Source organism: Stenotrophomonas sp. S49 (genome assembly GCF_016624905.1).
Classification (GTDB): Bacteria; Pseudomonadota; Gammaproteobacteria; order Xanthomonadales; family Xanthomonadaceae; genus Stenotrophomonas.
Genome location: NZ_JACVUD010000019.1, coordinates 1 through 54,877 on the forward strand (window position 1 = coordinate 1; position 54,877 = coordinate 54,877).

Sequence of the window (54,877 nt, forward strand, 5' to 3'; positions counted from 1 at the left end):
CCCCCCCCCCCCCCCCCCCCGCCCGCCCCCCCCCCCCCCCCGGCGGATGGGCTCAGAACCCGTGGGTGATGCTGGGCTGGGTGGCCGACGAGAAATCGGCGTAGGGATCGTGTTCGCCACTGCCGCCTTCGGACAGGCGGAACTTCAGCGCCAGGCCATCGCGCGAATCGGCCGCACGCAGCGCCTCTTCCTGCTCGATCACGCCGCTCTTGGCCAGCCGGAACAGGCACTGGTCGAAGCTTTCCATGCCTTCTTCCAGCGACGATTCCATCGCCGCCTTGATCTCGTGTACCTGGCCGCGGCGCAGCAGGTCGCGGATCATCGGCGTGTTGATCAGCACCTCGGTGGCCGGCAGGCGGCGCCCGGCCTTGTTCTTCACCAGGCGCTGGCTGATCACCGCACGCAGGTTCAGCGCCAGGTTCATCAGCACGTTCTTGTGCGCGCTTTCCGGGAAGAAGTTCAGGATGCGTTCGATGGTCTGGTCGGCGTTGTTGGAATGCAGGGTGGCCAGGCACAGGTGGCCGGTTTCGGCGAAGGCGATCGCCGCCTCCATCGTCTCCGCATCCAGGATTTCGCCGATCAGGATCACGTCCGGCGCTTCACGCATCGCGTTCTTCAGCGCGTTGTGGAAGGCATGGGTGTCCAGCCCGACCTCGCGCTGGTTCACGATCGACATCTTGTGCTTGTGCAGGTATTCGATCGGGTCCTCGATGGTGAGGATGTGCCCGGTGGTGGTGCTGTTGCGGTGGTCGATCATCGACGCCAGCGAGGTGGACTTGCCCGAGCCGGTGGACCCCACCACCAGCACCAGCCCACGCGGGGTCATGATCACATCCTTCAGCACCTGCGGAAGATTGAGCTCCTCGATGCTGGGAATGCGGCTGCGGATGGCACGGATGACCATGCCCACCTCGCCGCGCTGCTTGAACACGTTGACGCGGAAGCGACCGGCGTCGGGCAGGGCGATGGCCATGTTGAGCTCCAGCTCGCGCTCGAACTGCGGCACCTGGCCTTCGTCCATCAGCGAGTAGGCGATCTTCTTCACCATGCCCGGCGGCAGGCCGGTATTTCCCAGCGGGTACAGCTTGCCTTCGATCTTGATGTACACCGGCGCACCGGTGGTCAAGAACATGTCCGAGGCGTTCTTTTCGGTCATCAGCTTCAGGAAGTAGCCGATATCCATCGCGAATTTTCCCCAACGAAACCGCCAGCGACCGTTGCAAGCACGGCGTCGGCTTGACGACAATGGCCACGTACCGACAACCGGGCACGGGCCTCCCCAATGAAACGACTTAGCTTCGCACAAATGCGCCAGGGCCTGTATGTGATGGCGTTGGCATTCGCGGTGTCTGCCCCCGTTGGGGCGCAGGAAGCCGCGCTGGAACTGGCCCAGGCCCAGCAGGCCGTGGAAAAGGCCACCCAGGCCGATGCCGACCAATATGCGCCAGACCTGATCGGCTTGGCCCGACAGGGGCTGGAACAGGCCCAGCGCGCCGCCGGCGACCGCCGCGAGCGCAAGAACGCCCCGGCCCTGGCCCTGCGTGCCGCCGCCGACGCCGACCTGGCCCGCGCCCGCAGCGAGGAGGCCACCGCCACCGCCCAGCTGCAGCTGCGCCGCAACGAGGTGAACCAGCTGCAGCGCCAGCTGTCGACCGGGGAGGACCGCCGATGAAGACGCTTTCCACCCTTGCGCTGGCCACCGCGCTGGCCCTGCCGGGCCTGGCCCTGGCTGCCGACAACCCCATGGTGGGGCAGTTGACCCAGCGCCTGATGGCGATCCAGGCCAACCCGGACACCGCCGAATTGGGCGCCTTCGAGCGCATGCAGGCCCAGCAGGCCATCGCCACCCTGGAAAAGGCCAAGCGCCGTGACCAGGAGCTGGCCACCTACCTGGCCGAGCGCCGTGTGGATATCGCCGAAACCAGCGTGCGCGCCGCCCTGGCCGCCCGCGAGGTGGACCGGCTGGAGCGCACCCGCAGCGACCTGCTGATCGAAGCCAGCCGCCGCGACGCGGCCCGTGCCCGCCAGGAAGCCGAGCAGCTGCGCATGCAGGCGCAGATGCAGGCCGAGGAGTCCGAGCGCCTGCGCCTGGCCGCCGAGGCCGAGACCCTGGCCCGCCAGGACGCCGAAAACGCCCTGACCAGCGTGGCCGGCAAGCAGCAGCAGCGCCTGAGTGCGGCCCAGCAGAACGCGGCCAAGCTGGCCCGTGAAGAGGCCGAACTGGTGTCCGGGCAGAAGCTGCCGGGCTCGAAGTTCGACGGTCGTGGCGAAGTCTTCACCCTGGGCGGTGACGCCTTTGCCGCCGGTGCGGCCGGCCTGTCCGGCGGGGCGAAGAACCAGGCCAAGGCCCTGGCCGAGTACCTGAACATCGGCAAGAAGGGCCGGGTGCGCATCGAGGCCTACGACAGCGCCACCGGCGTGGGCCAGAAGCGTGCCGAAGCCCTGCGTGACGCGCTGGTGGCGGCCGGTGTCGCAGGCAACCGCATCCAGGTGGCCGGCAAGAAGGCCGCGTCCACCAAGGCCCGCTCGGCCGAGATCATCGTGGCCCCGTAATTGCTTGAATTTGTTTGTTTTTCGTTGCTTTGAGTATTCAGCCTGAACCCCGCCACGGCGGGGTTCGGTCTTTTTGTCGCAGGGGCTTGAACCCGGCCTGCAGCAAGCGTAGGGTCAATCGTCCGGGACGCAATGCCGCGGACCGGACGATGGGAGGGCCGGGCCGATGCAAGCAGGGCGCGAACCGCAGCAGACCGACGTGCGCAGGCCAGTGCCGCGGGTCGTGGTGCGCACCCATGTGGCCATCTCCCGGCGCTCCTCCATGAACAACGCCCCGTGCCTTGCGGCCGGGGCGTTCGTGTATCTGTCGAAGGAGGTCCATCATGTTTGAAGATCAGCCCCAGAGCGAGATCGACGCCCGTCGCGCGTGTGATCCGGAGTTCCGGGCACTCCATGACCAGCACCGTAAGTTGAACAAGAAGTGCATGGACGCGGAGTTGGGTGTCCTCCCGATCGATGATGTCACCCTGGGTCGAATGAAGCGCGAGAAGCTGCTGGCCAAGCAACGCCTTCTGCGTATGTACGAAACCCCGCTTCCCACGACGTCCCCCACGCACTGACGCACGCGCTCACGCCCGGAACGGCGTGATCGGGCCATCGAAGGCCCGGCCAGGCACCTGACCTGGCCTCGCGGTATCGCCGGCAACGGCGGCCGCGCCAAGGCACCACAGGCGGTGGTGCCTTGGCCCGCAGGCCCCGGCCTGTGCAAAACCCTGCAGCCTGAGTCCACCGATGCGGGCGGTACCGGTCTCCTCGTCGATCCGGGGCCGTCCGCATCCTCCTTTCCTGGTCCGCCTGACCCTGTTTTGGTAGGGGCCAACCTTGGTTGGCCCGCCTTGGCTGCTACCCGCCGGGCACGGCCCGGCGCTACAGAGACGTCTGCATCGCGGTGCCTGACTTTCGGCGCCATCCGTCGGATAATCCATGGTCCGGCCCTGCGCGGCGCGAAACGAAAGTCCCCGAATGCCCATCCATTCTTCCGTCCTCGAACTCATCGGCAAGACCCCGATCGTCAAGGCCCAGCGCCTGGATACCGGTGTCTGCGAGCTCTACCTGAAGCTCGAAAGCGCCAACCCGGGCGGATCGATCAAGGACCGCATCGGCCTGTCGATGATCGAGGCCGCTGAAAAGCGCGGCGATCTGAAGCCCGGCGCCACCCTGGTGGAAGGCACCGCCGGCAACACCGGCCTGGGCCTGGCCCTGGTCGCGCAGCAGAAGGGCTACAAGCTCATCCTGGTGGTTCCGGACAAGATGAGCCGGGAAAAGATCTTCAACCTGAAGGCCATGGGCGCCGAAGTGCGCCTGACCCGTTCGGACGTGGCCAAGGGTCACCCCGAGTATTACCAGGACCTGGCCCAGACCATCGCCGAGCAGACCCCCGGCGCCTACTTCATCAACCAGTTCGGCAACCCGGACAACCCGGCCGCGCACGAATTCGGCACCGGCCCGGAAATCCTGGAGCAGATGGGCGGCGACCTGGACGCGATCGTGTTCGGCTGCGGCAGCTCGGGCACCATGACCGGCCTGTCGCGTGCCTTCGCCAAGCTGTCGCCGAACACCGAGCTGGTGCTGGCTGATCCGGTGGGTTCCATTCTTGCCGAGTACATCAACGACGGCAACCTGAACGACAAGTCCGGCAGCTGGCTGGTGGAAGGCATCGGCGAGGACTTCCTGCCCTCTATCTCCGATTTCAGCCGTGTCAAGAAGGCTTATGCCATCAGCGATGCCGAAAGCTTCCACACCGCGCGCGAGCTGCTGGGCAAGGAAGGCATCCTGGGCGGGTCGTCCACCGGTACCCTGCTGGCCGCGGCACTGAAGTACTGCAAGGAGCAGACCACGCCGAAGAAGGTGCTGGTGCTGGTCTGCGACACCGGCAACAAGTACCTGTCCAAGATGTACAACGACTACTGGATGCTGGACAACGGCTTCCTGCAGCGCCCGCAGCACGGAGATCTGCGCGACCTGATCCTGCGCCCGTACGGCCAGCGCGACACCGTGGTGATCGGCCCGAACGACCTGCTGACCACCGCCTACCAGCGCATGAAGCTGTACGACGTGTCGCAGCTGCCGGTGATGGACGGCGACCAGCTGGTCGGCATCGTCGATGAAAGCGACGTGCTGCTGCACGTCTATGGCGACGAAGCGCGCTTCCGCGACCCGGTGGCCACGGCCATGGTCAGCAAGCTGGATCGGCTGGACGTGAAGTCGCCCATCGAGGCCCTGCTGCCGGTGTTTGACCGCGGCCAGGTGGCCATCGTCATGGACGGCAACGCCTTCCTGGGCCTGATCACCCGCATCGACCTGCTGAACTTCCTGCGCCGACGCGTGCAGTAAGCGCACGATCGCGCGCATTCGCTGCTGAATCCCGGTTTATCCGCGTCAAAGCCCGTTAAGGGCGCGCTGATAGACTCCCGCTCCTTCGACGGCGCCGAACACCGGCGCCATTCAGGAAACGAAATGTCCAACGCTTCCAAGCCCGATCGCGCGCTGGCCCTGGCCACGCTGGCCATCCACGGCGGCCAGTCGCCCGATCCGAGCACCGGCGCGGTGATGCCGCCCATCTACGCCACCTCGACCTACGCGCAGTCCAGCCCGGGCGAGCACCAGGGCTTCGAGTATTCGCGCACGCACAACCCGACCCGCTTCGCCTACGAGCGTTGCGTGGCCTCGCTGGAAGGCGGCACCCGCGGTTTCGCCTTCGCTTCGGGCATGGCCGCCAGCAGCACCGTGATGGAACTGCTGGACGCCGGCAGCCACGTGGTGGCGATGGATGACATCTACGGCGGCACCTTCCGCCTGTTCGAGCGCGTGCGCCGCCGCACCGCCGGCCTGGATTTCAGCTTCGTCGACCTGACCGATCTGGCCGCCTTCGAAGCGGCGATCACCCCGCAGACGAAGATGGTCTGGATTGAAACCCCGACCAACCCGATGCTGAAGATCGTGGACATCGCCGCGGTGGCTGCCATCGCCAAGCGCCATGGCCTGATCGTGGTGGTGGACAACACCTTCGCCTCGCCGATGCTACAGCGGCCGCTGGAACTGGGCGCCGACCTGGTGCTGCATTCGGCCACCAAGTACCTCAACGGCCATTCGGACATGGTTGGCGGCATGGTGGTGGTCGGTGACGACGCCGAGCTGGCCGAGCAGATGGCGTTCCTGCAGAACTCCATTGGTGGCGTGCAGGGCCCGTTCGACAGCTTCCTGGCCCTGCGCGGCCTGAAGACCCTGCCGCTGCGCATGAAGGCGCATTGCGCCAATGCACTCGCGCTGGCGCAGTGGCTTGAAAAGCACCCGGCGGTGGAAAAAGTGATCTACCCGGGCCTGCCGTCGCACCCGCAGCACGAACTGGCGGGCAAGCAGATGGCCGGCTTCGGCGGCATTGTCTCGATCGTGCTGAAGGGCGGTTTCGAGGCGGCCAAGCGCTTCTGCGAAAAGACCGAGCTGTTCACCCTGGCCGAATCGCTGGGTGGCGTGGAAAGCCTGGTGAACCACCCGGCGGTGATGACCCACGCCTCGATTCCGGTGGCGCGCCGCGAGCAGCTGGGGATCAGCGATGCGCTGGTGCGGCTGAGCGTGGGCGTGGAGGAGCTGGGGGATCTGCAGGTGGATCTGGAAAGGGCGCTGGCGGCGGGGAATCGCTGATCCATGCAGAAGCACGCGAATATCCTGTTCCTGTTCCGCCAGTTGCTGGGCCGTGAGTTGGCGGCGCGCTATCGCACCACCACATTGGGCGTTCTCTGGCTGGTGCTGCAGCCCCTGTTGATGCTGTGCGTGTATACGCTGGTGTTCAGTGGCGTGTTCAAGGCCCGATGGGCTGGGGCCGAGTCGACCGGCGACTTTGCGTTGATGCTGTTCGCGGGTCTTGTCCCGTTCACGCTGTTGTCCGAGGTGCTCATTACCGCTCCCGGCATTATCGCCGGCCAACCCAATTTCGTTAAGAAGGTAGTCTTTCCCCTGCCAGTGCTGTCGATCGTAAAAGTTGCCGCAGCACTGACCACCGCAGGTATTGGTCTGGCGATCCTGTTGATCGCGCAGATTTGGCAGTCTGGCCTTCCTTCGGCCTGGGCCCTCACCGCTCCGTTGATCCTGTTGGAGATGACGCCGATGCTGCTGGCGATCGCGTGGTCGCTGTCGGCGCTGGGTGTCTATCTGCGTGATATCGGCCAGTTCGTCGGCATTCTCAGCAGCGTGCTGCTGTTCCTCAGCCCCATCTTCTTCCCGGCGCATGCGATGCCGGAAGCGGCGAGGGGGCTGGTGTACTTCAACCCGTTGGTCACCCCCATCGAACAGCTGCGTCTGGTGACCGTGCAGAACTCGGCGCCCGATCTGGCGGCTCTGCTGCCCCACTTCCTGCTTTCCGCCGTGGCAGCCATGCTGGCCTATGCACTCTTCCGTCGCCTCTCGCGCGGCTTCTCGGACGTCCTATGAACAACCCGCAGACTGCTGCAATGCAGAGCAACCCCGATGCGGCGATCGAAGTCCTGGGAGTGACCAAGGATTACCCGGTCTACGCCAATCCGCGCGACCGGCTCGTTTCGCTGCTGAAGCCGTCGGGTGACCGCGCCAGCCGCACTTTCCGTGCGCTGGACGGGATCAATCTGGTCGTGCCGAAGGGAGAAACGGTGGGCATCATCGGCCGCAACGGCGCCGGTAAGTCGACCCTGCTGCAGATCCTGTGCGGCACGGTTCGGCCCACATCCGGTTCGGTCAGCATCCGTGGGCGCTTTGCCGCACTGTTGGAGCTGGGCGCAGGTTTCAACCCCGATTTCTCCGGGCGCGACAATGTCTACCTGAGCGCCTCGCTACTGGGCCTGAGCCGCAAGGAAGTCGATGACAAGCTGCAGTCGATCATCGATTTCGCCGACATCGGCGATTTCTTCGACCGACCGGTGAAGACCTATTCCAGCGGCATGTACGTGCGCCTGGCATTTTCGGTTGCGATCCACACCGAGCCGGACGTACTGATCATCGACGAAGCCTTGTCAGTGGGCGACATCCGTTTCCAGATGAAGTGCCTTGCCCGCATCGAACAGATCCGCGCGCGTGGGGCCACCATCCTGTTCGTGTCGCATTCGCTTGAGCAGGTGAAGCGCTTCTGCCAGACCGCCCTGTGGCTGGAAGGCGGCAAGGTAAAGCTGCACGGCGAGGCAAGCTTCGTTGCCGATCGCTTCCGCGATTACGAGCTTGGCAAGGACCAGGCTGCGTCGCAGGAGGCAGAAGTGCGCCAGGCGCCCACGCCGGGCAGCATTCCTGCGCATCTTGAGACAGTTGCGCTGAGCACCGACATGCTGGCGCCATTCGAACCGCTCACCGTGGACATCAGCTACACCGTAGGTGACGAAGTGGTCGACGGCCTGCTGTTGGGGGTGGCGATCAAGGGCATGGACGGACTGCATATCTTTGGCCCCAATACCTATCTGGAACGCGTGACGATCCCCACCTCGCGTGGCTCGCACCGGGTCAGCTACTGCATTCCGTCGATGACGCTGCTTACCGGTAGCTACCGTGTTGATGTCGGCCTGTTCACCGACAAGGGCCTGGTCTGCCTGGACTATCTGTCCGAAGCCAGCGTCTTCACCGTGGCCGCGCCCTACTTCAGTGAGGGCGTGGTCTATATTCCGCATGAGTGGAAGGTCCATGACCCCGACGCTTCTTGATATTCCCTTTGATCATTACCAGCGCTACGGCGCGGCAACGCACTTGCTGCAGGCGCTGGATCTGTCCGCGCCGCGGGTGCTGGAAGTAGGGGCCAATCGTCAGCGTCTGCTGGGGCAGTTCGTTCCCGATGCGTCCTTCCTGTATACCGATCTGCATGCAGAAGGGGATGAAAAGGACTTCGTTGTGGCCGATGCCACCGCGTTGCCGTTCCCGGACCAGGGCTTCGACGCCGTAGTGTCGCTGGATGTGCTGGAACATATTCCCGCCCCGTTGCGCACCAAGGCTGCTGCCGAGATGGCACGCGTGGCCGGCCGCGCGGTCATTGTCGGCTTCCCGCCGGACCGGCCCTGGGTGCGCGATGCCGAAGTGGATGCCAATGGCCGCTGGCGCGAGCTGTTTGGCGAAGACTATGTATGGCTGCAGGAACACAAGGAATTCGGCCTGGTCGATACTGCCGAGATCGTGACGGCATTCGAGAACGCCGGCATGACCGTGCTGCGCTTCGGCCAGGGCAATGCGGAATTGTGGGCCAGCCTGATGGGCGCACACTTCATCAAGGTGAAGTTCCCCGAGCTGGAACCGCTGGTATGCGCTGCAGACCGCCTCTACAACAGCCGTGTCTTCGCAGGCGACCACAGTGACCAGCCCTACCGCGAGTACTGCGTGGCCGTGCGTCTGCACAGCGATGCCGCGCGCCTGCAGGAAAATCCGCCGTTCCGTGCAGGACTGGATGCGGAGGCCACCTCGTTGTTGACGGGCCTTGCTGCGGGCCTGCGGGATCTGGCCGTGCGTACCGCCAATTCCGAGAAGGAATGGGAATCCACCGCACGCCTGCTCGATGCTTACGTGACCGATCTTGACGTGGCCAAGCGCGAGTGGGGCGCCACCGCTGCCTACGCACAGCAATTGCAGCAGGGCAAGGATGCGTCCGATGCTGGATGGATCGCCAGCCGCAATGAATGGGAGCTGCGGGAGCGGGATCTTCAAGCGCGCGTGGCCGCCGAGCAGCAACAACTGCAGAGCGCCCAGGTACACATTGGTGAACTGGTGGAAGCCTCCGAAGCGGCCCGCGCACAGGCGCTGGATGTCGAGAACAAGCTCGAGCAGGCGCTGCAAGCAGGGCGTGAGCTCGAACAGCGATTGCACACTGGTGCGGCGGACTACCAGCGATCGCGCCGCAAGTGGAAGACGGCCATGGTGGGTTTGGCGCTGGGATGCCTCGTCATCGGCGCGCTGTTGGGTTGGGCCGTGTCTTGAAACGATGGAGCCACAGGGAAGTGACCGTACAGGATCAACGAGGTAATGCGTGATGTCCAAGCTAGGTAATCTGATTCGCGGGATGTACTGGAGCGTTCGTCGCGCGCAAGGGCAGGGCGTCTCTGCCAGCACCATCCTTTCTGCCCTGGCCCGCGCTGCACGCAAGGGGCCGCGGCATCTGGTCCGGGCCATTCTTTCGTACGCCAATGGATCGCACACGGCAGCCCCCACCACCCCGCCGGACGTCTATGCCGAGTGGTTGCGTGGACAGGCGCCGGCAGCGGTGCCGGCCGATGCAGGCCTGATCAGCATCGTCATGCCGGTCTGCAACACGCCGGAAGTGTTCCTGCGCGAGGCCGTGGCCAGTGTCGAAGCACAGACCTACCCGAACTGGGAGCTGTGCATCCACGATGACGCGTCCGATCAGCCACATGTGGCACGCGTGCTGGACGAACTGGGACGAAGGCTGCCGAACCTGCGCGTTTCGCGTTCAAGCGAGCGCCAGGGCATCGCCGCCACGACCAACGCCGCCGTAGCGCTGGCCAAGGGGCGCTGGATCACCTTCCTGGACCACGATGACCTGCTGGAGCCGGATGCGCTGGCGGCGGTGGTCGCCTGCCATGTGGCCACCTCGGCAGGGGTCGTGTACACCGACCACGACGTGCTGGGAGAGGACGGTCGTCTCCGCCACCCCTACTTCAAGCCTGACTGGAACCTGGATCTGTTCCTTTCGCAGATGTACCTGGGTCACCTGGTCAGCTTCGATGCTGCGCTGGTGGCGCAGCTGGGAGGGCTGCGCAGCGACTGCGACGGCTCGCAGGACTACGACCTGGTGCTGCGCTGTGCCGCGGCCGGGGCCACCATCGCGCATGTGCCGAAGGTGCTTTATCACTGGCGTGCACACGCCGGTTCAACCGCGGCCAATGCAGGTTCCAAGCCGTACGCGCACCACGCCGGCCGCCGCGCGCTGCAGCAGCACGTGCAGGCCACGCATCCCGGCGCGGAAGTAAGCGATGGCGAGCAGTTGTTCTGCTACGACGTGCGCTATCCGTACGCGGACAAGGGGCCGTTGGCGAGCATCATCATTCCCACGCGCGACGGCCTGGACCTGCTGCGCACCTGCGTGGAATCGCTCTACGCCAAGACGGATTACCGTGCGTTCGAGATCATCGTCGTCGACAACGGCTCGACCCAAGCGGAAACCCTGCAGTGGCTGGAGGCCATGTCCCGCCGCGAAAGCTTCCGGGTGATCCGCGCCGATGTGCCGTTCAACTGGTCGGCCCTGAACAACCTGGCCGCTCGCGAAGCGCGGGGCGAGGTGCTGGTCTTCCTCAACAACGACACCGAGATCATCGACGGGCAGTGGCTGCAGCGGCTGGCCGAGAATGCGCTGCGGCCGGATGTAGGCGTGTGTGGGCCGCTGTTGCTGTACGGCGACCGCACCATCCAGCACGCTGGCGTGGTGATCGGCATGGGCGGCTGGGCCGACCATGTGTTCAAGGGTGAAACCCCCGTGCACAACCAGAATCTGTTCGTTTCGCCGGTACTGCAGCGCCAGGTCCTTGCGGTCACCGGCGCATGCATGGTCGTGGCACGTGACACGTTCGAGTCGCTGGGCGGATTCGACGAGTCGTTCATTGTCTGCGGCAGCGACGTCGAGCTGTGCCTGCGCGCACACGCCCGTGGCCTTGCCACCGTCTACGTGGCGCGTTCGGTCATGATCCATCACGAGTCCAAGACCCGCGACCCGCGTGCGATTCCCGAGAGCGACTTCGTGCGTTCGGCCGAAGCGTATTCGCCGTACCGCGAAGAAGGCGATCCGTTCTTCAGTCCGAACCTGGATTACATGGCCTCGTCCCCCCGTCTGCGCGGGAGTGTGCAATGAGCCGTCTGGGCCATCTGCTGCGGCGCATTGCCGCGCGCCTGGATGCGAGTGCACCGGGCGCGCCCACGCCCAACACGCACGTTGCCGAGATCACCCCGTGTACGCCCCGGCATGATGGCTGGGAAGGCAAGCGGCTGAACCTGGTGCTGCCGTCGATCAATAAGCAGCATTACTTTGGCGGCATCCATACGGCCGTGCTGATCTATCGCGAGCTGTGTCGCTACTTCCCTGCGTCGCGGATCATCCTGGTCGACAGCTCACCGGATGAAGAAGCGCTCTCGCGCTTCTCCGACCATGTGCTGGTGCCTGCGGATCAGACATCCACTGCGATGCGGCAGATCGTACCGTTCAGCGATCGCTACCAGAGGACACTACCGGTTGCCGGCGAGGACATCTGGGTGGCGACAGCCTGGTGGACCGCGTATGCAGCACAGCGCATGTCGCAATGGCAGGGGGAGAACGGTGGCGTTGATCGCCCGATGGTCTATCTCATCCAGGATTTCGAGCCGGGGTTCTATCCGTGGTCCAGCCAGTACGCGCTGGCATTGAGTACTTATCGCTGCGATCGCGATATTGGTGTCTTCAACACGGGCCTGCTTGCCGATTTCTTCGAGCAGCATGGTCTGCGGTATGCGCGGCGTTCGGTGTTCGAACCTGTGCTGCATGACGGGCTTCGGCCTGCCCTGCAGCGCGTCCGCGAGGCCCTCGCTGCGCGCCATCGCCGCATCGTGGTCTACGCGCGGCCAGGTACCCCGCGAAATGCTTTCGAGCTGATCTGCGAAGGACTGCGCCTGTGGGGCTGGAAGGACGCGCGTGCGTCGCAATGGGAAATTGCCGCGCCAGGCGAGTTGCAGTCCGATCTCGACCTTGGACCTTTCAGCCTGAAGGCACTGGGCAAGTTGAACATCGACGCGTATGCCGAGTTGTTGTCCACATCGGCATTGGGCTTGTCGTTGATGGTCTCCCCGCACCCAAGCTATCCACCTCTGGAGATGGCGGCGTTCGGCATGGGCGTGATCACCAACCGCTACGACAACAAGCGCTTGGACCAGACGACAGAGAACATCGTGTCCCTCGAATCGATGACGCCGGAGGCGATTTGTGCGGCATTGACGGCCCAGGTGGACGCATGCGAACGGCGGCAGATGGCACCGGGGGGCATCGCAGGCCCGAATCACCCGCTGTTGCAGGCGGGAAGCTTTGACAAGATTGCGGAAGTTGTAATGGACGCCTTGCGCCTGACGGCGTAAGGCTGCAGATGGAATCCTGATTGTGAAAGATGTCTCAGTGCGGCCGACAACCGGCCTGAACCTGCGTGCCTACCTGCTGCCGGTCGTTGTTCTGATCCTGCTTGCAGTGCCATTTGTGCACAGCGGTGCGCAGGCGCACTTCCTGTTGCTGCTTGCCATCAGTTTCGCGGGCATGGCGTGGCTGGGTGAGATGGTCGCGCGCCTGTTCCGATTGGATGCGGTGGTGCAATCGCCGGCAATCTTCGTGCGGGTATTGCTGGGCCAGACCGGTCTGGTGGTGCTTTGGGTGTTGCTGGCGCCGCTGACCTGGGCCTGGGGACAATGCATTGGCCTGCCGCTGGGCCTTTCGGCGATGTGCCTCGCGCTGGTAGCGGGGACAGTCACCTTTGCCTACCGGAAGCAGGGCTCACTGTTGGCCGGCGATATGAGCCGCCCGACGCGCCCGGCATGGCTGTTGCTCGCGCTCCTGGCCGTGCTGGTGCTGCTCAAGGCTGCCACCCACTATTCGCTGCGTGCCGGTGCCTTGGGTCTGGATACTCATCAGCACATCGCGTTCGCGCTGGATCTCTTCAATGCGGGCTATCCGAAGCTGACCGCGGGCCATACGGACTGGCTGGAGAAGTACCCAAAGCAGTTGCACGTGTTTGCAGCCTTGTGGGCCTGGCCGGGACTGGGGACGCATATTGGTCCGTTCGTGAAGATCCAGCCCGTACTGCAGGCAACACTGGCGGTGTTCGCGTTCGTGGAGCTGGTTCTCCTGTGGATGCGTTCGCGCACGGTGTCTGGCCCGGTGCAGGTGCTGTGGTCAGTTCTGCTCGCCACCATTCTTGGCTACGCCATCCTGCGTGGCACGATGTTCCTGTACCCGGTGGACGATCTCAACAGCACCGGGCGACTGGCGGCGTTCTCAACGCTGCTGTTCCCGCTTCTCTGCGCAATGCTTGCCTGGCTCTCACCGGCACACTCACTCCGGCCGTGGTTGCTGGCCTGTTTGGGCATGCCGCTTGCTGGCGCCATGGCTGCCAAACTCAATCCGTCATTGGCGATTGCCTTTGTCAGCTTCAGTGCGCCAGCGTGGTTGCTGCTGGTGGCGCCGTTGTGGTGGCGTGCGCCGGGGGTGCGAGGCAAGATCACCGTTCCGCTCCTTGGACTGCTTGGCGGCGGTCTGCTCGGCGGGCTGCTGTTGGTCACCGATCCCTACTACCTGCAACTGATGGCAGAAGCGCTCCCGCCGGTGCGCCAGTTCGTGGAGCAGACGTTGGGGCTGCACATGCTGGCTGCACCGACCGAACTCAGTCGCACTTCCGACGCTTTCCTTGACCATATCCTGCAGGTGCTGCGCTGGGAGCTGTGGTACGGACCGCAACCCGGATTCGGCATGCAGTACCTGCCCGAGTCGCAGCAGTTGATGGGGCAGCGATTGTTGCCTGTGACGCGTCTGCTGGTAGCCATCACGTCCGTGCTCGCCGTAGCAATGTTGACGGTCGCCCCAGAAGCCATTCGTCGTCGTCGTGCCTTCGTGCTGCTGCTGGTCACTCAGATTGCATTGATCCTGGCTGTGGCGATTGCGCTTCGCATGTCGAACATCACCACACTTGCCTTGGGCCACGAAACGCTTGAAGCAAGCCTGCTGAGCACGTACACACAGCGGTATATCGGCTTGCTGAGTATGTACGCCGTACTCCTTCATTGGACGCTGCTGCTGGCGATCATGGCGATGACCGCCGACGCGCTGCTGCAGTGGCGGTGTCCGGCGTTCGCCGGCGGACGTGTGGCCAAGGTCTCGGCAAGCGTGTTTTCGTGCGGCATTGCGGTGCTGCTGGTGGCCGCTTTCATCCTCGTGGATATCAAGGGCGTAACACCCGCGGACCAGGGTTGGACCTTCCCGATCACCGAGGCGGACGTGCGTGCGTTCCAGGACGCTGAAAGCCAGCTTCCAGATGACGCGGTCGTGTTGGCGCCGGCCTATGCGATCGTCCTGAACGGGCGTGAGGACTGGGTACTTCCTTCCATGTATGTGACCCCATACCTGCCATTCGCCCAGCGCGACTACCTTTTCAACGTCAGGCTGGGCTCGGGATACGGCTACTTCGCCAAGGATCTGCGTTCGATGTTCTGTCGCGCGCAGGCCGAGCAGACCCGGAAGCTGCTCCGCCAGGCCGGTGTGACCCACCTGTTGGCGCACCGCTGGCCTGGCCAGAGCGACGCGCGGGTGCTGGATGGCCAGTACTGCCTGACTGGATATCGACAACTCGGTGCGCGCGGGGAGCCTGTTGCCGTCGGCCCGGATGGATTGGTGTTCTACCGGTTGGAGCCCTGAGAAGGTGATGGAAAATATTCAATTGGAGACGGCAATGGTCGGACAGATGGACAGCACACTCTCACCGCAGTCGAGGGCGATCGCCGTCGTGGTTCCCAGCTACAAGGTGACGCGGCATATCCTCGAAGTAATCGCCGCGATCGGGCCGGAGGTCACTGCCATCTACTGTGTGGACGATGCATGTCCAGAGCAGTCTGGGCGTTTCATCGAAACGCACAATACCGACCCGCGCGTCCGGGTGCTCTACAACCCGGTGAACCAAGGGGTGGGCGGGGCTACCATGACCGGCTATCGCCAGGCCGTTGCCGACGGCATGGCCATCATCGTCAAGATCGATGGGGATGGTCAGATGGACCCGGCACTGCTGCCCTTGTTCGTGGCGCCGATCCTCAACGGTGAGGCGGACTACACCAAGGGAAACCGCTTCTGGGATCTTTCGCACATCAGTTGCATGCCGCTGCTTCGACGCGTGGGCAACCTCGGGCTGTCCTTCCTGGCGAAGGCGTCCAGTGGCTACTGGAGTCTGTTCGATCCGACCAATGGGTATACCGCCATCCATGCCAGCGTCGCCGACCGTTTGCCGATGGATGCGATCAGCACGCGTTACTTCTTTGAAACCGATCTGCTGTTCCGCCTCAACGCGATGCAGGCCGTCGTACAGGACGTTCCGATGGATGCGCGCTACGGCGACGAAGTGAGCAACCTGAAGATCAGCCAGGTGCTGGGGGAGTTTGCACTCAAGCACGCACGCAACTTCTGCAAGCGTATTGCCTATCGCTACTACCTGCGTGATCTGACCATCGCCTCGTTGGAGTTGATCGCGGCCTTGGTGCTGCTTGCAGGTGGCGTGCTGTACGGTGGCTGGAACTGGATCATTGCGGCAGGTGAGGGTGTTTCCGCTCCGGTGGGTACGGTGGTGCTGCCCTCGATCGCCATCGTCAGTGGCCTGCAGTTCCTGTTGGCGTTCCTCAGCTATGACATTGCCAATCAGCCCCGCACACCGTTGCATCGCGCGTTGGTGCGTCTGCACCGCTGAGGAAAGCGCCCCGCCCGGCGTGCGACCAGGCGGGGCAGATTGCATCACGGTGCGTAATTGAAGCTCCCGGTGCAGATGCCAGGTACCACGACTGCCATCGGACCGGGCTGCAGGCTCTCGCTGCGCACGTATAGTTTGAACGGCGATCCTACTTTGTCCGAGCCCTCTTGGCGCTCAGGCACGGCAAGGATTCCGCGACCGATGATCGTGCCATCCGCGCCCAGTAGATACAGTGCACCCAGGCCGTCACCCAGGTACGTGTCGACCAGACCGCCCTGCAGGCGCGACCAGCCATTCGAATCGGGCAGCGCCTTGGTGACCGGCGGAACGACGCCGCAGCCCTTTTCGGGCGCCCTGCCATAGTTCCTGCCGACACTCTCACGTGCATCCTGCAACCATGTGCTGGCAAAGATCGACAGGTCCTGGGTGGATGCATCGCGGGCGATCTCCAGCGCTCGCGGACTGTCCGGGTAGGTCCAGAGAATCTGCTCATCGTCGCGGGCGCCCATTTCCAGTGCCATGGCCGCCGTGGTTTTCTCGAAGTCCGCAAGCGGATTGTGTTTGACTGCGTTCCACTGCAGCGGCAGGAAAACCAATGGGATGACCAGCAGGATCATGGTCCACTGGCCACTGGCCCAGGAAAAGCGCCTGCAGAGCCGGGCAACGCCCAGGATCATCACGCAGGCCATCACCAGCAGTGCGGGTGTGGTGTAACGACTGGCTACCGCGCTCTCAAGGCCGAACACGATACGGCTCCCGGCAACCGCGAACGCGGACGCGCCGAGATAGCCCACGAACAAGGACAGTGCCAACTCCAGATCTACGCTGCCGCGCTTGCGCAACAGAGCGGTGCCGGCCAGATAGATGGCCAGCATCGTGATGATGCCGCCGCATCCGACAGCGACATACAGATTGGGTTTTCCTTCGCCAGTCAGGTGGGCGAACGGGCTCCCCAGGTAAGCGAAGAGGAACCAGACGACGCCGCGCGGGGAATCGCGCAGCGTGTTCGACAGCGAACCGTGGCTGCCGGGAGAGACGTAGCCATGGAAGTAGAGCGCCGACACTACAATGGCGACCACGGCAACCACTGAAATGCGCTTGACGCCTTGTCGACCCAAGACACAGGCGACGAGCAGGAGCCATGTCGCCAGAACGCCGTTGGCCATGCTGCCCGCCGCCAGCACCGCAAGCAGCACGGCCAAACCGAACCACGCACTGCGCCACGCCGAGGCTTCGCTGGACCGCCACAGGGACAGCAGGCTGGCAAGAGGTAGCAGCTGGGCCAGGAAGAACTGGCTCTGGAAGCCCCAGGTCAGATTGTTCTCCTGGGTCCACAGCAGCGCCAGACTCAGGATCACCGCGGCCACGATGTTCATGGCTGGCGTCCGCGGGGCGATCCGCAGCGCGCACCAGGCCAGCAGGCCAAAGGTGATGAGTGCCAAGCTGTAGTTCGCCACGAGCAGAAAAATAGCGTGCCCCCCGAAGTACTTCAGGTCGATGAAGAACAGCAGCCGCGCAAGAATGATGCGGTGCTCGTTGTGCTGCGCCCACCAGGCGGACAGGTCGGTCTGCTGGCGCAGATAGAAGCCCAGCGTACCGTCCCACATGTCCCAGAACGGTACGGGGCTGTAACCATGCTTGCCAGCGAGGATCGCCAGAACCGCGTAAAGCGTCGCCAATGCCAGCCCGAACAGCACGGCCGGCTGTCTCAGCAGCGAATGCACACCCACGGATCGTGTCGACGTGGCGGAAGGGAGGGTGGGCATGCCTAGGATTTCCTGAAAGTGAAGTGCTTGTGCCCGAAGTAGCTCACGACCGCGGGCGCGATGACGCCCAGTGCATGCGCGAGCGTTTCGGGGTGGAAGGTCAGGCCCATCCATGGGAATACGAAATGACTGAACAGCAGGCTGACGAGCAGGGTCTGCAGGAGTGCCAGCGCGTTCACCGCCACGAACCACATCACCTGGGAGGCCAAGGGCTTGTCTGCGTCCTTGAACACATAGGTGCGGTTGAGCAGGAATGCGGTCGCCATGCCGACCAGATACGCCAGGATGATCGCAGGCACGTAGGGCATGACCTGACTCAGGGCAATGCGCGAGCCGAAGTTCGCGACCGCCGCAAGGCCACTGGCCGCAATGAAAAGGATGAATCGACGCTCGATCATGACGGCTGTTGGCAAGGGTGGAAAACGATCATCAGGGTACTTCTTGGTGATGGGCGGACGAGGCCGAGGCGGGAGGCAAGTCCTGAGGTGCGAGACGATTGTCGAACAGGCTTTGGGTGACGAGTTTCCGGCATTGCTCTGCCGTGAGTGGGGCATGCCACAGGTTCTCCATGCGCCCGGTCCAATGCACTGCTGGGCCGGCAAGCGACTGCTCGGCGGTGCATCGCCGTACTTCGTCCCGCCAGTCCAGTGTGGCATGGGTACGGAATCCGAACTGCACTGTCTGGTACAGGGGGGCCAGCAGCAGCAGGACGAGCACGGCCCGCGCTGGACCCCTGGCACCTGCGATCAGGTGGATGAGTATCCAGGCAAGGAAGATGTATGGATAGAAGAAGTATCGGGGCCCACCATTGAACGGATCGAGCGGATCGACAGGGACCCGCGCAGCGGCGGCGGCTACGGACAGCAGGAAGCAGCCAATAAGAGCTGGAAGTACCCAGTCTCGTCCATGCCGTTGGCTCCAGGCCGCAGCAACGACAACGATTGACAGCGCTAGGCCAAGACCCGCGATCAGTGCGGGCTGGGTCAGGTCGGGGTGCCAGAACAGGAAGTGACCCACGAACCGTTCGAGCAGCGCCGAGATGCCTGGCAGGGAGCGGTGCTCCTGTGAGGCGACTGGGTTCAGCAGAACGAGCAGTGCCTGCAGGCTACCCAGCGTGCCGGCGACGACCAGCATGTACCACTCATTGCGCTGGCGAAGCAGAAGGGCGCGCATGCCATACAGGGGAACCATCATCACGATGAGCGGCGAGGACAGCGCGCCGAGCAGCAGCATCGGAAGACGCCAGCGGAGCCCGGGCGACCGTCGCTCGTCCCAGAACAGCGGAATCAGCACCAGAAAACCTGCCCACCACAGCGCGTAGGCCGACGTAGAGAAGACCTCTGCATCGGTTGGAACGGCGAGCGCAGCGAGCGCGCATGCCCACGGTGCGCGCAGGCGGGTGGGTGCCAGTGCAAGGATGACCATCACCGCCATGGTCATCAGGGCCGCCAGCACCAGACTGATTTCCGGCAACCAACGGAACGACAGCGTGACCGAAACCGCATTGATCAGCTTGTTGGGGATGAGGATGTAGCCGGCGACAGGGTGCAGCAGCGTGCTCCATCCGTGCTGCAGGAAATCCGGAAGCAGATCCTTCCCGTCTTCCACCCAGACGTAGGGATTGCTCCACTGGGATGGACGCCGAAGTACGAGTGCCAGCAAGGTGGCCGCTGCGACCAGCGCGCCCACGCCGATCTTCTGCCGCCTCGTGGGTGCAGTGATGGGTTGGGAGGCCTGCGTTGCGCCACCCAGCCATGGGTAGAGCGCGGCTACCAGCAGCAGTGCAATGCTGACGGGCAGCCATCCACCGTAGCCGGATACGATTCCGACCCCGATCCATCCAAACCCCTCCTCGGTCTGGTCACGCACGATCAGCCGACTCTGCTCATTCTGCAGCGAGGGAGGCACGTCAATGACCCAGCGAACCCAGCGGTCCCCTGCCTGCGGTAGGGTTACAGGTACCTCATTACCATTTGATCCTGCCAGGACGGCACTGATGCCCAGAGTTTCACCGTAGCCGGCCACTTCAACTGCAATCGACGTCGTTCCGGCGGGAATCGGCTCGACGACCAGCTCGGCCGTGTCCGCGTTCTGCAGGTTGCAGAACGAAATGGCGCGTGGGCTCGACGACGTTGCCTGCTTCAGGAATGGCGACAGGGCCTGCGAGCATCCCCCCGTGATCTGGCCCTGATACTCGCTGCTGGAAAGGCCCAGCACCGCCACAATCACTGCGCCAACCAGCAGGAGCACGCGCAGCATGGGGCTGCTGGACGGTTGCAGACGCCTGAGCAAACTGGTCATTGGCATGATTGGTGGCGGTTGGAGGGCTGGAAGGTTTGCGGATCAGCGGCTGGCTACGTCTGCCAGCGTTGCACCAACGGCAATGCTTTCGTTGATCGAGCGATCCTCAGGGTAGTAGTACGCCGTATCGGCCATGAAGAAGCCCTGCAGCGGCGTCTTCATCGGCGGCAGCATGTCCTGGAAGCCCGGCGGGCAGATGGTCTGCGCGTACTCGTAACGGTGGCAATGGGTGGCCTTGATCCACTCCGGCTTGAACGCCGGGTTGATCATGGGCAGATAGCTGATCACTTCGTCGATCAACTGCTCATTGCTCCACTGCCACTTCGGATGGGTCTTGGGCATGTAGTAGGGCGCGTAGACAATGTGCTCGCCAGGGCCCTTGCCCGGGTTGAGGTTGCTGTACTCGATCAGGCCCGGAATGGTGATGCGGTCATCGCTGATGTTCATCCAGAAGTTCTCACTGACCGGCTGTGACAGCTTCAGGATCACGCAGGCCACGGGAATGTTCTTGATGGCACCGACCTGGTCGGAAAATGCCTGCGGCAGTCCAGGCACCAGCTTGGGCACATACTGGATCGGCGCGGTGGATACCACGGCGTCATAGGGTTGATGTCCCGCCGGCGTACGGATGCCGGTCACCTTGCCGTCGCTGGACGTCACTTCGTCAATCGGTTGCGAGAGCAGGATGCGTCCGCCCCGGCGCTGCACTTCTGCGGCCATCTTCTGCAGCAGTACCGCCGAGCCGCCTTCCAGGTAGCCCATGCTTTCGTTGAACAGGTTGCGGCGCGACAGCGCCACGCGCTTGATACGGGTGCCGATCCAGGATGCCGACAGATCGTTCTGATACTCGAAGAACTTCAGTGCGAACGCCTTTTCCCACATCACCTTGTAGGCCTTCGGGCCGATCCAGCGGGTGATCCAGTCGCGTGCGTTCTCCTTGTCCAGTGCAGTCCAATCCTGGATGCCCTTCGTATGCATCACATGCAGGGCATAACGCACCTTGTCGATCAGACCCATATGCGGGAAGCCAAGCAGGGCGAACGGCGTGCCCCACTTGTACAGCTTGCCCTGGTAGTAATAGCCCATCTTGGTATCGGTCCAATGCAGGCGATCAGACAGCTGCATCTCGTCCAGCAGCTTGAACAGCGGATAGTCGGTCTTGCAGATGAAATGGTAGTAGCGCTCGATACGCAGACCGTCGAAATCGAAGTCGGCCGACATGCCGCCGATGCGGTCATCGCGTTCGTACACATCAACCTGATGACCTTTCTTCAGCAGCTCAAGGGCTGCCATCAGGCCCATCGGGCCACTGCCGATGATGGCGAAAGTGCTCATTCGAATAGGGTTCCGTCTGTTCTGGTGGTTCAGCGCTGCAGCACGATGTGGCTGTAGCGCGGGTCGGTGTAGCTTTCGCGGATCGCTTCCTCGAACGGCGTCTGCTTCACGCCGAATACGGTTTCGGTGTCGACGCCCTTGAAGTCGTCGCCGGCGCTGAGCGCCTTCAACTGGTCCGCGGTGAAGGGGGGCTTGCTGCTGAACAGGCTGTAGACCTTCAGCAGGAACGCGAAGAAGCCGATCGGGATATGCACGATCAGCGTGTGCAGCTTCTTCACCCGCTTGATGGTGCGGATGATGTCCACGTAGTCCACGCGGGTATCGCCCACGATGTCGAACACCTCGCCATTGGGCTCGGTCTCGATGCACTTGGCGATGCAGCGGCAGAAGTCGCGTTCGTACAGCGGCTGGCGCATGAACCTGCCGTCACCCGGAATCGGGAACACCGGGGTGCGCGCCATGAAGCGCGACAGCCAGCCCAGGTGCTTGGGGTCGAACCAGCCGAACATCAGGGTAGGGCGCAACACGCAGTGGCGCTGGCCGCTGGCCACGACCATTTCTTCCTGCTCGCGCTTGGTGTTGGTGTAGTCATCCCTGGCCACCGAGTTCACCACCGAAGAGCTGATGTGCACCATGTACGGCACGGCGGCATCCTGGGTGGCCTTCAGCACATGGCCAGTGGCGATGAGGTTGTTGCGTACGAACAGATCGGTGGTCTTGCCGGTGATCTGCGCGTGCAGTTGCACGACCAGGCGCGCACCTGCAAACCGTTCGGCCCAGTCGCCGGGTTCGGCCAGATCAGCCAGCACCGTCTCCACCTCCGGGTGCAGCTGGCGAAGGATCTTCAGGTTGTGCGCATGCTTGTCGATCGCCACCAGCCGGGTGTAGCCCTGCTGTTTCATTTCCACGATGAGGTTCTGCCCCACCAGGCCGGCTGCGCCGGTAATGACGATCTTGTCGTTCTTGTTTGCCATGGACCAGCTCGACTGCTAATGGAATAGGGTCAGCGCGGCTTGTAAGCCACGACCAGCGCTTGTTTGCCCAGGATGTGCCACGCCAGCGGAATCTTCAGATACAGCGACACCAGCCATGGCGCCTGCGGCAGGCGGCTCTTGGTGGTGTAGGGCAGGAACTTGGGAATGACCACGCGGGGCTCGAGTCCGGCCATCAGGACGCCTTCGACCAGGCTGCGGTCGCTCAAGGCGGTGTGGTGGTCGAAGTAGTCCCAGTACTCGTCATACAGGAACCGGATGTTCGGCTGCAGGATGATGGCGCGGCCTCCCGGCTTCAGCATGCGCGCGCTCTCGCGCAGCGTCTGCAGCACCAGATCCTTGCTGGGCAGGTGTTCGAGGAAATTGCTCATGAACACCGCATCGACGCTGGCATCGGGTATCGAGGCCACCGCCGTGCAGGACTCATTGATGATGCGCACGCCGTCGGCCGCGAAGCGCCGCACATCGGGGTTCAGGTCGACCGCGATCTTGCCGGCTGCCGGAATGTTGTTGATGAACTCGCAGTAGCCTGCGCCGATATCGACGACCGTGTCGCCGGCATCGACGAACCTGCTGAAGTACTCGCCACACAGCACCTGCCAGATCCGGTTCTTGTTGGCGAGTTCTTCCTTGGGAAACCGGTACTGGTAGAGCACATCGAGATCGCGATCAATATCCGGCATACGAGTCGTCCTGGTTCGTGGTGCGGGGTCAGAGGGAAATGCGACGGAACACGGCTTCGGGAATGTTCTTGATGATCATCATGATCGCCCACCAGAAACCCGGCAGGTAGGCCACGGCCTTGCGCTTGCCGATGGCCTTGAGGATGCCGGCCGCCACCTTGTCCGGGGTAGCCCACAGGGCGCCTTTCTTGAACGCGGCGGTCATCGGCGTGTCGACGAAGCCGGGCTTAATCACCAGCACGTTGATGCCGGCCGGGCGCAGGCGCTGGCCCAGGCCGCTCAGGTAGGCGGTAACGGCGGCCTTGGCGCTGCCGTACAGGTAGTTGCTGGCGCGGCCACGGTCACCGGCCACCGAAGAAATGACCGCCAGGTTGGCACCGGACTTCAGGCGCTGCGCAAGCGCGGCGGACAGGGCGATGGTGGAGGTGCCATTGGTTGCGAATTCCTGCAGGGACAGGTCGACGGAGGCATCGCAGGCGGCCTGGTCGGGCAGGGTGCCATGGGCGATCAGGACGGTGTCCACACCGCCCAGCGCGCCCCAGGCGTTGTCCAGCAGGGCGCCATGGGCGGCCACATCGTTCACGTCCAGCACGCCGCTGTGCACGTGCGGCGCACCGCGGACGCGCAGGTCGGCGGCAATGGCGTCGAGCCTGGCGGCACTGCGGCCGACCAGATAGAGCGCGGCACCGCGTGCGGCGTACAGGCGGGCTACCGATTCGGCGATGGCCGAGGTTGCGCCGATGATCAGGATCTTCTGCATGCTTACTCCATCACCCGGCGCCAGAAGCCGGATGAGAATCGGGGGTCGATGAAGCGGGAGAATGCTTCCCAGGCCGGGTAGGCCTGGCGGAACAGGGGGCCGGACATGCGTGCGTCCTTGGCCGCATACACCGCACCACCGGCGTCGCTGACGATGCGGTCCAGGCGGTCGAGCATCTTCAACAGGTCGGCGCCGTCGTTGGGGAAATCCAGCGCCAGGGTGGTACCCGGCCGCGGGAAGGAGAGCATGCCCGGTGAGGGCCGGTCACCGAACTCCTTCAGCACCGCCAGGAACGAACCGCGCCCGCTGCGGGCGATTTCGCCCAGCAGCGCGGCAGTGGCATCGCGTGCAGTGACTGGCGGTAGTACGCACTGGTGCTGCAGGAAGCCTCGTGGGCCATACATGCGGTTCCAGTGGTTGATGCCGTCCAGCGGATAGAAGTAGCTCTGGTAGTGCGAGACGTGGCGTGCGCGGCGCGCCGGCTGGCGCCAGTAATACAGCGTATTGAACGGGCGCAGGGTAAGGCTGTTGACCAGCGACACCGGAGGCACCAGCGGCATGCTGCGCTTGGGCGCCGAACTGGGCGTGGCCGCCTGCGCGTCGCCCGGTGCATGGTCGCCGCGCAGGAAGTGCCCGCGGCCCAGCGCGCTGCCCTTGGCCAGGCAGTCGATCCAGGCAACGGTGTACTCGAAGTCATTGGCCGAATCGCGCGACAGCGCGAAGAACTCGTCCAGGTTGTCGAAGCGGATCGATTCGGTTTCGATCCACGGGCCGGGCACGCGCCGCAGCTGCAGTTCAGCCCAGGTGATGAAGCCGGTCAGGCCCAGACCGCCCACGGTGGCGGCGAACAGGCCAATGTCGTCGGCCGGGCTGAGCTGCTGGCGAAGCCCATCGCTGCGCAGCAATTCCAGGCAACGCACGTGGTGGCCGAAGGTGCCGGCACGATGATGGTTCTTACCATGCACATCGTTGCCGATCGCACCGCCCACCGTGGCATAGCGCGTACCCGGGGTGACCGGCAGGAACCAGCCACGCGGCAACGCGATATCCAGGATGTCGGCCAGGGTGACCCCGGCCTCGCAGCGCACGATGCCGGTGGACGGATCGAAGTCGATGAAGCGGTCCAGGGCGCGGCTGGTCAGCAGCGTGGCGCCCGGGTTCAGGCAACTGTCGCCGTAGCTGCGGCCATTGCCGTGGGGCAGCACCGTGCCGCCTTCCGGCGGCAGCGGCAGCAGCGCCGCACGGTCGAGCACCGGAACGATCCGCTGTTCGACCCGCGGGTAGCGACCCCATGACTGGCCGAGCGCTGCACTCATATGGCGATCAGCACGATCAGTACGCACAGCGCGATGACGATCTGGCTGCCGCGGTCCATGGCCGCGAACACGATCGGGTCATCATGCATGTCGCCGCGGTGGGAGACGATCCACATGCGGCTGATCCAGTACAGCAGGATCGGGCACAGCAGCCACAGCAGCTTGGGGTTCCTGTACAGCTCCATGCTCTCGGGGCTGTTGATGTAGAGCGCGAACACCAGCACGCCGATATAGCCGGCGGCGGCACCCAGCGACTGCACCAGCGGCAGGTCGGCCACCGAGTAGCCGCGGCCGATGGCCATTTCCTTGCCGTTGGCCAGCGCCGAAGCCAGTTCGGTGTAGCGCTTGAGCATGGCCAGGCTGAGGAACACGAACATCGAGAACGCCAGCAGCCAGAACGACAGTTCCGAATTGATCGCCACCGTGCCGCCGATGATGCGCACCGTATACAAGGCCGCCAGCAACACCACGTCGATCATGACGATGCGCTTGAGCTTCAGCGAATAGCCCAGGGTCATCACGTAGTAGCACAGCAGCACGCCGGCGAAGGCCGGGCTGCACCACAGTGCCAATGCGAAGCCGGCCAGGGTGATCAGCGGTGCCACCAGCAGGCCGTGCAGCAATGGCAGCGTGCCGGCGGCGAAGGGCCGCTTGCGCTTGCGCGGGTGCATGCGGTCCGGGGTGAGGTCCAGCAGATCGTTCAGCAGGTAGACGCCGGAAGCACACAGGCCGAAGGCCAGGAAGGCCACCGCTGCGTCGGCAATGGCAACTGGATCCAGGAAGCGGTGGGCGGTCAGCAAGGGCACCAGCACCAGCAGGTTCTTCAGCCACTGGTACACGCGCAGGGCCTTGATCCAGGTCAGCAGGCCGCCGTTGTGGGCGGGCAGGTGGGCCAGGAATTCGGTCTGGCGGGCGGCATCGCGGGCCAGGCTGCTGCCGTTGTTCACCACGATGGCGCCACCGGCGCGCGCCCAGACCTTCAGGTCGACGCGGCCGTTGCCCATGTAGTCGAAGCCACGTTCACCGAAACGCTCGGCCAGCGCGGCGCCCTTGTTGTTGCCCGACAGGTTGGTGTGGCCATCGCTGGCCATCACTTCTTCGAACAGCCCCAGATGGTCGGCAATCGGCTGCACCAGCAGTCGGTCAGACGCCGTGCACAGCACGCGCGGCCGTTGCGTGGTGGTGCGCAGGATCTCCAGCACCCGCTCGTCGTAGGGCAGCGTTTCGGCGGGTAGCTGCACGCGCGAGGCCAGCTGGCGCTTCACATGAGCCTTGCCACGCAGCAGCCAGAACGGCACCAGGAAGATGTACAGGGGGTTGTGGGCCAGCAGGGCCAGCAGCGATTCGTACAGGATGTCCGAGCGCAGCAGGGTGCCATCCAGGTCGACGCACAGGGCACGGTGTTCAATAGGCAAAATTCTGCGCTCCGGTGTGCAGTAGGTGCATGGCGGGTCAAGAGGGGCGGGAGGATGAAAGTTGCGAGCGGGTCGACTGCAGTTCGAGGTTGGTCATGGCCAGCATGCCCACGACCACGGCCAGCCACAGGCTGGTCAATCGAATGCCGACGGCGACCGCCAGCGCAGCCTCCAGCGACGCGCCCGTGCGGGTCAGCATCAGGACGATGGCGGCCTCGGTTGTGCCAACGCCGCCGGGGATGAATGACACCGCGCCCGCCAGCATGGCGATGGGATAGATTCCCAAGGCTTGGTGCCAATCCAGATCGAGGCCAACGGCAGCGCAGAGCATGGCGAATGCCACGGCCGTCACGAGCCAGGCGAGCGTTCCCCATGCCAGGCCTGGCAGTGCAGCATTTGGCTTCCACAACGGACCAGCGGTGATCAGGCCTTCGACCAGGAAGGTGAGAAGGCGTTTGAGTGGTGCGCCGGGGATCACTCGGGTCAGCCCCATAAGACGTGTCTGCAGCCAGCGGCTGCAGCTGGTAACAATTACCAGCATCAACAGGGCCAGAACAACCGCAAGCACCGCGCCCAGTGCCGGCACCAGCGTGGCCGCGCTCAGGCCCAGCACTGTGAGAATCAACAGGTCCTGGCTTCGCTCATGGATGAAGGTGCCAAGCACTGCCCGCGGCGGTACGCCCATATCCGCGAAGTAGCGGATGCGTAGCAGTTCGCCAGCTTTTCCAGGGGAGGCGGTGAACGCAAAACCTGCCAGGTAGGCGCGTAGTCCCCGCCATCGAGCGACAGAGTGCCCCTGCCGCCGCAGCGCGCCGTGCCATCGTTGGTAGCGCAGTGCAAAGCTGACCAGCACTAGGGCTGCACAGGCCAGCAACGGTCCACCCAGAGCGGTCAGCCGTTCCAGTGCTTGTGTATCCCGGTCCACATACCCCAGTACGGCCAAATATCCCGCAGTCACCAGGGACAGCAGGAATACGCCACGCCATCGGGGCGGTCTGGGCGGCGAAAAGCCGTCGTGGGGCGGGAGCAGGCGCAAGTTGGGGGGCTCCGCGCAGGTCGGTTAGGGGGCGAGTCAGCATTCTAACGACATTGTTTGACGCTTTTGACGTCTTCACGCCGTAATCAGCACGGCGTCTCGGTGTCTTAGCGCTTGCCGTGATAACCTACCCCGCAGCCGGCGGTCTAAGTTGCCAAGTGATAGCGTGGCGCTTGCCGGGCAGGGGGGGGGGGACGGGGTCTGCGCGCTTGGCGGCAACTCCGGAATCCCGAGCGGGCTTCCCGGTAGGGAAGCTGTGTCACTCAAGGAAAAAGTAATGGGTCTGTTGGATTTCATCTGGGGTTCGCGCGATAAGGATAAAAAGCCCCTGCCGCACACAGCAGTCTCAGCGGCTGCCAATCTGCATGAGCAGGGGTTCGTGCACCTGCCTGGTGTGTTGACGGCCGAGGAGTGCGACCGAATCTGCGACGCATTCAATGATTACGTCGACCAGCACCGCGAGGAGGCTGACAGGTTTGTCATGCAGACCGGCAGGCATTCGCGCTTGACCAACATGCATCTTGTCAGCGAGGCGGCCCAGCTTGCGATCAGCAAGCCCCTGGTGATGGACACGCTGGACGTGTTCTTCTCGGATCGCGCATTCGTGGCGACGTCGCTCTTCTTCGAGCAGTCCAGCGAGCAGGCGATCCATCGCGATACCCCGTTCTTCCATACCCGTCCGAACAAAATGTTCGCGGGAATCTGGTTCGCGCTTGAAGACGTGCATGCCGATGCCGGTCCGCTGCAGTATTTCCCGGGCGGCCACAAGATCGAGATCGAGCCGATCCAGGCGGCTGGCACCGCGCCGTCAGAGCTTGGCGATGCGTTCAATCGCTACATCGGACGGGTCGCAGAAGAAGTGAACCGTCGTGCTATTCCGCCGCACATCGCCCTGATCAAGAAGGGTGACTGCTTCATCTGGCACCCGGAACTGCCGCATGGCGGAACGCCCATCCGTTCGCCGGGCATGACCCGCAAGAGCATGGTGTTCCACTGTGCGCCGGAGCAGGAAACCATGTACGGCATCGAGGAGTTCTTTGGCGCGGTACCCTTCGCGCCCAAGGAAATCCGCAAGGTGCCGATGATGGCAGGGCGCTCCATGCTGCAGCTGGAACGGCCGATGTTCGCACCGAACAACTGATTGCTGGATCCGGAGCGCCGCACGGTGCTCCGGAATGCCGGTCATCGGGTATCGATGATCAGGTCCATCGATTTGTAGCGCTCGATGGTGTCCCGCGACTGTTCGTAATGCCCCTTCTGTTCTGCGGGAACGTAGTACTCCGAATAGGAGGCCTGGGCATCGGTCAGGATGTATTCGATCCCGATGTTGGAGACGCGGTCCAGTGCGCACTGTTCGAACAGCGTGCAGCCCAGGAACAGGTTGTGCGCGTCCTGCACGTTCAGCAGGCTCAGCAACGAGGGGGCCAGGTCAAGTGAATTCTTGCCGCCTGCATCGATGGTGCGATGCTCCACGCCCTTCCAGTAGATAAGGAATGGGATCGTGTCCACGAAGTAGCCTTGCACCCGGCTGTCTGCGGCGACTGCGTTCGGCCCCGGGAAGGTGGAGTGATCCGCGGTGATCACCAGCATGGTGTTCTCGTGGAGCCGGCTGGCCATGAAGCGCTCAATGAAGTGGCCAATGTCCCGGTCGTATGTATGGAAGCGATTGAGGACGATGTTGTCGCCCTTGCCGTACTTGCTTTCCCCATCCAGGAATGCATGGGTCTGGAAATTGTACGCGGCCGCGAAGAACGGCTTGTCGGCCGGTTGCGCCTCCAGCTCCGATAGCATGCTGTCAAACAGCTGGGTGTCGGACAGGTACTTCGGTCGTGCCTGCTGTGCCCCTTTGCGGATGTGGGTTTCATACAGATAGTCGCGACCCAGGACGCGGTCAAAGCCCAGGGTCCCGATCATCTTGTTGATGTACTCCTGCTGCGACAGGAAGAACATGCTGTTGTAGCCCTGTGCGCGAAGTACATCCGCGATGCTGGCACGGGAAACTGCGGTAACGTCCGCCGAGACGTCGCGCTGACCGATGCCGGTGCCTTCCTCGTTGTAGCCATCGACCTCCTGGTGGCCTGAGGTCAGCTGCCCGCGCAGACCGCGGAATGTGGCGGCCGTATGGTTGTAGTAGTTGGTGACAACCAGCGAACCGCCGGCCAGGCGGTCCAGGTTTGGGGTGACGCCCGCATGCGCGCTGTCATATGTATCCATCCAGCGCGCCGACATGCCTTCGGTAAAGATGACAATGACATTCGGTTTCGCTGGAAGGCTGGCCGTCATCTCGGCCGGGAATCCCTGCTGGTAGATCTTTTTCCTCGAAAATTCGGCTCGTGCGTCCAGCAGTTCCGTGGCAGTGAGCTGTGCACGGCCATTCATGCCAAGGAAGGTGGCATAGGAGCGCAGGAACGACGTCACCGGGGCCTCGCCTCGCGCTACGACAATCCCTCGCGCCAGGGGTTGGTCATGAACGAGACCGGCATAGGCGGTCGTTGCCATTGCCAGGAACACCACGGAGGTACGTAGGCTGAAGCGTGGTTCGTCGGCGCGATGGGCTGTCGCGAAGGCGATGAAGGCAAGCAGATAGGCGCCCAGCATCGCGTAAACACCGTTGAACGCGATCAGGCCCACCACTTCCTGGTTGGTGAAGGCAATGGGTGGCATCAGTCCGCCGGACAGCCAGACCGAATAGAGCTGGGCGACGTAGACGAAGCCTGCCACCGCAGGAAGCACCAGAGCCAAGATCCGTAACCAGCGGTTGCGGACGCCGAGTGCAAGGTGGGTAACCAGATCGATCAGTGCCAGTTCCAGCAGGAAACTGGTGGCCAGATACAGAAGATCGGCATGGGTGTAGTAGCGGTACATCCGCAGCAGCAGTACGCCGGTCAACAATCCAGCAACGCAGGTGCCCCATGCCGGGAGTCGCCGCGACATGTTCAAGATACTTGTACTCATCAGCCTGATGGAAGAATCTCCAAGGAATTCTTCCTGCGTGCCTCTAGGGAATGGAATGGCGCGCGGGGCCGGATTGGAATGATCGGCGCTCCTTGCGGGGCCGGATCATAAGCGTTCTTCACCTTGCTGTCACATCAATGACTGCGCGACGAAACATGCTGAAAAGCGGTGTTTTGATACGTGCTGAAACATTCCGCAGTGGCAGTGCTGGAAAATTGGCCGAAACAGGCGAAGTGCTCGTTGAAATGCGACTGGCTCTCATCCGTGCATAAAAAAAACCGACATCGCTGGATGTCGGTTCATGGTTCCGAAACGTACTGTTCTTCAGTTGGCGCGCATGCGGGCTGTTGTCACTTGCGACAGGCTGCGCTCCCCCGCATGTGGCAGCGTTACGCAGTGCGCTTGCTGAAAACCAATCGCGAGAAGATCAGATAATTCCAGCCAGCGATCATGCCCATGACGAGAAACTTGGCGACGAGCGGATGCATTGCGGCAGGTCCCACCATCAGCAACATCGCCAGATTGCCGGCGGCTAGATTGATGCCGGCAATTACTGCGTACTTGACCAGCTCCTGCCCGGCACTCCCCTCGCTGCGGAACACCCAGTGACGATTCAGCAGAAAGCTGACCACAAAGCCACACGCGAAGCTGAGCGATTGGCTGGCCAGCAGCCAGTCCGGGCCTAGCGTGGTCTGCAGGATGAAGAACGCGGCATATTCGACGGCAGCGGCAGAGCCACCGGAAATCAGGAAGCGTAGAAATCGATGTGACATGGGGTATCCGGTCGGTGTGCCAGGGCATCGCGCAGCGACGCCCTGGCTGCCAACAGACGTCAAAGCGCCTTTTCCAGCTCCGGCAGGATCGCAAACAGATCCCCGACCAGGCCGATGTCGGCAATCTCAAAGATCGGGGAGTCCGGATCCTTGTTGATCGCCACGATCGTGCCGGCATCCTTGATGCCGGTCAGGTGCTGGATGGCACCGCTGATGCCCACGGCCACGTACAGTTCCGGCGCGATGATCTTGCCGGTCTGGCCCACCTGCAGATCGCTGGGCACGTAGCCGGCGTCAACCGCGGCACGCGAGGCGCCGACGGCGGCGCCGAGCTTGTCGGCCAGCTGGAAGATGACCTTGAAGTTCTCTTCCGAACCGACGCCGCGGCCACCGGAGACCACGCGCTTGGCGGCCTGCAGGTCCGGGCGGTCGCTGGCACCGGCGGCCAGGCCGACGAAGCGGGTGTGGGTCGGCAGGGCCGCATCCACGCTGGCTGCTTCAACGGTGGCATTGCCGCCCTGGGCCGCTTCCGGCCAGGAGGCGGCGCGCACGGTGGCGACCACGATCTGGTCGGCCGGGGCTTCCACGGTGATGATGGCGTTGCCGGCGTAGATCGGGCGCTTGAAGGTGTGGCTGCCTTCCACGCTCATCAGGTCGGACACCTGGTTGACGCCCAGCAGGGCGGCCACGCAGGGCATCAGGTCCTTGCCGAAGGTGGTGGACGGGCCGAACACGTGGCTGTAGCCCTTGGCCAGCTGCGCGATCTGCGGGGCCAGCACCTGGGCAATGGCCTGCGCATTGGCGGCGTTGGCCACGGTCAGGACCTTGGCCACGCCGGCGATCTTCGCGGCTTCAGCAGCAACGGCGGCCGGGTCGGCGGCCAGCACCAGCACGTCGATGCTGGCACCGCTGATGGCGGCGGCGGCGCTGACGGTCTTGGCGGTGGCGGCGTTGAGCTTGCCGTCGTGGTGCTCGGCGATGACGAGAATCTTGCTCATTACAGCAGCCCCTTCTGCTTGAGTGCGGCAACCAGTTCGGCCGCGTCCTTGACCATCACACCCTTGCTGCGCTTGGACGGCGCGGCGTACTGGGTGGTCTTGAAGGTGTCGGCGGCTTCAACGCCCAGATCGGCCAGCTGCAGGGTATCCAGCGGCTTGGCCTTGGCCTTCATGATGTCCGGCAGCTTGATGAAGCGCGGCTCGTTCAGGCGCAGATCGGTGGTGACCACCGCCGGCAGGTCCACTTCCAGCGTTTCCAGGCCGGCGTCGACTTCGCGGGTGACCGTGGCCTTGCCGTCGGCAATGTCCAGCTTGCTGGCGAAGGTCGCCTGCGGGCGGCCCCACAGCGTGGCCAGCATCTGCCCGGTCTGGTTGGCATCGTCGTCGATGGCCTGCTTGCCCAGGATCACCAGGTCCGGCTGTTCCTTCTCGATCAGCTTGAGCAGGGTGCGCGAGGCGGTCAGCGGCTGGATGGCCTGGTCGGTCACCACGTGGATGGCGCGGTTGGCGCCCATGGCCAGGCCGTTGCGCAGGTGCGCCTGGGCGTCGGCCGGGGCGATGGTGGCGACCACCACTTCCGTCGCGATGCCCTTGTCGCGCAGGCGCAGCGCTTCTTCCAGTGCGATTTCATCGAAGGGGTTGGGGGACAGCTTGACGCCGTCGGTGACCACGCCGGAACCGTCCGGCTTGACCTGAATGCGGACGTTGTAGTCCACCACGCGCTTGTACGCGACGAGGATTTTCATCTGGTACTCGATCCTTGTAGTGCCGGCCGTTGGCCGGCTCACAGTAACGGGAAACGTCCGGTCCTCGCACAGCAACCGGTTCGGGGGTGGGATCTGGATTCTAACTGGCCTTGCGTGACCATGCGAATGCGTATGGTTTTGTTGCGCTGCGTCAAAAAACCCTGAATCTGCCTGCGCCGTTCACCTCGTGCAGGCAGTCGTGAAGAACGCCGCCCTGTATGCTGTGGCGCTGCGTCGGAGCACCTGCGGGTGCTCCCAGGATGAATTCACTAACAGGAGAACAGGTAGTGCCCACTTGGCTTGTCACCGGCGGCGCCGGCTTCATTGGCGGTAACTTCGTTCTCGAAGCCGTTGCCCGCGGCATCAAGGTCGTGAACCTGGATGCGCTTACCTATGCCGGCAACCTGAAGACCCTGTCCAGCCTGGACGGCAACCCGAACCACGTGTTCGTGCAGGGCGACATCGGCGACCGCGCCCTGGTGGCGCGCCTGCTGGCCGAACACCAGCCCGATGCCGTGCTGAATTTCGCTGCCGAAAGCCATGTGGACCGTTCCATCGACGGCCCGGGCGCCTTCATCCAGACCAACGTGGTGGGTACCTTGGGCCTGCTGGAAGCGGTGCGTGACCACTGGAAGGGCCTGCCGGCCGAGCAGGGCGCGGCCTTCCGCTTCCTGCACGTGTCCACCGACGAGGTGTACGGCACCCTGGGCGAGACCGGCAAGTTCAGCGAAACCACCCCGTATGCGCCCAATTCGCCGTACTCGGCGTCCAAGGCAGCGTCGGACCATCTGGTGCGCGCGTTCCACCACACCTACGGGCTGCCGGTGCTGACCACCAACTGCTCGAACAACTACGGCCCGTACCATTTCCCGGAAAAGCTCATTCCGCTGGTGATCGCCAAGGCGCTGGCCGGCGAGCCGCTGCCGGTGTACGGCGACGGCAAGCAGGTGCGCGACTGGCTGTTCGTGACCGACCACTGCGAAGCGATCCGTACCGTGCTGGCCAAGGGCCAGGTGGGCGAGACCTACAACGTGGGCGGCAATTCGGAAAAGCAGAACATTGAAGTGGTGCATGCGATCTGCGCGCTGCTCGATGCACGCCGCCCGCGCGACGATGGCCAGCCGCGCAGCAGCCAGATCACCTACGTGACCGACCGCCCCGGCCATGACCGCCGCTACGCGATCGATGCGTCCAAGCTGAAGAACGATCTGGGCTGGGAGCCGGCGTACACCTTCGAACAGGGCATCGCCTTCACCGTTGACTGGTACCTGGACAACCAGGAATGGGTGAACGGCGTGCTGGATGGCAGTTACCGCCTGCAGCGCATCGGCACTTCGGCCTGAACCCGGGAGACGACATGACCCAACGCAAAGGCATCATTCTGGCCGGCGGTTCCGGCACGCGGCTGTATCCGATCACCAAGGGCGTCAGCAAGCAGCTGCTGCCGGTGTACGACAAGCCGATGATCTACTACCCGCTGAGTGTGCTCATGCTGGCGGGCATCCGTGAAGTGCTGATCATCAACACCCCGCACGAACAGGCCCTGTTCCAGCAGCTCCTGGGCGATGGTTCGCAGTGGGGCATGGATATCCAGTACGCCGTGCAGCCCAGCCCCGATGGCTTGGCCCAGGCCTACCTGATCGGCAAGGACTTCGTGGGCGGCAAACCGAGCTGCCTGGTGCTGGGCGACAACATCTTCCACGGCCACGGCCTGCGCGAAGTGCTGCGCAACGCCGACCAGCGTGACCAGGGCGCCACCGTGTTCGGTTACTGGGTGAATGACCCGGAACGCTACGGCGTGGCCGAATTCGACAAGAACGGCAAGGTCATCGACCTGGTGGAAAAGCCGGAGAACCCGCGTTCCAACTACGCGGTGACCGGTCTGTACTTCTACGACGGCAACGCCAGCGACTACGCCGCCGAGCTGAAGCCTTCGCCGCGGGGCGAGCTGGAGATCACCGATCTGAACCAGCGCTACCTGCGCGAGGGCCACCTGCACCTGGAAGCGCTGGGCCGCGGTTATGCCTGGCTCGATACCGGCACCCACCAGTCGCTGCTGGAAGCGTCCAACTTCATCGAGACCATCCAGACCCGCCAGGGCCTGCAGGTCTGCTGCCCGGAGGAAATCGCCTTCGGCAAGGGCTGGATCAGCGCCGAGCAGCTGGAAGCACTGGCTGCACCGCTAATCAAGAATGGCTACGGCCAGTACCTGCACAAGCTCGCATTGCGTGGAGTCGTTCCGTGAAAGTGATTGAAACCAAGTTGCCCGGCTGCGTGGTGATCGAACCGGCCGTGTTCGGCGATGCCCGCGGCTATTTCTTCGAAACCTGGAATGCCGAGCGCTTCGCTGCACTGGGCCTGCCGGACCGCTTCGTGCAGAGCAACGTGTCCACCTCGGCCAAGGGCGTGCTGCGCGGCCTGCATTACCAGTGGCCGCGCCCGCAGGGCAAGCTGGTCAGCGTGCTGGAAGGCGAGGTTTATGACGTGGCCGTCGATATCCGTCGCGGCTCGCCGACCTTCGGCCAGTGGGAAGCGGTGGTGCTGAGCGCGGAGAACAAGAAGCAGTTCTGGATTCCGGAAGGCTTCGCGCATGGGTTTGCGGTGCTGTCCGAACGTGCGGTCTTCAGCTACCTGTGCACCGAGGTCTACCTGAAGGACTTCGATGCCGGCGTGCGCTGGAACGATGCCGATATCGCCGTGGACTGGCCGATCAGTGCGCCGACGCTGTCGGCCAAGGATGAGGCCGCGCCCTTCCTGAAGGACATCGCCGAGGACCGCCTGCCGGTCTACATCGCATGACCGTGCTGGTGTTTGGCGGCAACGGGCAGGTCGGACAGGAACTGCTGCGCGCACTGGCCCCGCTGGGGCCGGGGGTGGCGACCACGCGCAGTGGCCAGTTGCCCGATGGCCGTGCCTGTGAAGTGGCCGACTTCGGCCAGCCTGACAGTCTGCCGGCGCTGCTGGACCGCCTGCAGCCGTCGGTGGTGGTGAATGCCGCTGCCTACACGGCGGTGGATCGTGCCGAACAGGACGCGGAGGCCGCCTTCGCGGCCAACGCGCAGGCGCCGGGCGTGATCGCGCGCTGGTGCGCGGCCCACGGCGTGCCGTTCGTGCATTACTCCACTGACTACGTGTTCGATGGCCAGGGCAGCGCGCCGTATCGGGAAGACGAGCCGACCGCACCGCTGGGCGTGTACGGCACCAGCAAGCGCGACGGCGAGGATGCCGTGCGTGCCGCAGGTGGGCGCCATCTGATCTTCCGCACTGCGTGGGTGTATGCCTCGCATGGCGCGAACTTCCTGCGCACCATGCTGCGCGTGGGCGCCGAGCGTGACCAGCTGCGGGTGGTGGCCGACCAGATCGGCACGCCGACCCCGGCCGCGCTGATTGCCGATGTGACCGCGCAGGCGCTGCAGCATCCGGACCAGCTGTCGGGCACCTGGCACCTGACTGCCAGTGGCCAGACCAGCTGGCATGGCTTTGCCGAGGCGATCTTCGCGCAGGCACTGGCGAGTGGCGTGCTGGCGAAAGTGCCGGCGGTGGAAGCCATTGCCAGTTCCGAGTACCCGACCCCGGCCAAGCGTCCGGCCTGGTCGGTGCTGGACAACCGCAAGCTGCAGCAGGACTTCGGCATCGAACTGCCGGCATGGCAGGACGGCTTGAAGCGGGTGATGGCGGAGATTGCCACCTCGTAGAGTCGAGCTTGCTCGACTATGCGGCGCCGCTCCGCTCGTGGATCCACGCATGGCGTGGATCTACTGGTCAGAGAAGGGGTCAGAGCCCGTTGCGCAGCAACGGGATCCGACCCCGGCGGTCCAACTCAGCTGCGCCCGTAGGTGTCCTCGAAGCGCACGATATCGTCTTCGCCCAGGTAGCTGCCCGACTGCACTTCGATCAGTTCCAGCGGCAGCTTGCCCGGATTGCGCAGGCGGTGGGTCACGCCCAGCGGAATGTAGGTGCTCTGGTTCTCGCTGAGCAGGATCACTTCATCGCCACGGGTCACTTCGGCGGTGCCGCTGACCACGATCCAGTGCTCGGCACGGTGGTGGTGCATCTGCAGGCTGAGCGTGCCACCGGGCTTGACGGTGATGCGCTTGACCTGGAACCGCTCGCCGTTGTCGATGGAATCGTAGGCGCCCCACGGGCGGTAGACCTTGCGGTGCCAGGTGGCTTCGCTGCGGCCATCGGCCTTCAGCTGCGCCACCACGGTCTTGACCTCCTGCATGCGGTCGGCCTTGCCGACCAGCACCGCGTCGTCGGTCTCGACCACGATCACATCATCCAGGCCGACCATGGCCACCAGGCGCTGGCCGTAGGCGTAGGTGTTGCGGCAGTCGATGGCGATCACATCGCCCTGGTGGGCGTTGCCGTCACCATCCTGCTGCGACACATCGCGCAGCGCCGTCCAGGAACCGACATCGTTCCAGCCGGCATCCAGCGGCACGACCACGGCATCGGCAGTCTTTTCCATTACCGCGTAGTCGATCGAATCCGACGGCACGGCGGCGAAGGCATCCTTGTCCAGGCGGGTGAAGTCGGCATCGCGGCGCGCCTGCTGCCAGGCGCTGCGGCTGCCGGCCAGCATCTGCGGCTGGAAGCGCTCCAGTTCCTGCAGATAGCGCGAGGCCTTGAACAGGAACATGCCGCTGTTCCAGTAGTACTGGCCGCTGGCCACGTAGCCGCTGGCGGTTTCCAGGTCGGGCTTCTCGACGAAGCGCTCGACCGCACGCACGCCCTGGCCGTCGGCGGCCTTGATGTAGCCGTAGCCGGTTTCCGGGCCGGTCGGCACGATGCCGAAGGTAACCAGCTTGCCAGCCTCGGCCGCACCAGCGGCGGCCTGCACGGCGCTGCGGAACGCGGCTTCGTTGGTGATCACGTGGTCCGACGGCAGCACCAGCAGCAGCGCATCGGCGCCGTCACGGGTGGCCTCCAGAGCGGCCACGGCAATGGCCGGGGCGGTGTTGCGGCCCATCGGTTCCAGGATGATCGCGGCCGGTTCGGCACCGACCTGCTGCAGCTGTTCGGCCGCCACGAAGCGATGTTCCTCGTTGGCGATCACCAGCGGGCCGCGGCTGGCGATCGGCGCCACGCGCTGCCAGGTGGCCTGCAGCATGGTGCTGTCGCCGGCCAGGGGCAGGAACTGCTTCGGGTAGGCTTCGCGCGACAACGGCCACAGGCGCGTGCCGGAACCACCGGACAGGATGACGGGTTGGACGATGCTCATTGGCAGGATTCCGCTCAGGCCTTCAGCAAGGCTGCAATTTCGTCGGTGCGCGCCTGCATCAGCGCTGCGTCGCCACGGGCTTCCACGTTCAGGCGCAGCAGCGGCTCGGTATTGGAGCTGCGCAGGTTGAAGCGCCACTGGCCGAAATCGGCGCTGATGCCATCGGTGTGGTCCAGCGCCGGTGCCTGGTCCGCGAAGTGCGCCATCACCCGGGCCACGGCGGCCTTGGCATCGGCCACCTTGAAGTTGATTTCGCCGCTGCACGGGTAGGCCGCCATGCGGTCTTCCACCCAGTCGGCCAGCGAACGCCCACTTTCAGAGACCAGCTGCGCGATCAGCAGCCACGGAATCATGCCCGAGTCGGCATAGGCGAATTCGCGGAAATAATGGTGCGCGCTCATCTCGCCGCCATACACGGCATCTTCGGCGCGCATCTTTTCCTTGATGAAGGCATGGCCACTCTTGCACAGCACCGGCACGCCGCCGGCCTGTTCCACCATGTCGGTGGTGTTCCAGACCAGGCGTGGGTCGTGCACGATCTTGCCGCCCGGGTTGCGCGCCAGGATCGCCTTGGCCAGCAGGCCGACCAGGTAGTAGCCCTCGATGAAGCGGCCGCTGTGGTCGAAGAAGAAGCAGCGGTCGAAGTCACCGTCCCAGGCAATGCCGAAATCGGCGCCGTGTTCGCGCACCGCCTCGGCCGTTGCCGCGCGGTTTTCCGGCAGCAGCGGGTTGGGAATACCGTTGGGGAAATTGCCATCGGGCTCATGGCAGATGCGGATGAACTCGAACGGCAGGTGCGGTGCCAGCAGGTCGACGATGGCGCCGGCGCCACCGTTGCCGGCGTTGACCACCAGCTTCAGCGGCTTCAGCTTGCCGGCATCCACGTAGCTCAGCAGGTGCTGGATGTAGGCGCGCTTGTCGTGCTGCGCGGTCTGCGCGGCACTCGGCGGCTGCTCGCTGCCGGTATCGGCGGCCACGGCATCGGAAATGGCGAACAGGCCGGTGTCGGAACTGATCGGCCGCGCGTTTTCCTTCACCAGCTTCATCCCGTTGTAGTCCATCGGGTTGTGGCTGGCGGTCACCATCACGCCGCCGGCCGCACCCAGGTGGTCGGTCTGGAAATAGACTTCCTCGGTGCCGCACAGGCCGATGTCGATCACTTCGCGGCCCACGCCGCGCAGGCCCGCGGCCAGCGCATCCTGCAGGGCCGGGCTGGTCAGGCGCACGTCGTGGCCCAGCACGACCGGACCGGGGCCGAGCTGCGCGGCCAGGGCCACGCCGATACGGCGGGCCAGGTCTTCGTTCAGTTCTTCCGGCACGCGGCCGCGGATGTCATAGGCCTTGAAGGCGGGCAGGGGCATCGAGCGAGTCCTTGGTGATATCAGCTGGCTAGTGTAATCCCAGCCCTGTGTGGGAATCGTTTCCATTGCCCCAATGACAGCTGACCGGCGCATGGCTCAGGTGGTGCTGGCCTTCCGCCGCCGCCGCGCCTTCGGTGTCACCCCCGGCAACGGCGCCAGCAGCGCCTCCAGATCCTCGTCGTTGAAGCGCGGTGCGGCCGAGTCGGCGCCTTCCAGCAGGGTGTCGGCCAGTGCGGCCTTGCGCTGCTGCAGCTCGGCGATGCGTTCTTCGATGCTGCCGGCGGCAATCAGCCGGTACACGAACACCGGTTGCTGCTGGCCGATGCGGTGCGCACGGTCGGTGGCCTGGTTTTCCGCTGCGGGATTCCACCAGGGGTCGAAATGGATGACCGTGTCGGCCGCGGTCAGGTTCAGGCCCACGCCGCCGGCCTTCAGGCTGATCAGGAAGATCGGCACCTCGCCCTGCATGAAACGCTGCACCGGGGTGGCCCGGTCCTGGGTGTCGCCGGTCAGCTGCACATAGCCCAGGCCCAGCTCGTCCAGGGCCTGGCCGATCAGCGCCAACATGCTGGTGAATTGCGAGAACAGCAGGATGCGGCGGCCTTCTTCCACCATCTCCGGCAGCATGTCGCGCAGCAGTTCCAGTTTCGCCGATGGCGCCTGCCGGGCCGGCGCTTCACCGGGCAGCAGGCGCGGGTCGCAGCAGACCTGGCGCAGTTTCAGCAGCGCATCGAGCACCACGATGTGGCTGCGGCCCAGCCCCTGGCTGACTACCGCTTCGCGCACCTTGGCTTCCATTGATGCGCGCACGGTTTCGTACAGATCGCGCTGCGCGCCTTCCAGCGCCACGCTGCGGGTGATCAGCGTCTTGGCCGGCAGTTCGGTGGCCACCTGGTCCTTGCGCCGGCGCAGCATGAACGGGCGCAGACGCTGCGCCAGCAGGTGCGCGCGCTGCTGATCGGTGCCGCGCTCGATCGGGTGTCGCCAGTGCTGGTTGAACAGCTTTTCGCTGCCCAGCAGGCCGGGCAGCAGGAAATCGAACTGGGTCCACAGTTCGCCCAGATGGTTTTCCAGCGGCGTGCCGGTCAGGCACAGCCGGTGCCGTGCATGCAGCGTGCGCAGGGTGACCGCGGCGCGCGACTTCGGGTTCTTCACCTGCTGCGCCTCGTCCAGGATCAGCAGGTGGTAATCGTGGGCCTGCAGCGCGACTTCATCGCGCCACAGCAGCGGGTAGGTGGTCAGCACCAGATCGTGTTCGCCGATGCGCGCGAAGTCATCGGTGCGGTCATTGCCGTGCAGGACCAGCACGCGCAGGTCGGGGGTGAAGCGCGCGGCTTCGCTCTGCCAGTTGTGCAGCAGCGAGGTGGGCACCACCACCAGGGCCGGTTGCTGCAGGCGCCCGGCCTCTTTTTCCAGCAGGATGTGCGCCAGCGTCTGCAGGGTCTTGCCCAGGCCCATGTCGTCGGCCAGCACGCCGCCCAGGTCCTGCTGGCGCAGGTACTGCAGCCAGGCCAGGCCGTCGCGCTGGTACGGGCGCAGGGTGGCGGTCAGGCCGGCGGGCGGTTCCACATCGCCCAGCGCGGGCGCCTGCATCAGCCGCTGCACCAGCGCCCGGGTGTCCTTGCGGCTCTTGAACTGCAGGCGGGCATCGTCCTGCAATGCACGCAGGCGGCCACGGTCGCGCGCGGACAGGCGCAGGGCGCCGCCGCGCTGGGTGAACAGGTCGGCCAGCAGGGCGATGACCGGTTTCAACCGGCCGGCGCGCAGTGCGATGCGCGTGTTGTCGCCGGCCGACAGCAGGATGTTCTCGTCGTCGCCAATGCTGTCGATCTGCCCACGCAGCCAGCGCGGATCGGTCTGCAGCACCTGCTGCAGCAGCGGCGCCAGCGCCACGCTGCGGTCGTCGACCTGGATGTCCAGCGCCAGCGTGAACCAGCCTTCGTCCTTCGGGTCGGCCTGGATGTCCAGCTGGATATCGTCCACCCGGGTGATGCGGTGGCGGAAATCGTCGGCCGGCTCGATCTTCCAGCCCAGTGCCTCCAGGCGCGGCACTTCGTCCAGCAGGAAATGGGTCCAGTCGTGGGTGCGCAGGTCGAACTGCGGGCCGGCGCCATCCAGCACTGCGCGCGGGTTCTGATCGCGGTACAGCTGCGCGCTGCGCAGTTCGGTTTCGCGCCGGGCTTCTTCGGCCAGGTCGCGCGGCAGCAGGGCCAGGCGGCCCTCGGCATCGTGCGCGAACAGGGTGGGGTCATCCAGGAAGCGCACGTGTTCGTCGTACTCGAACGCCACGGTGGCCACGTCGGCCCACTGCGACGGCGCGCGGTAGCCCAGCCAGGCCGGCCGGAATTCGACGGTATGCAGGCGCAGCACCGGGGTCATGGCCTGCACCTGCAGCGTGGCGAGCGCGGCGTCGCCGCCGGGCCGCGGCAGCGCCGGGTCGATCTGCATCAGCAGCTGGGCCACGATGGGTTCTTCATTGGGCAGCAGCGGCGGCAGCTCCAGGAATTCGTCGGCGTCGGCCACGGCCACGTCCAGCAGCAGCGGTCCGACCTCGCCCGTGGCCGGATCCAGGTAGCAGGCCGATTGCCCCAGCACCATGCCCTGCGCACCGCCTTCCACCTCCAGCCACGGCGTGGGCAGGGTCGTGCCCTGCTGCGGCAGGGCGCGCCAGCCCAGGGTGCCACGGCGTGGTGCACCGCTGCGTGCGGGCACGCGCTGGCCCGGGCCGTCGCCATGGATCCAGCCATGGCCACTGGCCACGATCAGCTGCAGGGTCGCGTTGAAATCGAACTGGCGGCCCTTCATGCGGCCCTGGCGCAACGCCCACAGCTGCGCCAGCACGGCCACGTCGTCCTGGCTGAGGTAGCCGGGCGGTTCCAGCAGCAGGTCGGGGGTGACGTCCAGCAGCTTTTCGAAGGTGAGCGGTCCGCCGGCGGCCTGGTGGGTGCGGTGCGGCAGGATTGCCGGCCGGTTCTGGATGGTGGCCAAGTCGAACGCGATGCCACGCGGCTGTACGCGCGCCGGCGTGCTGCGCGCGGCCTGCCAGCGCGACAGTTCGTCCAGCAGTTCGGCACGCGGCGGCATGGCCAGGTCCTGCGCGCTCAGGGGTGTCGGGTCCTGCGCCAGCTCGGGTTCCAGCAGCTGGATGACCAGCACCGTGGCCACGTGCTTGCAGTTCTGCCCCACCGGGCAGGTGCAGTGGCTGTGCAGGCGGCTGCGCGCGGTGCGCGTGCTGGCGGCCAGGTCGATTTCCACGTGGTAGGGCTGGCGCGCGCTGCCTTGGACTTCGGCAGTCAGCAGATCGCCCTGCAGCTGCAGGTCGCGCACGCTGGACAGGTAGTGCGCGGTCTTCTGCAGCGTGCGTTCGTCGATCCAGCGCAGAAGGTCTTCGTCGGTGTAGGTCAGGGCCATCGCTACCTGCGGGGGCGGCGGCGTGGTGCGAGCCACGCTGCGTGGAGGGTGCGGCATTCTACCCAAAGCCCCTGCAACGCCCCGATAATGCTGCGGCGCATCCAGGGCCCGGGCGGGCCTGCGGCTAGAATGCCCTCATTCTTACCGTGCAGGGCAGTACAGCAATGCAGCAATCGACTTCCAGCAGCAAGCGCAGCAAGCGCTTCGCCTCGGCGGCACAGGCGCTGCAGGGCGTGGTCGCCGATGGCCAGATCCTGGCCGTGGGTGGCTTCGGCCTGTGTGGCATTCCCGAAGCGCTGATCGCGGCGCTGCGCGACAGTGGCGCCAAGGGCCTGACGGTCATTTCCAACAATGCGGGCGTGGACGGCTTCGGCCTGGGCCAGCTGCTGGAAACGCGGCAGATCAAGAAGATGATCTCGTCCTACGTGGGCGAGAACAAGGAATTCGAACGCCAGTTCCTGGCCGGCGAGCTGGAACTGGAGTTCAATCCACAGGGCACCCTGGCCGAGCGCCTGCGCGCCGGCGGTGCGGGCATCCCGGCGTTCTTCACCGCCACCGGCTACGGCACCGTGGTGGCCGAGGGCAAGGAAACCCGTGAATTCGACGGCAAGCACTACGTGATGGAAACCGCGCTGCGTGCCGACGTGGCCCTGGTGAAGGCGTGGAAGGCCGACGAGGCCGGCAACCTGGTGTTCCGCAAGACCGCGCGCAACTTCAACCCGGCCTGCGCGATGGCCGGCAAGGTGTGCATCGTGGAAGTGGAAGAGGTGGTGCCGGTGGGCGCGATCGATCCGGACCAGGTGCACCTGCCGGGCATCTACGTGCACCGCATCGTGCACAACCCGCATCCCGAAAAACGCATTGAACAGCGCACGATCCGCGCGGAGGGCAACTGAGATGGCGTGGACCCGTGACGAGATGGCGGCCCGCGCCGCCCGGGAATTGACCGATGGCGCCTACGTGAACCTGGGTATCGGCCTGCCGACCTTGGTGGCCAACCATATTCCCGAAGGCGTGGACGTGTGGCTGCAGTCGGAAAACGGCCTGCTCGGCATCGGCCCGTTCCCGACCGACAGTGAAGTGGACGCCGACCTGATCAACGCCGGCAAGCAGACCGTGACCGCGCGCGCCGGTGCCAGCTACTTCGGCAGCCACGACAGCTTCGCGATGATCCGCGGTGGCCACGTGAACCTGGCCATCCTGGGCGCCATGCAGGTGACCGACAAGGGTGACCTGGCCAACTGGATGGTGCCGGGCAAGATGGTCAAGGGCATGGGCGGTGCGATGGACCTGGTGGCCGGTGTGCAGCGCGTGGTGGTGCTGATGGAACACACCGCCAAGAACGGCGAGCACAAGATCCTGGCCGAATGCTCGCTGCCGCTGACCGGCGTGGGCGTGGTCGATCGCATCATCACCGACCTGGCCGTGTTCGACGTGACCGACAACGGTCTGGTGCTGGTGGAGGCCGCGCCGGGCGTGGGCGATGACGAACTGAAGGAAAAGACCGGCGTCGCGTTCGCACGCGCCTGATTGAAAGCACGGGGGCCGATGGCCCCCGCTGCTCAACTGCGGCGGGCGTAGGCGTAGTCGGTGCTGCTGGCTTCCGGCTCGCCCAGGCAGGCTGCTGCGGTGGCTGCGCGCAGACCGGTGTGTTCGCAGCAGGCGCCCAGCACGCGCTCGATGGCGTGGGCCAGGGTGCCATCGATCTGGCCCTGCTCAGGATCGAAGTCGCTGCGGTACAGATGCGCGTCCAGCAGCGGGCGCAACGCCTGCAGCCGCCACCAACCCATGCTGCCGGCGCCGAACACGCTGGCAGCGGGGTCCAGCGACAGGCCCAGGCGCGTGCGCAGCCGCTGCACCGTGGGGCCATTGCCGCCCATGAAATCGGCAACGGCCAGCAGATGACCTTCGGCAACCACCATGCCCAGGCTCGGGTCTGCCTGGAACGCTGCCAGGATGCGTGCGGCGCGGCCACCCTGCACCAGCCGCTGCAGCAGTTCCTGGCGCCATTGGTCACCATCGGCGCGATGGGTGGAGCGCTTGGTGTGCAGCTTCAGCACCACCTCGTGCCCATCCTGCAGCAGGCCTTCGGCAACCTGCAGGAACGGCAGGATGTCGCGGCCGTGGTTTTCCACGGCAACGATGTCACCCTGCAGTCCGTGCTGTACCAGCGCAACGCGAACCGCGTCGACCTGCGTTGCCGGTGTGGTTACCACCAGTCGCCAGTGCAGTGCCGTTTCCTTCACTGCCGACAGCACTTCCAGCAGGGTTTCCAAATACCACGCGTGCAGGTGCAGCGCCGGCTGTGGTTGCCTCGGCACTGCCGGCGACAACGCCTCACGGGTGGCCTGCAGCCAGGCATGGCCCAGCCGTGCGTCCGGTTCCAGCACGGCGCCCTCGGCCCACTCGTTCCAGGCATTGATGAACACCATGCGCTGGTTCTGCGGGGCCTGCGCCAGACGCTCATGCACGGTGCTGCGCAGCCAGTCGCGGTAGCCGCGCGGCGACGCATGCAGATACACGCGCCCGCGCCCGGAACGCCGGGCTTCGTTGTCCCAGCCTGGGTTGACCCCGGGATAGAGCGGGTAATCGGGCAGGGGGCGGGCGGCGATCTCGCTGGCCAGCTCGCGCCAGTCGCGCACATCGCCATTGAAGTCGGGGTTGAGCAGCCACTGCTGCGCCGACAGCGAGCGCGGGTTGCTCATGTTGGGCGGGAACTCGACCGCCGCATCGAAGCCGATCTGGCGCGGGTCCGGGCGTTCGAAGCCCTGCACATAGGCCAAGTGGATCTCGCCCACGGCGTTGTCGCGGCACCAGCGGCGCCAGCGCTCGGCGGTGGCGCGCGCATCGGGCAGCAGGTTCGGGCGGTAGACCAGCAGCATCGGCCGGCCATCGACCTTCAATGCACGGCGGTCGCGCAGGTACGGCGCCACGTGGGCGATGAATGCCAGGTCATCATCGGCGCTGTGCTGCTGGCCGATCAGGATGTCGTCGTCGCGGCCGTCCCAGCGCCGTGCCCAGTTTTCATTGGCCCAGCACAGGCAGAACGGCAGCGTGATGCTGTCATCGTCGAGCCACTGCCGCAGCGGATCTTCCATCAGCGTGCGGCCGCTGAACCAGTAGTAATAGAAGCAGAACGCGCCGATGCCGTGCTCGGCGGCAAGCTGCGCCTGGTCGCGCATCACCTGCGGATTGCGCAGGTCATAGAACCCCAGGTCGGCCGGCAGTCGCGGCTGGATGTGGCCTTCGAACTGCGGCAGCGCGCGGGTCACGTTGCGCCATTCGGTGAAGCCCTTGCCCCACCACGCGTCGTTCTCGGCAAAGGTGTGGAACTGCGGCAGGTAGAACGCGACCAGCGTGGCGGGCATCGGCTCCGGCAACGCGGCCGCCTGCTGCGGGCGGTGACCGATTGCGGGCTCGTCAGCGCGCCAGCGCAGCTGCGCGCTGGCCCGTGGGCCACCGGTGTCCTGCTGCCCCTTCGGCGGCGGGGGCACCCAGTCGCCATGTCGGGCCAGCAGACGGGTGCGCAGGCGGTCGCGCTGCGCCTGCGACATCGGCAACGCACGGAACACCGCGCGCAGCAGCGGGAACAGGGCCTGGCGCAGGCGGCTGCCGCTCATGGCTGGGCGCCCCGGTAGTGGGCGTGGACGGCAGGCGGCGGCAGCGTGGCAACGGTCATGCCGCCATTTTCGGTGCTGGCGGCCACGACGGCAAACCCGGCCGTGCTAGCGTGTGGCGATGCTGTTTCCCCAAGACCTGCCCGACGCGGATGTGCGCCACCTGCCGGGGTGGCTGTCCCCCGCTGCGGCCGATGCCCTGCTGCCGTCCCTGCAGGCGCAACTGCCGTGGGAGGTCCACCGCATCCGCATGTTCGGCAACTGGGTGGATTCGCCGCGCTTGAGCTGCTGGATCGGTGATCCGCAGGCGCGATACCGCTATTCCGGCGCACTGTTCGAACCGCGGCCGTGGACGCCGCTGCTGCAGGCGTTGCGTGAACGGCTGCTGGCCGAAGGCATCGGCCGCTTCAACAGCGTGCTGGTGAACCGCTACCGCAGCGGTGGGGATTACATGGGCTGGCATAGCGACGACGAGCCAGAGCTGGGGACTGAACCGCTGATCGCCTCGTTGAGCCTGGGCGCGGCACGCCGCTTCCTGTTGCGCCGCCGCGATGAACCGGCGCGCAAGGCCGAATTCCTGCTGGGCCATGGCGATCTGTTGCTGATGGGCGGCAGCACCCAGCGCTTTTACCAGCACGCGCTGCCGAAGATGGCGCGGGTGCAGGGCGAGCGCATCAACCTGACATTCCGGTGGATCACCCCGCGCGGGTGACGGTGGGGTCAGAGCCCTTCCCTGTGGGAAGGGATCCGACCCCTACAACCTCAGCGCGGCAACGCCTGGCGGTCGCGCTGCCCGCTCACCAGCGTCCAGCCCACTACGTCCTGCGCGATCTGCTGCAGGCCGCGTTCGAACGCGGCGGCCACGGCCGGCACATCGGTGCTGCCCACCGGCTGTTGCTGGCGGAAGGTGCGGTCGGCCACCACGCGCTGGTCGGCCACGTGGATGAGTTTGGCGTTCAGTTCAATCACCACCGTCGGCGTGGCTTGGCCCTGGTAGTCGGACTCGAAGCGGCGTACGTCGGTGGTCAATTTGTAGTCGGCGCGGATGCCGGCGGCCACGCGGGCCACACCGGGCAGGCGGGCGGAATCTTCGAAGCCGCGCAGCAGGGTGTCTTCGATCATATCGGTAGCCGGCTGTGCCCAGCTGGCGCCGCGGTAGATCTCCAGTTCCGACGGCGTGGGCCGCACGTTGATGCGCGGGCTGTCGACCATGCGTGCGGCACTGGGCTTGGCCAGCACCAGCTGCCAGTCACCCTGCGGCCAGGCCGGGTCCACCTTCACCTGCACGGCAGGCGAATACAGGGTGACCGGGTTCTTGTCGCCGCTGCCGAGGATCGAGCAGCCACCCAGCAGGGCAACCGCCGAGGCGGCCAGCAGCAGGCGCGGAAGGGTCATCGGGCTCATTTGGGTTCGAACTCCTTCGGTGCATCGCGGCCCAGCAGGTAGCGCGCGGGGTTGTTTTCCAGGCGGTCGCTGACCCGGCGCAGGTCGCGGATCAGGCCGCGCAGTTCGGTCAGCGTCGGGCCCAGCTGGCCCAAGCCATCGTTGGCGAAGCTGTTGATGGCCGCGCGGTTCTCGCCCAGGATCGAATCGGCATTGCCGGCGGCCGAATCCAGCTTGCCCAGGGTGGCATCGAGCTTGTCGATGATGCCCGGCAGCTGCTGCACCAGGTTCTTGTCCAGGCGTTCGATGGTGCCGTTGGTGGTCTTCAGCGTGGTATCCAGGCTGCGGGCCGCGTCGCGCGCACTCAACAGCAGCGCCTGGGTGCCCTGGTCACGGTCGGCCAGGCCGCCACTGATTGTTTCCAGATTGGCCAGGGTGGCGTTGATCGAGGCGACGTTGCGGTCGCTCAGGATCTGGTCCATGCGTTCGACGATGCGGTTGGCCACATCGGTGATGTTCTGCAGCGCCGACGGCGTGGTCGGAATGATCGGCGCCGGGTCCTTGTTCACCGTGGTCAGGGTGGGGGCCTGCGGGGTGCCGCCACTGAGCTGGATGATCGACGGGCCGGTCAGGCTGGTGATGGCCAGCTTGGCGCGGGTATCGGTCTTGACCGGCGTGTTGGAATTCAAGCGGATGCGCGCGACCACCTGGCGCGGGTCGTCGGGCACCAGGTTCAGTTCGGTGATCGACCCCACCGCGATGCCGTTGTACTGCACCGGGCTGCCCACCGACAGGCCGGTGACCGCTTCGCGGAACACCACGCGGTATTCCTGCCAGGTACGGTCGGAGGAGTACTTGGCCGCCCACAGGCCGAAGGCCAGCAGGGCCAGGCCGGTGATCAGGGTGAACGCGCCGATCAGCACGTAGTTGGCTTTGGTTTCCATGGCTCAGGCACTCTCGATCTGTTCGCCACGCGCGGCGCGCGCGCGGGGTCCGTGGAAGTATTCCTGGATCCACGGATGATCCAGTTTCTCGATGTCCGGCAGCGGCGCGTTGGCCACCACCTTGTGGTCGGCGATCACCGCCACCCGGTCGCAGATGGCGTACAGCGTGTCCAGGTCATGGGTGATCAGGAACACGGTCAGACCCAGCGCTTCCTGCAGGGTCTTGATCAGGCGGTCGAACGCGGCCGCGCCGATCGGGTCCAGGCCGGCGGTGGGCTCGTCCAGGAACAGCAGCGGCGGGTCCAGCGCCAGCGCACGGGCCAGGCCGGCGCGCTTGCGCATGCCGCCGGACAACTGCGACGGCAGTTTGTTGATGGCATCGGCGGGCAGGCCGGCCAGCTTCACCTTCAGCAGGGCCAGTTCGTAATGCCAGCGTTCGGGCAGTTCGCGGTGGTGTTCCTTCAGCGGCACCTGCACGTTCTCGCCCACGCTGAGCGAAGAGAACAGGGCGCCATCCTGGAACAGCACGCCGGTGTTGCGCTCGATGTGCAGGCGGCTTTCGGCATCGTCGGCGCGTGCATCGCGGCCCAGTACCTCGATCTGCCCGGCGTCGGGCACGCGCAGGCCCAGGATCGACCGCATCAGCACCGATTTACCGGTGCCCGACCCGCCAACCACGCCCAGGATCTCGCCGCGGCGCACGTCCAGGTCCAGCCCTTCGTGCACGGTCTGGCTGCCGAAGCGGTTGGTCAGCCCGCGCACGCGGATGGCCAGGTCGTGGCCTTGGTCATCCTGCATCTGGGTGTCATCGGGGTGTGGGTGTGTGCTCATCTCACCAGTCCATATGCATGAACCACAACGCCGCGAAGGCGTCGATGATGATCACCAGCGAGATGGTCTGCACCACGCTGGAGGTGGTGCGTTCGCCCACCGACTGCGCCGTGCCTTCCACCTTCAGCCCTTCCAGGCAGCCGATCAGGCCGATCACCAGGGCGAATACCGGCGCCTTGGACAGCCCCACCAGCATGTGCCGCACTTCCATGGTTTCGTGCATGCGCGCGATGTACATCTGCGGCGGAATATCCAGGTCGAACGCACCCACGGTGATGCCGCCGGCCAGACCGGCCGCCATCGCGATGAAGGTCAGCAGTGGCAGGGTGACCAGTAGCGCCAGCAGGCGCGGCAGCACCAGCAGATCGACCGGGTCCAGGCCCAGGGTGCGCATCGCATCGATCTCTTCGCGCGCCTTCATCGCGCCGATCTGCGCGGTGAACGCACTGGCGGTGCGGCCGGCCAGCACGATGGCGGTCAGCAGCACGGCGAATTCGCGCAGGAAGGCGATGTTCACCAGTTCCACTACGTAGATCTCCGCGCCGAAGTCGCGCAGGATGGTCGAGCCGAGGAAGGCGATCACCGCACCCACCAGGTAGGACAGCAACGCTACCAGCGGCACCGCATCCAGGCCCACCTGTTCCATCTGGTGCACGGTGGCGGTCAGGCGGAAGCGGCGCGGTTCCTTGAACAGGCGCGCGGCCTTGACCAGGTTCTCGCCCAGGAAGCTGCACAGCGCCTTGATGTTGTGGCCGGTGGTGTGGACGCTGACACCCAAGCGCTCCAGCGCGGCCAGCACGCCGAAGTCGCGCTTGGGCTTGGGCCGGTCGTCGGCCACTTCTTCGATGGTGCACACCAGTGCCTGGTGGTCGGGGCGGAAGTGCAGGGCCTGTTCGCCCAGGTCGGCACGATGGGCCACACGCAGCACCTGCAGCACGCCGGCCGAATCCAGCTGCTCGATGGCGGTGGCGTCGATGCCGGTCAGTTTTTCGGGAACGTCGCGCAGCACCTCGGCCGCCGCCAGTGCGGTCTTCAAGGTCCAGTGGCCGGACAGATGGATCAGCCCGGGATCGTGGGCATCCTGTTCCAGCCGGGGGCTGTGGTTCGGGGTCATGGGGGCCATTCGGGTCGCAGCATAACCGTTCTGAATTGCACGTCGCGTCGAACCGGGATGAATTTCTCCTGCCGGGCCCGCTGTAGGTAATACTACGGCGCATGTCCGCCGATGCTCACGCCATCCCCACGCCCCAGGCCACCTATGCGCAGCGCGTGGCCTTTGTTTCCGAGATCGCCGGTCGCCTGCACAGCTATGGCACCACGGCCCAGCGCCTGGAGGCCGCCGTGGTGGCGTTGGCGCGGCAACTGGACCTGGATTGTGAGCCGTGGTCGAACCCCACCGGCATCATCCTCAGCTTCAGCGACCCCGCGCGCGCCATCGGTTCCAGCGACATCACCCGGGTGATCCGCCTGGCGCCGGGCGAGAACGACCTGCACAAACTGAGCGTGGCCGACCGCATTGCCGAGGAAGTGGCCAACGGGCGCATGAGCCTTGCCCAGGGCCATACCGCGTTGCGCCAGCTGGACAAGGACCCGGGCCGCCGCGGCAAGCTGCGCACCATCCTCTCCTTCAGCCTGGGCGCGGCCGGCGTGGCCGGCATGTGGAAGCTGCCGTGGCTGGACATCGCTACGGCTGGCGTAATCGGCCTGATGATCGGCCTGCTGGGCATGCTGACCGATCGCCGCCCGGCCACCCGCGAAGCCGGCGAGGCGCTGGCCGCGCTGCTGGCCGGCATGGTCGCCACCCTGGTGGCGGCGTTCGTGGGCGCGCTGAATCTCAACACCGTCATCATTGCCTCGCTGGTGGTGTTGCTGCCGGGCATGTCGTTGACCAATGCAGTGAACGAACTGGCCAGCCAGCATTGGGTTTCGGGCACGGCGCGTTTTGCCGGTGCGCTCACCACCATCATGAAACTGAGCGTGGGCGCGATGATCGCGGTCACCCTGGCCGATGTGCTGGGCCTGGACCCGGTGATCCGTGCCTCGCGTCCGCAGGGGCCGTGGGTGGAATGGGGCTCGCTGCTGACCGCGGCGTTTGCATTCGCCATGTTGTTCAAGGCCAACCGGCGCGATTACCCATGGGTGATTGCCGCCTCGGTGGCCGGCTATGCCATTTCCAAATTCGGCGGCCACGCCTGGGGCGCACCGGCGGGTATTTTCCTGTCGGCGATGCTGCTGACCGCCGGCGGCAATCTGTTTGGCCGACTGGTGGGTCGCCCGGGCGCGATCATCCGCCTGCCAGGCATCATCATGATGGTGCCCGGCAGCACCAGCCTGCGCGGTGTGCTGACCCTGGTGCAGCAGCAGGACGTGGGCGCCGGCCAGAGCGTGTTCCTGACCGTGCTGAACGTGGTGATGGCGCTGGTGGCCGGCCTGCTGTTCGGCAACCTGCTGATGCCGGCGCGCAAAACCCTGTGATCGGTAGCGCCGGGCCGTGCCCGGCGGATCGGAACACCACCGCTGCGCTCGCCGGGCATGGCCCGGCGCTACCCACAAAAAAACGCCGGCTTTCGCCGGCGTTTTCTCATTCCCGTGCAGGACTCAGGCCTTCTTGATCAGGAAATCTTCCGGCTTCTTGTTGCCCTTGGCGGTCAGCTCGGCCATCCAGCGCGGCTGCTTGCCGCGGCCGGTCCAGGTTTCCTTCGGGTTGGCCGGGTTGCGGTACTTCGGTGCCACCTTGCCCAGCTTGCGGCCGGCGGTCTTGGCCGGAGCCTTGGCAGCCTTGCGTGCACGCGGTGCCGGGGCAGCGGCGCCACCGAACAGTTCGTCGATGGTGTAACCCTCGGTCTTGGCCAGCTTGGTCAGCTGGGCGCGCACCTTGGTGATCGGGCGGCGCTTGGCGACGATGGTTTGCTGCTTCTTGGCGGTACGGATCAGGGCGCCCAGCTCACGTGCCGACAGGCCGCTCAGGTCGATGCTCATGCAAATACTCCGGGAAATACGGTGATGGACAGGGACGAGCCGGTCCATGGCGGTCGCTGGACAGGGTAATGTCGATTTACTGCCAGCACAAACATTTATTGGTTACTGATATTACGAATTGCGACTGCCGACATATTCAGACGCTATGCCACCGGTGGACGCAAAAAAAAAAGACCGGGGCGGACCCCGGTCTTTCCATCAACCCTGCAGTCGCTGCAGCAGGGTGTCCTTGTCCAGGCTCTCGGCCTCGCTGGCCTTGCGCGAGCGGTATTCATAAGTACCGGCGGCCAGGCCGCGCTCGCTCACCACCACGCGGTGCGGAACACCGATCAGCTCCATGTCGGCGAACATGGCGCCCGGGCGCAGGCCGCGGTCGTCCAGCGCTGCATCCAGGCCGGCGTCGCGCAGTTCCTGCAGCAGTGCAGCGGCGGCCTCGGCCACGCCCGCATCGCCCTTCGGGTTGATCACGCAGACCACCACCTGCCAGGGCGCCATCGCCTCGGGCCAGATGATGCCGGCGTCGTCGTGGTTCTGTTCGATGGCGGCGGCCACCACGCGCGAGATGCCGATGCCGTAGCAGCCCATGGTCATCACGGCGGCCTTGCCGTTCTCGTCCAGCACGGTGGCCTGCAGCGCTTCGGCGTACTTGCGGCCGAGCTGGAACACGTGGCCGACCTCGATGCCGCGGGCGATCTTCAGCTCGCCGCCGTCGCGGGCGCGGTCACCGGCACGCACGTTGCGGATATCCACCACTTCCGGTTCCGGCAGGTCGCGGCCCCAGTTCACCCCGGCCAGGTGGAAACCGGCCTCGTTGGCACCGACCACGAAGTCGGCCATGGCCGCCACTTCGCGGTCGGCCAGCACGCGGATCGCCTTGGCCGGGCCGACCGGGCCCAGGAAGCCGGGCACGCTGCCCAGGTGCTCGGCGATTTCCGCTTCGCTGGCAAAACGCTGGTCTTCTAGGCCAGCCACCTTGGCCAGCTTGATCTCATTTACTTCGTGGTCGCCGCGCACCAGGGCCAGCACGAAGCCGGCCTCGGTCATCAGCGCCACCGACTTCACCGTGCGCTGCAGGTCGATACCGAGCAGGGCGGCCACGTCTTCGCAGGTCTTCTGGGTGGGCGTGTCCACCTTGCGCAGGGTTTCAGCGGCGGCCGCGCGCGGCGCCGGATCGGCGGCCACGGCCGCTTCCATGTTGGCGGCATAATCCGAGCCGGTGGAAAACACCAGCGCGTCTTCACCGGAATCGGCGATCACATGGAATTCCTGCGATGCGTCGCCACCGATGGCGCCGGAGTCGGCCTGCACCATGCGGAAATCCAGGCCCAGGCGGGTGAAGATGCGGCTGTAGGCCGTCTTCATGTTTTCGTATTCGCGCACCAGGTCTTCATCGTGCAGGTGGAACGAATACGCATCCTTCATCAGGAATTCGCGCGCACGCATCACGCCGAAACGCGGGCGGATCTCGTCGCGGAACTTGGTCTGGATCTGGTAGAAATTCACCGGCAGCTGCTTGTAGCTGGACAGCTCGCTGCGGGCGAAATCGCACGCCGCTTCTTCGGCGGTGGGGCTGTAGCAGAAGGTCTGTTCCTTGCGGTCCTTGATCTTCAGCAGCTGCGGGCCGAACTTTTCCCAGCGCCCGGTCTGTTCCCACAGTTCCTTGGGCTGGATGGTGGGAATCTGGAATTCCACGGCGCCGGCGCGGTCCATTTCCTCACGCACGATGCGCTCCACCTTGCGCAGCACGCGCAGGCCCAGCGGCGACCAGGTGTACAGGCCCGAGGCGAGCTTGCGGATCATGCCGGCGCGCAGCATCAGCCGGTGGCTGGTCAGCTCGGCGTCGCTGGGGGTTTCCTTGGTGGTGTGCAGGTGGAACTGGGAGAGGCGCATCGTCGGCTTCGGGATAACGGCAGAGACGCCTATTCTGCCAGCCCGGCCGGGGGGTGGGGTACTGGCAGGGCTTGCAGCCCTGCAGCCGCTTGGAGCGACGGCAACGGCAACGTCAACGTCAAAAGCGGGCTATCCGTGGGTTGGCGGGGTGGGTCCGGTTGCGGGGGACGCCGCAAGTACGTCCCTGTAGGCTTGGCCGCGG

46 protein-coding genes and 1 pseudogene are annotated in these 54,877 nt (G+C 65.2%); 22 read left to right on the forward strand and 25 right to left on the reverse strand.

Features of this window, described 5'->3' with window-relative positions; all coding sequences use genetic code 11:
• Positions 1 to 52 precede the first annotated feature (52 nt).
• A complete protein-coding gene (locus IAE58_RS06320; protein WP_108748415.1) occupies positions 53 to 1,183 on the reverse strand; it encodes a PilT/PilU family type 4a pilus ATPase in 1,131 nt (376 codons plus the stop codon).
• A 123-nt stretch (positions 1,184 to 1,306) separates the two neighbouring features.
• On the opposite strand from IAE58_RS06320, the gene IAE58_RS06325 reads away from it, so the two are divergent.
• The 13 genes and pseudogenes from IAE58_RS06325 to IAE58_RS06380 all read left to right on the forward strand — a co-directional run bounded on the left by IAE58_RS06325 (position 1,307) and on the right by IAE58_RS06380 (position 15,959).
• Positions 1,307 to 1,672, forward strand: coding sequence for a DUF4398 domain-containing protein (locus IAE58_RS06325; protein WP_108748416.1), 366 nt, complete (start codon positions 1,307 to 1,309; stop codon positions 1,670 to 1,672).
• A complete protein-coding gene (locus tag IAE58_RS06330) occupies positions 1,669 to 2,553 on the forward strand; it encodes a hypothetical protein (RefSeq protein ID WP_199933081.1) in 885 nt (294 codons plus the stop codon). Before IAE58_RS06325 ends, IAE58_RS06330 begins: the two co-directional genes overlap by 4 nt.
• 323 nt (positions 2,554 to 2,876) lie before the next feature.
• Positions 2,877 to 3,113 (forward strand): YdcH family protein, encoded by a 237-nt coding sequence (locus IAE58_RS06335; protein ID WP_108748418.1) that lies wholly within the window; start codon positions 2,877 to 2,879, stop codon positions 3,111 to 3,113.
• Between the two features lie 403 nt (positions 3,114 to 3,516).
• Positions 3,517 to 4,887 carry a pyridoxal-phosphate dependent enzyme gene (locus tag IAE58_RS06340; protein ID WP_199933082.1) on the forward strand — a complete coding sequence of 457 codons (1,371 nt, stop codon included), beginning with the start codon at positions 3,517 to 3,519 and terminating at the stop codon, positions 4,885 to 4,887.
• Between the two features lie 123 nt (positions 4,888 to 5,010).
• Positions 5,011 to 6,195, forward strand: coding sequence for a cystathionine gamma-synthase (locus IAE58_RS06345; protein WP_199933083.1), 1,185 nt, complete (start codon positions 5,011 to 5,013; stop codon positions 6,193 to 6,195).
• Between the two features lie 3 nt (positions 6,196 to 6,198).
• On the forward strand, positions 6,199 to 6,981 hold the full coding sequence (locus IAE58_RS06350) for an ABC transporter permease (protein ID WP_199933084.1): 783 nt from the start codon (positions 6,199 to 6,201) through the stop codon (positions 6,979 to 6,981).
• 20 nt (positions 6,982 to 7,001) lie between these two features.
• Positions 7,002 to 8,210, forward strand: coding sequence for an ABC transporter ATP-binding protein (locus tag IAE58_RS06355; RefSeq protein WP_233614792.1), 1,209 nt, complete (start codon positions 7,002 to 7,004; stop codon positions 8,208 to 8,210).
• Positions 8,191 to 8,457: pseudogene (locus tag IAE58_RS19980) on the forward strand (methyltransferase domain-containing protein); the annotation flags it as partial. The gene IAE58_RS06355 and the pseudogene IAE58_RS19980, both read left to right, overlap by 20 nt.
• Positions 8,458 to 8,505: 48 nt before the next feature.
• Positions 8,506 to 9,468, forward strand: coding sequence for a wsae (locus IAE58_RS06360; RefSeq protein WP_233614793.1), 963 nt, complete (start codon positions 8,506 to 8,508; stop codon positions 9,466 to 9,468).
• A gap of 316 nt (positions 9,469 to 9,784) precedes the next feature.
• Positions 9,785 to 11,353: a glycosyltransferase family 2 protein gene (locus tag IAE58_RS06365; protein ID WP_325166840.1), complete on the forward strand. Its 1,569-nt coding sequence runs from the start codon at positions 9,785 to 9,787 to the stop codon at positions 11,351 to 11,353.
• A gap of 140 nt (positions 11,354 to 11,493) precedes the next feature.
• The gene (locus IAE58_RS06370; protein WP_325166841.1) at positions 11,494 to 12,603 is read left to right on the forward strand and encodes a hypothetical protein; all 1,110 of its coding nucleotides are present in this window, start codon (positions 11,494 to 11,496) and stop codon (positions 12,601 to 12,603) included.
• A 22-nt stretch (positions 12,604 to 12,625) separates the two neighbouring features.
• Positions 12,626 to 14,923, forward strand: coding sequence for a hypothetical protein (locus IAE58_RS06375; RefSeq protein ID WP_199933086.1), 2,298 nt, complete (start codon positions 12,626 to 12,628; stop codon positions 14,921 to 14,923).
• A 7-nt stretch (positions 14,924 to 14,930) separates the two neighbouring features.
• Positions 14,931 to 15,959 (forward strand): glycosyltransferase, encoded by a 1,029-nt coding sequence (locus IAE58_RS06380; protein ID WP_233614779.1) that lies wholly within the window; start codon positions 14,931 to 14,933, stop codon positions 15,957 to 15,959.
• A 44-nt stretch (positions 15,960 to 16,003) separates the two neighbouring features.
• Here the strand turns inward: IAE58_RS06380 and IAE58_RS06385 are convergent, their stop codons facing one another.
• The 10 genes from IAE58_RS06385 to IAE58_RS06430 all read right to left on the reverse strand — a co-directional run bounded on the left by IAE58_RS06385 (position 16,004) and on the right by IAE58_RS06430 (position 27,563).
• Positions 16,004 to 17,725 (reverse strand): hypothetical protein, encoded by a 1,722-nt coding sequence (locus tag IAE58_RS06385; protein ID WP_199933087.1) that lies wholly within the window; start codon positions 17,723 to 17,725, stop codon positions 16,004 to 16,006.
• A gap of 2 nt (positions 17,726 to 17,727) precedes the next feature.
• Positions 17,728 to 18,123: a GtrA family protein gene (locus IAE58_RS06390; protein ID WP_199933088.1), complete on the reverse strand. Its 396-nt coding sequence runs from the start codon at positions 18,121 to 18,123 to the stop codon at positions 17,728 to 17,730.
• Between the two features lie 31 nt (positions 18,124 to 18,154).
• Complete coding sequence (locus tag IAE58_RS06395; RefSeq protein WP_199933089.1) at positions 18,155 to 19,984, reverse strand: hypothetical protein; 1,830 nt, start codon at positions 19,982 to 19,984, stop codon at positions 18,155 to 18,157.
• Positions 19,985 to 20,068: 84 nt separating this feature from the next.
• Positions 20,069 to 21,361: an NAD(P)/FAD-dependent oxidoreductase gene (locus IAE58_RS06400; protein WP_199933090.1), complete on the reverse strand. Its 1,293-nt coding sequence runs from the start codon at positions 21,359 to 21,361 to the stop codon at positions 20,069 to 20,071.
• Positions 21,362 to 21,390: 29 nt separating this feature from the next.
• Positions 21,391 to 22,335, reverse strand: a complete 945-nt coding sequence (locus IAE58_RS06405) for an NAD-dependent epimerase/dehydratase family protein (protein ID WP_199933091.1) — start codon at positions 22,333 to 22,335, stop codon at positions 21,391 to 21,393.
• Positions 22,336 to 22,364: 29 nt separating this feature from the next.
• The gene (locus tag IAE58_RS06410; RefSeq protein WP_108761168.1) at positions 22,365 to 23,036 is read right to left on the reverse strand and encodes a class I SAM-dependent methyltransferase; all 672 of its coding nucleotides are present in this window, start codon (positions 23,034 to 23,036) and stop codon (positions 22,365 to 22,367) included.
• Between the two features lie 28 nt (positions 23,037 to 23,064).
• Positions 23,065 to 23,796, reverse strand: coding sequence for an SDR family oxidoreductase (locus IAE58_RS06415; RefSeq protein WP_199933092.1), 732 nt, complete (start codon positions 23,794 to 23,796; stop codon positions 23,065 to 23,067).
• Between the two features lie 2 nt (positions 23,797 to 23,798).
• On the reverse strand, positions 23,799 to 25,112 hold the full coding sequence (locus tag IAE58_RS06420; protein WP_199933093.1) for an FAD-binding oxidoreductase: 1,314 nt from the start codon (positions 25,110 to 25,112) through the stop codon (positions 23,799 to 23,801).
• Entirely contained in the window at positions 25,109 to 26,506 is a 1,398-nt protein-coding gene (locus IAE58_RS06425) for a UbiA family prenyltransferase (RefSeq protein ID WP_199933113.1), read from the reverse strand. Before IAE58_RS06425 ends, IAE58_RS06420 begins: the two co-directional genes overlap by 4 nt.
• Before the next feature lie 58 nt (positions 26,507 to 26,564).
• Positions 26,565 to 27,563, reverse strand: a complete 999-nt coding sequence (locus IAE58_RS06430) for a lysylphosphatidylglycerol synthase transmembrane domain-containing protein (RefSeq protein ID WP_233614781.1) — start codon at positions 27,561 to 27,563, stop codon at positions 26,565 to 26,567.
• A 277-nt stretch (positions 27,564 to 27,840) separates the two neighbouring features.
• Between IAE58_RS06430 and IAE58_RS06435 the strand changes: the two genes are divergently transcribed.
• On the forward strand, positions 27,841 to 28,704 hold the full coding sequence (locus tag IAE58_RS06435; protein WP_233614783.1) for a phytanoyl-CoA dioxygenase family protein: 864 nt from the start codon (positions 27,841 to 27,843) through the stop codon (positions 28,702 to 28,704).
• A gap of 41 nt (positions 28,705 to 28,745) precedes the next feature.
• On the opposite strand, the gene IAE58_RS06440 is transcribed toward IAE58_RS06435, so the two are convergent.
• The 4 genes from IAE58_RS06440 to IAE58_RS06455 all read right to left on the reverse strand — a co-directional run bounded on the left by IAE58_RS06440 (position 28,746) and on the right by IAE58_RS06455 (position 33,035).
• Positions 28,746 to 30,497 carry an LTA synthase family protein gene (locus IAE58_RS06440; protein WP_233614785.1) on the reverse strand — a complete coding sequence of 584 codons (1,752 nt, stop codon included), beginning with the start codon at positions 30,495 to 30,497 and terminating at the stop codon, positions 28,746 to 28,748.
• A gap of 410 nt (positions 30,498 to 30,907) precedes the next feature.
• On the reverse strand, positions 30,908 to 31,291 hold the full coding sequence (locus tag IAE58_RS06445) for a GtrA family protein (RefSeq protein WP_199933094.1): 384 nt from the start codon (positions 31,289 to 31,291) through the stop codon (positions 30,908 to 30,910).
• 59 nt (positions 31,292 to 31,350) lie between these two features.
• The gene (locus IAE58_RS06450) at positions 31,351 to 32,289 is read right to left on the reverse strand and encodes an electron transfer flavoprotein subunit alpha/FixB family protein (protein ID WP_199933095.1); all 939 of its coding nucleotides are present in this window, start codon (positions 32,287 to 32,289) and stop codon (positions 31,351 to 31,353) included.
• A complete protein-coding gene (locus IAE58_RS06455; RefSeq protein WP_199933096.1) occupies positions 32,289 to 33,035 on the reverse strand; it encodes an electron transfer flavoprotein subunit beta/FixA family protein in 747 nt (248 codons plus the stop codon). The genes IAE58_RS06450 and IAE58_RS06455 overlap by 1 nt, the downstream gene beginning before the upstream one ends.
• A gap of 287 nt (positions 33,036 to 33,322) precedes the next feature.
• On the opposite strand from IAE58_RS06455, the gene rfbB reads away from it, so the two are divergent.
• From rfbB to rfbD, 4 genes are read left to right on the forward strand one after another with little or no spacing between them, the layout of a single operon-like run.
• Positions 33,323 to 34,378: a dTDP-glucose 4,6-dehydratase gene (gene rfbB / locus IAE58_RS06460; RefSeq protein ID WP_199933097.1), complete on the forward strand. Its 1,056-nt coding sequence runs from the start codon at positions 33,323 to 33,325 to the stop codon at positions 34,376 to 34,378.
• 14 nt (positions 34,379 to 34,392) lie between these two features.
• A complete protein-coding gene (gene rfbA / locus IAE58_RS06465; protein WP_108761175.1) occupies positions 34,393 to 35,280 on the forward strand; it encodes a glucose-1-phosphate thymidylyltransferase RfbA in 888 nt (295 codons plus the stop codon).
• Positions 35,277 to 35,834, forward strand: coding sequence for a dTDP-4-dehydrorhamnose 3,5-epimerase (rfbC, locus tag IAE58_RS06470; protein ID WP_199933098.1), 558 nt, complete (start codon positions 35,277 to 35,279; stop codon positions 35,832 to 35,834). Before rfbA ends, rfbC begins: the two co-directional genes overlap by 4 nt.
• Complete coding sequence (gene rfbD / locus IAE58_RS06475; protein ID WP_199933099.1) at positions 35,831 to 36,730, forward strand: dTDP-4-dehydrorhamnose reductase; 900 nt, start codon at positions 35,831 to 35,833, stop codon at positions 36,728 to 36,730. Before rfbC ends, rfbD begins: the two co-directional genes overlap by 4 nt.
• 125 nt (positions 36,731 to 36,855) lie before the next feature.
• Here rfbD and IAE58_RS06480 read toward each other — a convergent pair whose 3' ends face one another.
• The 3 genes from IAE58_RS06480 to IAE58_RS06490 all read right to left on the reverse strand — a co-directional run bounded on the left by IAE58_RS06480 (position 36,856) and on the right by IAE58_RS06490 (position 43,031).
• Complete coding sequence (locus IAE58_RS06480; protein ID WP_199933100.1) at positions 36,856 to 38,259, reverse strand: mannose-1-phosphate guanylyltransferase/mannose-6-phosphate isomerase; 1,404 nt, start codon at positions 38,257 to 38,259, stop codon at positions 36,856 to 36,858.
• A gap of 14 nt (positions 38,260 to 38,273) precedes the next feature.
• On the reverse strand, positions 38,274 to 39,620 hold the full coding sequence (locus IAE58_RS06485) for a phosphomannomutase (protein ID WP_199933101.1): 1,347 nt from the start codon (positions 39,618 to 39,620) through the stop codon (positions 38,274 to 38,276).
• A 96-nt stretch (positions 39,621 to 39,716) separates the two neighbouring features.
• Entirely contained in the window at positions 39,717 to 43,031 is a 3,315-nt protein-coding gene (locus IAE58_RS06490; protein WP_199933102.1) for a DEAD/DEAH box helicase, read from the reverse strand.
• A 164-nt stretch (positions 43,032 to 43,195) separates the two neighbouring features.
• Here IAE58_RS06490 and IAE58_RS06495 point away from each other — a divergent pair, with 164 nt between their 5' ends.
• Together IAE58_RS06495 and IAE58_RS06500 are read left to right on the forward strand one after the other, a co-directional pair.
• The gene (locus tag IAE58_RS06495) at positions 43,196 to 43,927 is read left to right on the forward strand and encodes a CoA transferase subunit A (RefSeq protein WP_108748443.1); all 732 of its coding nucleotides are present in this window, start codon (positions 43,196 to 43,198) and stop codon (positions 43,925 to 43,927) included.
• A gap of 1 nt (position 43,928) precedes the next feature.
• A complete protein-coding gene (locus IAE58_RS06500; RefSeq protein ID WP_199933103.1) occupies positions 43,929 to 44,561 on the forward strand; it encodes a CoA transferase subunit B in 633 nt (210 codons plus the stop codon).
• 32 nt (positions 44,562 to 44,593) lie between these two features.
• Here IAE58_RS06500 and IAE58_RS06505 read toward each other — a convergent pair whose 3' ends face one another.
• Positions 44,594 to 46,651, reverse strand: a complete 2,058-nt coding sequence (locus IAE58_RS06505; RefSeq protein ID WP_199933104.1) for a glycoside hydrolase family 99-like domain-containing protein — start codon at positions 46,649 to 46,651, stop codon at positions 44,594 to 44,596.
• Positions 46,652 to 46,769: 118 nt separating this feature from the next.
• Between IAE58_RS06505 and IAE58_RS06510 the strand changes: the two genes are divergently transcribed.
• Positions 46,770 to 47,360, forward strand: a complete 591-nt coding sequence (locus IAE58_RS06510; RefSeq protein ID WP_199933105.1) for an alpha-ketoglutarate-dependent dioxygenase AlkB — start codon at positions 46,770 to 46,772, stop codon at positions 47,358 to 47,360.
• A 50-nt stretch (positions 47,361 to 47,410) separates the two neighbouring features.
• Here IAE58_RS06510 and IAE58_RS06515 read toward each other — a convergent pair whose 3' ends face one another.
• From IAE58_RS06515 to IAE58_RS06530, 4 genes are read right to left on the reverse strand one after another with little or no spacing between them, the layout of a single operon-like run.
• Positions 47,411 to 48,052, reverse strand: a complete 642-nt coding sequence (locus IAE58_RS06515) for an ABC-type transport auxiliary lipoprotein family protein (RefSeq protein WP_199933106.1) — start codon at positions 48,050 to 48,052, stop codon at positions 47,411 to 47,413.
• Positions 48,049 to 48,975: an MlaD family protein gene (locus IAE58_RS06520; RefSeq protein ID WP_108752114.1), complete on the reverse strand. Its 927-nt coding sequence runs from the start codon at positions 48,973 to 48,975 to the stop codon at positions 48,049 to 48,051. Before IAE58_RS06520 ends, IAE58_RS06515 begins: the two co-directional genes overlap by 4 nt.
• Positions 48,976 to 48,978: 3 nt before the next feature.
• Positions 48,979 to 49,806, reverse strand: a complete 828-nt coding sequence (locus IAE58_RS06525; protein ID WP_108752115.1) for an ABC transporter ATP-binding protein — start codon at positions 49,804 to 49,806, stop codon at positions 48,979 to 48,981.
• Between the two features lies 1 nt (position 49,807).
• The gene (locus tag IAE58_RS06530) at positions 49,808 to 50,929 is read right to left on the reverse strand and encodes an ABC transporter permease (protein WP_199933107.1); all 1,122 of its coding nucleotides are present in this window, start codon (positions 50,927 to 50,929) and stop codon (positions 49,808 to 49,810) included.
• 92 nt (positions 50,930 to 51,021) lie between these two features.
• Between IAE58_RS06530 and IAE58_RS06535 the strand changes: the two genes are divergently transcribed.
• Complete coding sequence (locus IAE58_RS06535; protein WP_108748451.1) at positions 51,022 to 52,281, forward strand: threonine/serine exporter family protein; 1,260 nt, start codon at positions 51,022 to 51,024, stop codon at positions 52,279 to 52,281.
• Positions 52,282 to 52,404: 123 nt separating this feature from the next.
• Here the strand turns inward: IAE58_RS06535 and IAE58_RS06540 are convergent, their stop codons facing one another.
• Entirely contained in the window at positions 52,405 to 52,785 is a 381-nt protein-coding gene (locus tag IAE58_RS06540) for an H-NS histone family protein (RefSeq protein WP_108748452.1), read from the reverse strand.
• A gap of 198 nt (positions 52,786 to 52,983) precedes the next feature.
• The gene (locus IAE58_RS06545) at positions 52,984 to 54,675 is read right to left on the reverse strand and encodes a proline--tRNA ligase (RefSeq protein WP_199933108.1); all 1,692 of its coding nucleotides are present in this window, start codon (positions 54,673 to 54,675) and stop codon (positions 52,984 to 52,986) included.
• Positions 54,676 to 54,877: the final 202 nt, after the last annotated feature.

What these genes read in the sequence shown, in the direction of transcription:
- IAE58_RS06450 (WP_199933095.1), bottom strand. Translation starts at nt 32,289, where the DNA reads ATGAGCAAGATTCTCGTCATCGCCGAGCACCACGACGGCAAGCTCAAC.
- IAE58_RS06350 (WP_199933084.1), top strand. Translation starts at nt 6,199, where the DNA reads ATGCAGAAGCACGCGAATATCCTGTTCCTGTTCCGCCAGTTGCTGGGC.
- IAE58_RS06535 (WP_108748451.1), top strand. Translation starts at nt 51,022, where the DNA reads ATGTCCGCCGATGCTCACGCCATCCCCACGCCCCAGGCCACCTATGCG.
- IAE58_RS06410 (WP_108761168.1), bottom strand. Translation starts at nt 23,036, where the DNA reads ATGCCGGATATTGATCGCGATCTCGATGTGCTCTACCAGTACCGGTTT.
- IAE58_RS06415 (WP_199933092.1), bottom strand. Translation starts at nt 23,796, where the DNA reads ATGCAGAAGATCCTGATCATCGGCGCAACCTCGGCCATCGCCGAATCG.
- IAE58_RS06455 (WP_199933096.1), bottom strand. Translation starts at nt 33,035, where the DNA reads ATGAAAATCCTCGTCGCGTACAAGCGCGTGGTGGACTACAACGTCCGC.
- IAE58_RS06540 (WP_108748452.1), bottom strand. Translation starts at nt 52,785, where the DNA reads ATGAGCATCGACCTGAGCGGCCTGTCGGCACGTGAGCTGGGCGCCCTG.
- IAE58_RS06500 (WP_199933103.1), top strand. Translation starts at nt 43,929, where the DNA reads ATGGCGTGGACCCGTGACGAGATGGCGGCCCGCGCCGCCCGGGAATTG.
- IAE58_RS06445 (WP_199933094.1), bottom strand. Translation starts at nt 31,291, where the DNA reads ATGTCACATCGATTTCTACGCTTCCTGATTTCCGGTGGCTCTGCCGCT.
- IAE58_RS06360 (WP_233614793.1), top strand. Translation starts at nt 8,506, where the DNA reads ATGGCACGCGTGGCCGGCCGCGCGGTCATTGTCGGCTTCCCGCCGGAC.
- IAE58_RS06505 (WP_199933104.1), bottom strand. Translation starts at nt 46,651, where the DNA reads ATGAGCGGCAGCCGCCTGCGCCAGGCCCTGTTCCCGCTGCTGCGCGCG.
- IAE58_RS06385 (WP_199933087.1), bottom strand. Translation starts at nt 17,725, where the DNA reads ATGCCCACCCTCCCTTCCGCCACGTCGACACGATCCGTGGGTGTGCAT.
- IAE58_RS06380 (WP_233614779.1), top strand. Translation starts at nt 14,931, where the DNA reads ATGGAAAATATTCAATTGGAGACGGCAATGGTCGGACAGATGGACAGC.
- IAE58_RS06365 (WP_325166840.1), top strand. Translation starts at nt 9,785, where the DNA reads ATGCCGGTCTGCAACACGCCGGAAGTGTTCCTGCGCGAGGCCGTGGCC.
- IAE58_RS06440 (WP_233614785.1), bottom strand. Translation starts at nt 30,497, where the DNA reads ATGTCGCGGCGACTCCCGGCATGGGGCACCTGCGTTGCTGGATTGTTG.
- IAE58_RS06340 (WP_199933082.1), top strand. Translation starts at nt 3,517, where the DNA reads ATGCCCATCCATTCTTCCGTCCTCGAACTCATCGGCAAGACCCCGATC.
- IAE58_RS06525 (WP_108752115.1), bottom strand. Translation starts at nt 49,806, where the DNA reads ATGAGCACACACCCACACCCCGATGACACCCAGATGCAGGATGACCAA.
- IAE58_RS06545 (WP_199933108.1), bottom strand. Translation starts at nt 54,675, where the DNA reads ATGCGCCTCTCCCAGTTCCACCTGCACACCACCAAGGAAACCCCCAGC.
- IAE58_RS06420 (WP_199933093.1), bottom strand. Translation starts at nt 25,112, where the DNA reads ATGAGTGCAGCGCTCGGCCAGTCATGGGGTCGCTACCCGCGGGTCGAA.
- IAE58_RS06490 (WP_199933102.1), bottom strand. Translation starts at nt 43,031, where the DNA reads ATGGCCCTGACCTACACCGACGAAGACCTTCTGCGCTGGATCGACGAA.
- IAE58_RS06345 (WP_199933083.1), top strand. Translation starts at nt 5,011, where the DNA reads ATGTCCAACGCTTCCAAGCCCGATCGCGCGCTGGCCCTGGCCACGCTG.
- IAE58_RS06510 (WP_199933105.1), top strand. Translation starts at nt 46,770, where the DNA reads ATGCTGTTTCCCCAAGACCTGCCCGACGCGGATGTGCGCCACCTGCCG.
- IAE58_RS06480 (WP_199933100.1), bottom strand. Translation starts at nt 38,259, where the DNA reads ATGAGCATCGTCCAACCCGTCATCCTGTCCGGTGGTTCCGGCACGCGC.
- IAE58_RS06520 (WP_108752114.1), bottom strand. Translation starts at nt 48,975, where the DNA reads ATGGAAACCAAAGCCAACTACGTGCTGATCGGCGCGTTCACCCTGATC.
- IAE58_RS06390 (WP_199933088.1), bottom strand. Translation starts at nt 18,123, where the DNA reads ATGATCGAGCGTCGATTCATCCTTTTCATTGCGGCCAGTGGCCTTGCG.
- IAE58_RS06395 (WP_199933089.1), bottom strand. Translation starts at nt 19,984, where the DNA reads ATGCTGCGCGTGCTCCTGCTGGTTGGCGCAGTGATTGTGGCGGTGCTG.
- IAE58_RS06405 (WP_199933091.1), bottom strand. Translation starts at nt 22,335, where the DNA reads ATGGCAAACAAGAACGACAAGATCGTCATTACCGGCGCAGCCGGCCTG.
- IAE58_RS06330 (WP_199933081.1), top strand. Translation starts at nt 1,669, where the DNA reads ATGAAGACGCTTTCCACCCTTGCGCTGGCCACCGCGCTGGCCCTGCCG.
- IAE58_RS06320 (WP_108748415.1), bottom strand. Translation starts at nt 1,183, where the DNA reads ATGGATATCGGCTACTTCCTGAAGCTGATGACCGAAAAGAACGCCTCG.
- IAE58_RS06515 (WP_199933106.1), bottom strand. Translation starts at nt 48,052, where the DNA reads ATGAGCCCGATGACCCTTCCGCGCCTGCTGCTGGCCGCCTCGGCGGTT.
- IAE58_RS06435 (WP_233614783.1), top strand. Translation starts at nt 27,841, where the DNA reads ATGGGTCTGTTGGATTTCATCTGGGGTTCGCGCGATAAGGATAAAAAG.
- IAE58_RS06495 (WP_108748443.1), top strand. Translation starts at nt 43,196, where the DNA reads ATGCAGCAATCGACTTCCAGCAGCAAGCGCAGCAAGCGCTTCGCCTCG.
- IAE58_RS06400 (WP_199933090.1), bottom strand. Translation starts at nt 21,361, where the DNA reads ATGAGCACTTTCGCCATCATCGGCAGTGGCCCGATGGGCCTGATGGCA.
- rfbA (WP_108761175.1), top strand. Translation starts at nt 34,393, where the DNA reads ATGACCCAACGCAAAGGCATCATTCTGGCCGGCGGTTCCGGCACGCGG.
- rfbD (WP_199933099.1), top strand. Translation starts at nt 35,831, where the DNA reads ATGACCGTGCTGGTGTTTGGCGGCAACGGGCAGGTCGGACAGGAACTG.
- IAE58_RS06325 (WP_108748416.1), top strand. Translation starts at nt 1,307, where the DNA reads ATGCGCCAGGGCCTGTATGTGATGGCGTTGGCATTCGCGGTGTCTGCC.
- IAE58_RS06355 (WP_233614792.1), top strand. Translation starts at nt 7,002, where the DNA reads ATGCAGAGCAACCCCGATGCGGCGATCGAAGTCCTGGGAGTGACCAAG.
- IAE58_RS06530 (WP_199933107.1), bottom strand. Translation starts at nt 50,929, where the DNA reads ATGGCCCCCATGACCCCGAACCACAGCCCCCGGCTGGAACAGGATGCC.
- IAE58_RS06335 (WP_108748418.1), top strand. Translation starts at nt 2,877, where the DNA reads ATGTTTGAAGATCAGCCCCAGAGCGAGATCGACGCCCGTCGCGCGTGT.
- IAE58_RS06485 (WP_199933101.1), bottom strand. Translation starts at nt 39,620, where the DNA reads ATGCCCCTGCCCGCCTTCAAGGCCTATGACATCCGCGGCCGCGTGCCG.